Genomic DNA, 56,028 nt, shown 5'->3' with positions numbered 1-56,028 from the left:
TCGCGAAACGGTCGGGGTCCATCAGGAACGGCATGTTGTACGGATTGTGCTCGGTCATCGGCGTGCGGATATAGCCGGGCGCGATCGTGACGACCCCGACGCCGAACGGCCGCATCTCGACGCGCAACGCCTCGAGATACTTCAGGGCCGCCGATTTCGACGCGCTGTACGCGCCCGAACCGGGCAAGCCGCGCACGCCCGCGACGCTCGCAATGCCGACCAGCGTGCCGCGCTTCGATGCGGCCATCGCGGCGGCAAATGGCTCGAACGTCGCGACCATGCCGAAGTAATTGATGTCCATCACCTCGCGGAACGTGCGCAGATCGCCGTGACCCGTCAGCGCGCCGCGGCTGATGCCGGCGTTGGCGATCACGACGTCCGGCAGGCCGTGCGCGGCGATGAAGCGCGCGGCCGCATCGGCGAGCGCTTCCGCGTCGCGCACGTCGACTGCATAGATCGAGACGGTGTTCTGGGGATGGGACCGCTGGAACGCGGCGAGCGCGTCGCCGCGGCGGGCGACGAGGCCGAGAATCGCGCCGCGCCGTGCGTATTCGCCGGCGAGCGCGAGGCCGATGCCGCTCGAAGCGCCGGTAATGAAAACCTTCAGCGGAGAGGTCATACCGGCGCCTCGTGATTACATCTTCTTGGCGCGGACTTGCGAGACGAGGTAGTCGAGCACCTGGATCGTGCCCGGCAGGGTGCCGGTCGCGGCCGGGCCGGTTTCATACTTGCCCTGCACGGCGAGCGTCGGCACGCCGTCGATCTTGTAGTCGTCGAGCAGCTTCTTGTCCTTCTGCAGCGCGCTTTGCGTCGAGAACGAGTTGTACGCTTCCATGTACTTCTTCGGATCGACGCCGAGCGTCGCGAGGTATTTGCTCTGGTCTTCCGGCGTCAGCAGATAGTTCTTGTTGACATGGATTTCGTTGAACACCTTCGGCGTCAGTTCGTTCGCGACGCCGAGCGCGTCGAGCGCGTGGTACATCTTCGAGTGCGGGATGAAGTCGTCGCGGAAGGCGACCGGCACGCGGCGGAACACGACGTCCGGGCCCTGCTTCTTGACCCAGGCTTCGAGGAACGGGTCGAATTCATTGCAATGCGGGCAGCCGTACCAGAAGAATTCGATGACTTCGATCTTGCCGGCCGGCACGTCGGTCGGTTGCGGCGAGGCCAGCACGGTGTAGTCCTTGCCGGCAACCGGCGCGGTCGGCGACGCATGCGCGCTGGCCGCGATCAGGCCTAGCGAGAGAAACAGGATGCTCAGCAGCTTTTTCATGTTGTGTAGACCCAGATAAGGCGGTAGCGCGGCGACGCCATGCTAAGAGCCCGTCGCCGCTGGTCGGATTCGGTGTGGCCGCCCGCCACAATACAGGTCGAAGCGGCCATCGTGCTTGTGACCCGCGCGCCGCGCCGATGGTTCGACGCGCCGTGCGGGCCGGCATTACCGTTTGTTTATTGTTTGGTGAAGCGGATCACCGCGGTATCGACACCCGCGTCCGACAGACGCTGACGACTCGAATTCATGTCCTCGAACTTCGAGAACGGCCCGATGCGCACGCGGTAGTACGTGACGCCGCCGGCATCGCGCTGCGTGACCTTCGATTCGAAGCCCTGGAACGCGAGGCGCGCGCGCTGCTGTTCGGCATCGGCGGAGGTCTTGTACGCGCCGACCTGCAGGAAATAGCCGGTGTTCGCCTCGCCCGGCGCCGGAGCGGCGGCCGGGCCCGGCTTGGCGTTGGCGGCCGTGGTCGCGCTCGTGCTCTTAGGCACGGAGCCTGCCGCGGTGGCGGCCGGCGCGCTCGAGGTCTGCGGCTTCTTCGCCGGCGCCGGCGCGACGATGCCGCCGGTGCCGTTCTCCTGCGCGGGATTCGGCGCGACCGCCGTGCCGTTGTTATTCGCGTTGCCGCCCGACGGCGGCACTTCGACGATCTGCGGTTCTTCGAGCATGCCCGACTGGGTCTGGGCGTTGGTCTGGCCCGGCGCGGTGTTCGGCGGAGCCGGTTGCGCGGCCTGCGGCACCGGCTGGCCCGGCGTCTTGCCTTGCAGCGGACGGTTCGGATCGTATTGCGCCTGGCTCGCACCGTTGTCGGTCGCCGCTGGCGGCGCGACCTTCGACACGAACGGCGTAGGTGCACGGGTGATATACAGCGCCACCACTACCGCGATCGCCAGGCCGACGATCAGGCCCAGCACGATGCCGAGAAAAGTGCCCCCGGTTTGCTTCGATTGCTTTGTTGTGCGGCGTGGTTTTGCCATCGTACGAATCACCTGCAAAAAGAATCCAGGAACGGCCGCCGATTATAACGACGGCCGCGCGCATATTACGCTGGAGGAGTTACATCTTGACGGGAGCGGAGACGCCGATCGTCGCGAGACCGTTGGCCAGCACCTGGCGCGTGGCCGCGAGCAGCGCGACGCGAGCGTTGCGTTCGGCCGCGTCGTCGACCAGCACGCGCTCGGCACGGTCATTGTAGAACGAGTGAAATTCGCCGGCGAGTTCGCGCAAGTAGAAGGCGACCGCGTGCGGCGCGAGTTCGTCGGCGGCGTGCTGCAGCATGTCCGGGAATTCGGCGAGCTTGTTGAGCAGCGCCATCGAGCGCTCGCTTGTCAGCGGCGCGAAATCCACGCTTGCGAGCGCGTTCTCGTCGAGGCCGTAGCGCGCGTTGCACTCGGCGATCACCGAGCAGATGCGCGCGTGCGCATACTGCACGTAGTGCACCGGATTCTCGTCGTTCTGCTTCAGCGCGAGGTCGATGTCGAACACGAACTCGGTGTCCGCCTTGCGCGAGATCAGGAAAAAGCGCACCGCGTCGCGGCCGCGGCGAATGGTTTCCTCGTCGATCAGATCGACGGCCGCTTCCGAGCCCGGCGTCGCGCCGCCCGACCATTCGATCAGGTCGCGCACTGTCACGTAGCTGCCCGCGCGCTTCGAGATCTTCACCTCTTCGCCGTTGCGCATGACCGTGACCATCTTGTGCAGGATGTAGTCGGGGTAGCCCTTCGGAATGCCGATGCCGAGACCCTGCAGACCTGCGCGCACGCGCGCGATCGTACCGTGGTGATCCGAGCCCTGCACGTTGATGACCTTGGTGAAGCCGCGCTCCCACTTCGCGACGTGATAGGCGACGTCCGGCACGAAGTACGTGTAGGTGCCGTCGGTCTTGCGCATCACGCGGTCTTTGTCGTCGCCGTCGTCGGTGGTGCGCAGCCACAGCGCACCTTCCTGCTCGTAGGTCTTGCCCGCGGCGATCAGCGCGTCGACCGTTTTCTCGACGCGGCCTTCCGTGTACAGCGACGATTCCAGGTAGTACTGGTCGAACTTCACGCCGAACGCCTGCAGGTCCATGTCCTGCTCGCGACGCAGATACGTGACCGCGAAGCGGCGGATCGCCTCGAGGTCCTCGACGTCGCGCGCGCCGGTGACGGGCTCGCCGTCGCTCGCCTCGACCGTGATGCCGTTCAGATAGTCTTTCGCGATGTCGGCGATGTACTCGCCGTTATAGGCCGACGCGGGCCAGCCTTCGTCGCCGGGGGCGAGGCCGCGTGCGCGTGCCTGGGTCGACAGGGCGAGCGTGTGGATCTGCACGCCGGCGTCGTTGTAGTAGAACTCGCGGTGCACGTCCCAGCCCTGCGACGCGAGCACGTTCGCGAGCGCGTCGCCGAGCGCGGCCTGGCGGCCGTGGCCGACGTGCAGGGGGCCGGTGGGGTTGGCCGACACGAACTCGATCAGCACGTGCTTGCCGGCGTCGCGCCGTGAGCGGCCGTACGCGTCCTTCTCGGCGAACACGGCGGCGATCACGCCTTGCTTGGCTGCGGCCGTGAGCCGCAGGTTGATGAAGCCGGGGCCCGCCACTTCGGCGGTGTCGATCAGGCCTTTGGCCTGCGGATTGACGAGCAGCGCATCGACGATCTGTTGCGCGAGCTGGCGCGGATTGGCGCGCAGCGGCTTGGCGAGCTGCATCGCGACGTTGCACGCGACGTCGCCGTGCGCGGCGACTTTCGGGCGCTCCAGCGCGATGGCGGGCGAGACGAAGGCGGCTTCCGTCGCGCCTTGGGTGGCAGTCGCGACCTGCTTCACCGTCTCGGCGAGCAGTGTTTCGAGTGTGTGTTTATGTGCGGGCAGCATGCTTGTTGCGAGTCCAGTGAGGCAATCCGGTAAGGCGGAAGAGGCGCCGGCCGAGGCCGGTGTCGCAAGCGTTGAACGCGGCAGCGCTTTGCGGCGCCGATGGCTGCGCCGCCGGCAGACTGTCCCCCCAGGCGATGCGACGAGACGCAAGCAGCGCAACGCGGTGGACTCCGCTCGGCGGCCCGCCGGCACGCAGGCTCGCGCGGCATGCGGATCGCGGCCGATGGCTCGACGCCCCCGCTTGGCCCACGTGTGCGATGCTCGTCGAGCCTTGCCATACGTGGCGCTGGGCGGCGCGCTTTTCCGTTCAGACGGATTTTAGCAGGTGCTAATATGTTCAATGAGTTGCCCACGAGGGGCTGGGGCCGCCGCGCCTTGCCGGCGCCACGTCAGGCGCACGCTGTTGCAGCCCTTGGGACGCTCATGCGTTAACCCGACATAACGAAAAAGGGAACAGTCATGCTGATTACTTTCAAGTGCCACGCCTGCCCGGACGTGATGATGCTGGAGAATCTGGCGCAGTATCTGGTCGGCATTGTCGGCAAACGCCTTGGGCAGCGGGGCGTCATTACTCACGACGAACTGGGCCCGGCCATCGAGAAGCTCGAAGCGGCGATCACCTCCGACAAGCAGGAGCGCGCCGAGCACGAGGGCCATTTCCACGAGGGCGAAGACGGCCGCGATCGTCACGAGATTCCGCCCGGTCTCGCGCAGCGCGCGTATCCGTTCCTCGACATGCTGCGCGCGGCGCAGAAGGAAAACGCGGATATCGTCTGGGGGCTTTGATTTCTGCTGGGTCCCGAGCGCCGCGGCCCGGTCTCAGAAGGCCTTCATAAGCGCTTTTGGGGCGCACTCAAAGAAAGGAGCCCGCTTGACGCGGGCTCTTTGTCATTCAGAGGGCTTGTCCGCCTCGCCGCTCACTGGCTCGCGGGGGCCGCCGACGCTGCCGCGCCTTTCTTCATCTTTTGCTTCTTCGCCTTTTTGACATGCGCCTCGGTGGGGGGCGAGTAGGAGCTGACCGCGCTCGATCCGCCCGGCGCGGCGGGTTGTGCGAGCGCCACGGAAGCGCCCGCGGCCAGCGAAACAGCGGTCAATAACAGTGTCAGCTTCTTCATACGATTTTTCTCCGTTGACGGTTGCAATTTCGGTGAGCCGGCGCGTTGTGCTCGCGCCTGACGGGATGAAAGCCGACTCAGTCTACAAAGCCGAAATTGCCGTGGCGCCAAATATTCTGTCTTTCGGACTCGATATAGTCGCGCACGCGCGGCTCGGGCCGCACGGCCCGGCCACGTATCGCTTCACGCTCAAAGCAACGGCGCCAACGCGCGCTCGGCGTCCGCTCTCGTGAGCGACATCCGCTGCGCGTAGTCGTCGAGCTGATCCGCGCCGATCTTGCCGACCGAGAAATAGGTGCTGTCCGGATGCGCGAGGTAGAAGCCCGACACGCTCGCCGCCGGCAGCATCGCCAGCGATTCGGTCAGGCTCATGTTGATTTCGTTCGCCTGCAGCACGTCGAACATGTCGCGCTTGACGAGGTGGTCGGGGCAGGCCGGATAGCCTGGCGCCGGGCGGATGCCGCGGTATTTTTCGGCGATCAGCTCGTCGCTGGAGAGGTTTTCGCTGTTCGCGTAGCCCCACAGGTCGCGCCGCACGCGCGCGTGCAACGCTTCGGCGAATGCTTCGGCGAGCCGGTCCGCGAGCGCCTTCAGCATGATCGCGCTGTAGTCGTCGAGATCCTTCTCGAACTGCTTCTCCTTCACGTCGACGCCAAGGCCCGCCGTCACCGCGAACATGCCGATGTAGTCGGCGACGCCCGAGTCCTTCGGCGCGATGAAGTCGGCCAGCGAGCGGTTCGGCCGCATCACCCCGTCGACCACCGGCCGCACGCTCTGTTGACGCAGATTGCGCCACGTCAGCGCGACTTCGCTGCGCGATTCGTCCGTGTAGATTTCGATGTCGTCGTCGTTCACCGTGTTGGCCGGCAACAGCGTGATCACGCCGTTGGCCTGCAGCCAGCGGCCCTGAATCAGGCGCGCGAGCATCGACTTGCCGTCGGAGAACACGCGCCGCGCCGATTCGCCGACGATCTCGTCATTGAGAATCGCCGGATATGGGCCGGCGAGATCCCACGTCTGGAAGAACGGACCCCAGTCGATATAGTTCGCGAGCTCGTTCAGATCGAAGTTCTTGAACACGCGCCGGCCGATGAACTTCGGCTTGACCGGCTGATAGCCTGCCCAGTCGATCTTCGTCTTATTGGCGCGCGCTTGCGCGAGCGTGACCATCGGCTGTGCTTTTTTGTTCGCATGCTGATCGCGGATGCGGTTGTAGTCGGCGTTCAGTTCGTCGATGTACTTCGCGGCGCCCTCGTCGGACAGCAGGCTCGAGGCGACCGATACCGAGCGCGACGCGTCCGGGACGTAGACCACCGGCCCGTCGTAGTGCGGAGAGATCTTCACCGCCGTGTGCACACGCGAGGTCGTCGCGCCGCCGATCAGGAGCGGAATCTTCTTGACGCGAAAGTAGTCGTCGCGCTGCATTTCCGATGCGACGTAGGCCATTTCTTCGAGACTCGGCGTAATCAGGCCCGACAGCCCGATGATGTCCGCGCCCTCGACCTTCGCCTTCGCGAGGATCTCGCTGCACGGGACCATCACGCCCATGTTGACCACTTCGAAGTTGTTGCACTGGAGCACGACCGACACGATGTTCTTGCCGATGTCGTGCACGTCGCCCTTCACGGTCGCGATGACGATCTTGCCCTTGGCGCGCACGTCGTCGCCGGCCGCCGCGAGCTGGCGCTTTTCTTCCTCGATGAACGGGATCAGATGCGCGACCGCCTGCTTCATTACGCGCGCCGACTTCACGACCTGCGGCAGGAACATCTTGCCCTGGCCGAACAGGTCGCCGACGATGTTCATGCCGTCCATCAGCGGACCTTCGATCACGTTGATCGGACGGCCGCCTGCAGCGGCGATCTTCGCGCGCACTTCCTCGGTGTCTTCGACGATGAACGTGGTGATGCCGCTCACGAGCGCATGCGCGAGACGCTTCTCGACCGGCTGCTTGCGCCACTCGAGGTTCTCTTCCTTCTTCGCGGCGCCGCTTTTGAACTTGTCGGCGATTTCGAGCAGGCGGTCGGTGCCGTCTTGACGGCGATTCAGCACGACGTCTTCGACGAGCTCGCGCAGTTCGGGATCGAGTTCGGCATACACGCCGAGCTGGCCCGCGTTGACGATGCCCATGTCCATCCCCGCCTGGATCGCGTGATAGAGGAACACGGTGTGAATCGCCTCGCGCACCGGATCGTTGCCGCGGAACGAGAACGACACGTTCGACACGCCGCCGCTCACCTTCGCGTACGGCAGGTTCTGCTTGATCCAGCGGGTCGCCTCGATGAAGTCGACCGCATAGTTGTTGTGTTCCTCGATGCCGGTCGCGATCGCAAAGATGTTCGGATCGAAGATGATGTCCTCGGGCGGAAAGCCGACTTCGGTGACGAGCACGTCGTACGAGCGCTTGCAAATCCCGGTCTTGCGCTGGAACGTATCGGCCTGGCCCTGTTCGTCGAACGCCATCACGACCGCAGCCGCGCCATAGCGGCGAATCAGCTTTGCATGATGAACGAACGCTTCCTTGCCTTCCTTCAGCGAGATCGAGTTGACGATCGCCTTGCCCTGCACGCACTTGAGACCCGCCTCGATCACGTCCCACTTCGACGAGTCGATCATGATCGGCACGCGCGCGATGTCCGGCTCCGACGCGATCAGATTCATGAAGCGGACCATTGCCGCTTTCGAATCGAGCATCGCCTCGTCCATGTTGATGTCGATTACCTGCGCGCCGTTCTCGACCTGGTGGCGTGCGACGGCCAATGCTTCGTCGAACTGATTGTTCAGGATCATTCGCGCGAACGCTTTCGAGCCGGTCACATTGGTGCGTTCGCCAACGTTGATGAAGAGCGTCCCGGACGTGACGTTGAACGGCTCGAGGCCGGCAAGGCGCATGGTGTGATCGGTCATGGCGTGTGTGCGAGTCGGGTGCGTGCGTTAAGGGACGTGCAGGACGTGCAGGACGTCGGGGCGAAGTGTTTCGGCGGGCTCAGGCCGCGTCGCGATACTGGCTCGGCCACTTGCGCGGCTTCAACTCGGCGAGCGCCTTCGCGATCGCCGCGATGTGCTCGGGCGTCGTGCCGCAGCAGCCGCCCGCGATGTTCACGAGCCCCGCTTCGGCGAATTCCTTCAGCAGGCCAGAGGTATCCGCGGGCAATTCGTCGAAGCCGGTGTCGCTCATCGGGTTCGGCAGGCCGGCGTTCGGATAGCACGACACGTAGGTGTCGCACAGCTTCGCGAGCTCGGCGATGTACGGGCGCATCAGCGCCGCGCCGAGCGCGCAGTTCAGGCCGAACGTGAGCGGCTTCGCGTGACGCAGCGAGTTCCAGAAGGCCTCGACGGTCTGGCCCGACAGAATGCGGCCCGACGCATCGGTGACGGTGCCCGAGATCATGATCGGCAGACGCTCGCCGGTGTTTTCGAACAGCTCGTCGAGCGCGAACAGTGCGGCCTTCGCATTCAGCGTGTCGAAGATCGTTTCGACGAGGAACAGGTCCGCGCCGCCGTCGAGCAGCGCTTTCGCCTGCTCGTAGTACGCGGCGCGCAGTTCGTCGAAGGTCACGTTGCGCGCGCCCGGATCGTTGACGTCCGGCGAAATGCTGGCGGTTTTCGGCGTCGGGCCGATCGCGCCGGCGACGAAGCGCGGCTTGTCCGGCGTTGCGTATTTGTCGCACGCGGCGCGCGCGAGCTTCGCCGATTCGATGTTCATCTCGACGGCGAGCGATTCCATGCCGTAGTCGGCCTGCGCGACCGTGGTCGCGCCGAACGTGTTGGTCTCGATGATGTCCGCGCCCGCCGCGAGATACTGCTCGTGAATCTCGGCGATGATCTGCGGCTGGGTGATCGACAGCAGTTCGTTGTTGCCCTTGATGTCGCGCGCGTAGTCCTTGAAGCGCTCGCCGCGATAGCTGGCTTCGTCGAGCTTGTAGCGCTGGATCATCGTGCCCATCGCGCCGTCCAGAATCAGGATGCGCGAGTTCAGCAGCGCGGGCAGCGCTGCGCCGCGGGTGTAGGCGGGCTCCGAACGGACTGGCGTGATGGATTGAGCAGGCTGGGTCATGGCGGACGAGGGCTTGCGCCGGCGTTGGCGGAAAGCCTGTCATTGTAGCCGCAGCCGGGCGGATGCGCCCGCCGCGGAGGAGAGTGCGAGGCGCGGCCGGCAAAATCGACCGATACGAACGCGCCGCGCCGGGAATTCAGAAACGCGCTAACAAACGATGCAATAAAAAACGGCCCGGCAAGCCAAAGCCTGCCGGGCCGTTTCGCTGCCGCCGACCGCTTGATGGAACCCGCCGCCAAAGCCGCGCGGTGCGGTCGATCGATGTCGCCAGAGCGCCAGCTGAACACCTCCGGTCAATGCAGGACCACCGGTTGATGCATCAGACTGTCGAATTGACCGAGGAATTCATCAACCTCGTCGAGCGTCGGCTCGCCTTCGATCAGCTTTTGCACATGCTCGCGAAAACGCGCCGCCATTGCCCCGTCGATGTAGATTTCGCGCTGCATGTTCTTGTCGACAATCTCGTAGCCGCCCGACTTCATGGCAAGCAGACCTTCCTGCGGAGGAAACTCGACGACACAGTAGTTAGGGCTGTTATAGATCATTTGCATGGCGACACTCCTTATTTCCGTTGGGCTCCTGCCCTTTTCTGCACCGTAGGTGGAGCATGTGGGATGGAATTCAAGGGGTGGGTCCGGACGACGCAAGTAAAAACTCCGGACCTGACGGTTAGACTCGCCGCTCCAGAAACGATTCAAGCAAGGCGGCAAAACGCTGTGATTGCTCGATTGGCGCGAGATGCGCGGCGTCCAGCAACTCGAAGCGGGCGCCCTCGATCGCCTCCGCTATTGCCTGCGTAGCAGCAGGGGGCGTGCCAGTGTCGTGACGTCCGGCCACCGTCAGCGTCGGCGAGCGGATTGCGCCGTGCTGGCCGCGAAGGTCGAAATCGCGCAGTGCCTCGCAGGCCATCGCAAAACCTTCCGGCGAGGTGCGCGCAAATGTCTCACGGATCGGCTCGACCGCTTCGGGATGGCCGGCCTGAAAGTCGGGCGTGAGCCAACGCGCGATCGTCGACGGTAACAGCGCCTCCATGCCGTCGCTGCGCGCGGTGTGGGCGCGCTGATTCCACAACTCACGGTTCTCGGGCGGAGTGCCGCCGGTGCTGTCGGCAATCGTCAGCGTGTCGATGCGCGATGGATGGTCGAGCGCGAACTGCTGCGCAATCATGCCGCCGAGCGACAGGCCGACCAGGTGCGTCGTCCGCGCGCCGAGGGCATCGAGCAGTTTGGCGAGATCGTCGGCCAGATCGTGCATGGCGAACGGCTCGCGCGCAACTGCGCTGTGGCCGTGGCCGCGCACGTCGTAGCGCAGCACCGTGTAATCGTCGCGGAAATAGCCTGCCATCTGATCCCAGATGGAAAGATCGCCGCCCAACTGATGGATGAACGTGAGCCACGGGCCGCCGCCTTCGTTGCTCAGCACGTAGCGTGTGTCGATACCGTTGATGTTCACTTGCATGTGGACTCCTCTGAAGGAAACGCAGTGAAAAAGCGCGGTGGGTCGCCTCGTTCGCGCGAACGAGGCTCCATTGACGTGCGAGTCAGCGTTGCAAAGGAAGTTTCGCCGATCTCGTGCGGATTTGCTCGTGACACTGTGTCACGAAAAGTGTCACGGTTTGATGATGGTCGGAGCGGTCGAATCGACCGGTGCAGATGGGGCGGCCTCGGGTGTTACTGCCGATGCGTCGGCCGGTGCTGGCGCTGGCGTTGCAGGGCCCGTGGCAGCGGAAGCCGCGGGTGCAGCAGGCGTGGCCGGCGCGCCACCATTGCCGCGGTCATCCGGCGACGTGCCATCGACATTCAGCTTGCCGCGCCACACCAGTTCGAACTGGGTACCGTTCGGCTCCGTCTGCAGGATGCGCGCCGGCAGCCAGCCAAGGGACGGGGCGAGCCACACATCGACGCGGCGCTGGTCGCCATCGTGGCGCGGCAGACGTTTGAAGTGACGCGTCTCCAGATAGCCTTGCGCGGCGCGGATCGTTTCGTCGCCGATCGTCTCGATCGGCCAATTCTCCCCGCTATCGGTATCGACGACGAAAAACTGTCGCGTCACGCCAGGCTTATAGGCGTCAGGATCGCCGCGCACGAGGCTCGCGAGCTGCATCACGACACTGAAGCGATCCTGCGCGCCGTCGGGCAACGGCAACGAGGCGGGCGTGCGCGTAAAGCCAACCTTCTTGTCATTGCGATTGAAGATCGCGATGTCTTCGGCGCGACGGCCACGCTTTTCGCTGTACTGCGCCGGCGCGAGGCCAAAGGCATCGATGCCGCCGTGGCTCGAAAACACGAACGGACCGACGAACGGCAGCGGCACTGATACGACCATTTCGTAGCCCTGCCCGTCGCTCGCCCAATGGATCGTGCCGGGCGCGTTGCGCACGCCGTTGTAGAACGTGTCGTAGTCGAGTTCGGCCGACGGCGGTACCGAAAACTTCACACCCTGCGACGCTTGCGGCGCGCTGGCCGCGGCAGGGGCGCTCGCGACGGCGCCACTGGCATTCGCATGGGCCGATGCATTCGCGTTCGCGATGGCGGGTGGCGCGCTAGCCGCCACCTCCGATGCCGGCGTGGCCGCGGGCTCGTCCGGTTTGGCCGGTTGCAACGCGGTCATCACATGCTGCTCGCGCGGCGGCCTCGCCGCGGGCTTGCGTGCAGGCGCGGGCGGATGCGGTGCCGGCACGGCGGGCTGTGGCGCGGGTTGACGCTCGACCCTTTCGGGCGTCAGCAGCACGACCTGCACCGGCACATGCTCGCGATTCGCCGGATTCAGATCCACGCGATTGCGCTCGAACCATTGCGCCGCGATCCAGTGCACAACCGCGACGGCCGCGAGGACGGCGATCCAGCGCCACGCGCGCGCGCCGCGTCCCGGCCCGCTACCAAAAGCGGGCAGGCGATCATGACGGCGGTTGGCGGAAGCAAAATCCATCGGCGCTTGAATCGGTGAGAGCGTGAAAGGATACGGTGCGTATCAACCGTTGTCACCACGCGGCGTCGCGCTATAGCCGAGTTCGTACGACAGCTTGCGCGCGCATTCGCGCAACGCGGTATCGATCTCGCCGCCCCAGCGGATATCGAAGGCGCCTTCATGGCCGAGCGCGACGAGACCGAGCGCGAGTTCGCCGGTCGAATCGAACACCGGCATGGAGAACGCGTGGATCGTCGGCAGCAGCATGCCTTCGACGCGCGCAGCCTCGTGCTCGCGCACCTCTGCGAGCACCTGCTCGACCTCTTCGCGGGTGCGTGGCGCGCCGCTATACGACGAGCGCCGCGAGTCGGCCAGCTCGCGCTCGAGCATCGCGGCGGTCTTGCCGGACGGCAGGTAGGCGGCGAACAGCAGACCGGTCGCCGAACTGAGCAAGGGCATCACGTCGCCGAGCTTTAGCGACGCCTTGGCCGGATAGCTCGACTCCATCCAGTGCACCATCGTCGGTCCCTGATTGCCCCACACCGCGATGCCGACGGTCAGGTCGAGCCGGTCGCGCAGTTCGGCGAGCGCGATGCGCGCAAGCTTCACACCGTCGACGCGAGCAAGCCGCGCAAGCCCCAGCTGCAAAGCGAAGCCGCCGAGTTCGTAGCGGCCCGACAGCGGGTCCTGCGCGACCACGCCGAGACGCAGAAAGCTGACCAGATAGCGATGCGCCTTCGCCGGACTCATGCCCGCGCGCTGCGCGAGATCGCGCAGCATCATCGCGCGTGGCTCGTGGGTCAGCACGTCGAGCAGCCTGAAACCGACCTCGATCGACTGGATGCCCGAGCGCAGTTTTTCTTCGCCGGGTTCGCCGGGTTCGTCATCGGCGCCGGTGGCGTCGGTTGCATGGGCGGGATCGAGCAGATCGTCGGCGGACGCGGCGTCGGTGCGGGTGCGGATCGTGTCGGAGCGGGCGTTGGCGGACATGTGCAAAAGGCGCGGGCAGCGCGTTCGGTGATCGTAATGAGACGGCTACGGTGACACGACGACGAACACGCAGATATTGGGCCGCGCCGATTCACCATCGTAGAATACATTCCTTCCATCGTCACCAATACACGGTTCACAGCTCTATGAAACTTGCCTCGCTGAAGGACGGCACGCGCGACGGTCAACTGATCGTCGTGTCCCGCGACCTGCACACGGCGGCCATCGCCGATGCGATTGCGCCCACGCTGCAGCGCGTGCTCGACGACTGGGCCTTCTACGCGCCGCAACTGCACGACCTTTACGATGCGCTGAACCAGGGCCGTGCGCGCAACAGCTTTTCATTCGACGCCAAAGAGTGCATGGCGCCGCTGCCGCGCGCGTTCCAGTGGGCCGACGGCTCGTCGTACGTGAACCACGTCGAGCTCGTGCGGCGCGCGCGCGGCGCGCAAATGCCGCCCGAATTCTGGACCGACCCGCTGATGTACCAGGGCGGTAGCGACGACTTCATCGGCCCGCGCGACGACGTGGCGTGCGCATCGGAAGAGTACGGCATCGACTTCGAGGCCGAAGTCGCGGTCGTCACCGGCGATGTGCGGATGGGCGCGACGCCCGAGCAGGCCCTGCGCGGCGTGCGGCTGGTCATGCTCGTCAACGACGTGTCGCTGCGCAACCTGATCCCCGCCGAACTCGCGAAGGGCTTCGGCTTTTTCCAGAGCAAGCCGGCCACCTCATTCGCGCCGGTCGCCGTGACGCCCGACGAGCTCGGCGAACACTGGCGCGACGGCCGCGTGCATCGGCCGATGATCGTCCACTGGAACGGCAGGAAGGTCGGCCAGCCCGACGCGGGCACCGATATGGTGTTTCACTTCGGTGAGCTGATCGCGCATGCCGCGAAAACGCGCAATCTGCGTGCTGGTGCCATCGTCGGTTCGGGCACGGTGTCGAACAAGGACGCGAAACGCGGCTACTGCTGTATCGCCGAGAAGCGCTGCCTCGAAACGATCGAGCACGGCGCGCCGCAAACGGAGTTCATGAAATACGGCGACACCGTGAGGATCGAAATGTTCGACGATGCGGGCAAGTCGATTTTCGGTGCGATCGAGCAGAGCATCGCGCCGCTCGAATGAAGCGCGGCGCTCACGCGGCAATGCTTTGACTCGGGCGGCACGCGCGAAAGGGTTTCGCCCGATGCCGCCACTTGCGCGCGCGGCTACACTGCGGCAAACATCACAACGAAAACCCCGACGTGAGGAGACAGCATGCCGCGATTGGACTTCTCTGCAGCTGAATGTCGGCGCGCTTGCGCGTCGCCCGTTGAAGCGCGCACGAGCGCGCGTGGCTTGCCTCAACGTGGTCGGCGCTTCGCGCGGCGCGCCGCGACGCTGTGCGCCGCGCTTGCCTGCGCGTTGCCGCTGACATCGTTCGCGCAGGTGAAGATCGGTCTCGTGCTGTCGCTGACCGGGCCGGCCGCGTCGCTCGGCATTCCCGCGCGCGACACGGTCGCGCTGCTACCCAAACAGATCGGTGGGCAGAACGTCGAATACATCGTGCTCGACGATGCATCGGACACGACCCACGCCGTGCAGGACACCAGGAAGCTCATCAGCGAGAATCACGTCGACGCGATCATCGGCTCGTCGATCACGCCGAATTCGCTCGCGATGATCGACGTTGTCGCCGAGGGCGAAACGCCGATGATCTCGCTCGCGTCGTCCGCGAAAATCATCGAACCGGTCGACGCGAAACGTCGCTGGGTCTTCAAGACGCCGCAGACCGACGCGATGATGGCCTCGGCGATCGCCGAGCATGCGAGCGGACACGGCGTGAAGACGATCGCGTTCATCGGCCAGGCCGACGCGCTTCGGCGAGACGTTCTACGCCGAGGTCGCGAAGTTCGCGCAACTGCATCACATCGACGTGGTCGCGAGCGAGCGTTTCAATCGCACCGATCCGAGCGTGACCGGCCAGGTGCTGAAGATTCTCGCGACCCACCCCGACGCGGTAGTGGTCGGCGCGGCCGGCACGCCTGCCGCGTTGCCGCCGAAAACGCTGCGCGAGCGCGGCTACAAGGGCGTCATCTATCACAACCACGGCGTCGGCAATAACGACTTCCTGCGCGTGTGCGGCGCCGATTGCAACGGCACCTTCCTGCCCGCGAGCCCAGTGTTGGTCGCCGCGCAATTGCCGGCCGATCATCCGGCGAAGGGTCTCGCCCTCGATTACATCGCGCGCTTCGAGGCGCAGCACGGGGCGGGCAGCGTGTCGGCATTCGGTTCGTACACGTCGGACGCGGGCGCGTTGCTCGAGCATGCGATTCCGCTCGCGCTGAAAGCCGGCGCGCCCGGCACGCCGCCGTTTCGCCGCGCGCTGCGCGACGCGCTCGAAGGAACACGCGGTCTCGCGGACACCAATGGCGTCGTCAACATGAGCGCGGCCGATCATCTCGGGCTCGATCAGCGCGCCCGCGTGATGGTCGAAATCACCAATGGCAAGTGGCTTTATCAGCCGCATTGAACGAGGCGCGGCGTTCCGCGCGCGACTGAACGAATCTCCTCCGGACTGCTCACCATGCCTCAGCCATCGCAACCGAACGACGCGTACTACGCGCACTACCAGTCGCTGCGTTTGCAGCGTCATCCGCATGGCGTGCTCGAAGTCGTGATGAGCGGCGAGGGCGCGAATAAAAGCGGCCTCGCGACCGCGAACGCACGCATGCATTACGAGCTCGCGGAAATCTGGCGCGATATCGATCGCGATCCCGATGCGCGCGTCGCGATCATTCGCGGCGAGGGTAAGGGCTTTTCGGCCGGCGGCGATCTGCAGCTCGTCGAGGACATGGCGAACGATTTCGAGGTGCGCACGCGTGTGTGGCGCGAAGCGCGCGATCTCGTCTACAACGTGATCAACTGCGGCAAGCCGATCGTGTCGGCGATGCACGGGCCGGCGGTCGGCGCCGGGCTCGTCGCGGGGCTGCTCGCCGATATCTCGATCGCGGCGAAGACGGCCCGCATCATCGACGGACACACGCGCCTCGGCGTCGCCGCGGGCGATCATGCGGCGATCGTCTGGCCGCTCCTGTGCGGCATGGCGAAGGCGAAGTACTACCTGCTGCTGTGCGAGCCGGTGAGCGGCGAGGAGGCGGAGCGCATCGGGCTCGTGTCGCTGGCCGTCGACGAAAGCGATCTGCTGCCGAAGGCGTTCGAAGTCGCGCGCAAGCTGGCCGACGGTTCGCAGACCGCCATCCGTTGGACCAAGTACGCGTTGAACAACTGGCTGCGCACGGCGGGGCCGGCGTTCGATACGTCGCTCGCGCTGGAATTCATGGGCTTCGCGGGGCCCGACGTGCGCGAGGGCCTGAGCTCGTTGCGCGAGCGGCGCGCGGCCGATTTTGGCGCGGGCGGTTCACGTAACGACCAACGATCGTGATGTCATACCCCACACGGTATGATCGAATCGACGCGCGCGGCATCGCGCGCTCCACCTATCATCCAGCACCGAGGCGACAACCATGACCGACACCACTGGCTCCGCGCCGCCCTTTCCCGGCTTCCCCGGTTTTCCGCCCGCTGAAATGCTCGATCGCATGTGGAGCATGATTCGACTGTCGCCGTTCGGCGCCGCCATGACGGGCGCGCAGCCGGGTGGGGGCACGAGTCCGTCGCTGTCGATGATGTCCGACATGATGGCGCCGCTCACGAGCGTCGAGGAGCTCGACAAGCGCGTCACCGACATGCGCGCGGTCGAGCAATGGCTGAAGCTGAATCTGAGCATGCTGCAGTCGGCGATCCAGGCGCTCGAAGTGCAACGTGCGACGCTCGCGACGCTGCGCGCGTTCGGCGCGTTCGCGCAATCGTCGATGTCGCAGGCGGCGGCTGCTGCGTCGGGTGCCGCCGCGAGTGACGCGCCGAACACCGCCCCGAGCCCCGCCCCGGCGCCGCGCTGGACGAAGCCGGCCGAGCCCACGCCCGAAAGCGCCACGCAGGCCGACAGCGACGAAGAGGAAGCGCCTGCGGCGCCCGGCTTCGATGCGTCCGCGTGGTGGAATCTGCTGCAATCGCAGTTCAACCAGATCGCGCAGTTCGCGATGACGCAGCCGTCCGTCGCGGTCGCCGCGGCGGGCGGGGGCACGCAGGGCAAGCCGGAACCGTCGAAGGCCGCGGATGCGTCGGGCGCCGATGCGTCGGGCGCCGATGCGTCGGGCGCCGATGCGTCGGGCGCCGATGCGTCGGGCGCCGCCGCGCACAACGCGAAGCCCGCCGTCAAACGGCCGGCGGCGAAGCGCGCCGCGCCGTCGGCCAAACGCGCGGCCGGAACGAGCGCGGCAACACCGAAAAAGTCGACGTGAGCCGGACGGCGCGCCGGGAATCAGTGGCCGTTGATGAAGGCGACTGATCGGCTGCGTTTTTCCCTATTCCAGCGCCGGCGGTTTCCCCCCGCGCGAATCGCCGACTTTATTGAGAGAAGTCAATACCACAGTGCGCTCGCGCCGCTTCTGTCAGGGGTTTCGTGGGAGGCGCGTGCTATCATTGTGTAAGCTTGATCTGGCTTTGGGGCGCGCGCCGAAAACGACCAATCCGCCGCCCTCGCGTCATTCGCCGCCGGCGCTACCGGTGCAGGGCGGGACGGTGCGGTTGTCGACCCAGACTGGCTCGACCTCAGGCAAAGGGTATCCCTTCCCCACGGTTGGCCACGGCGCCTGATTCACGCTTCAGGCGCCAATACAAAAGCCCGGACTTCTTTGCTGCCCGATGCTTCTGGGCGGCTGATTAACGCGTAAAATTGAATGCTTGGCCGATAAACGGCACGTCCGTTCGTCGTAGGTAAAAACGGCTACACGTAGCAGTAACAGACACACACAGTATGTGCAGAACAGGGGTGGGACTATGAACACCATGCTTTATCCGGAACTTTATAAATCGCTCGAATCCGTTCGATGGGACATGGAGAAGGACATTCCCTGGGACAAATTCGATGCATCGCTGTTGACCGACGAGCAAGCCGCGACGATCAAGATGAACGCGATCACCGAATGGTCGGCGTTGCCCGCCACGGAAATGTTTCTGCGTGACAATCATCACGACAGCGATTTCTCCGCATTCATGAGCGTGTGGTTCTTCGAGGAGCAGAAGCACTCGCTGGTGCTGATGGAATACCTGCGCCGCTTCAAGCCGGAACTGGTCCCGACCGAAGAGGAACTGCACGCAGTGCGCTTCGAGTTCGATCCCGCACCGCCGCTGGAAACGCTGATGTTGCACTTCTGCGGCGAAATCCGCCTGAATCATTGGTATCGCCGTGCCGCCGAATGGCATACCGAGCCAGTCATCAAGCACATCTACGAAACTATCTCGCGCGACGAAGCGCGCCACGGCGGCGCGTATCTGCGCTACATGAAGAAGGCGATGGCGCAAACCGGCGACATCGCGCGTGCCGCGTTCGCGAAGATCGGCGTGCTGATGGCGTCGGCGCGTCGCACCGAAAAGCCGCTGCACCCCACCAACCTGCACGTGAACCAGGCGCTGTTCCCGCGCGACACGATCCAGTCGCGTCTGCCGGATCCGGAATGGCTCGAGCGCTGGCTCGACGAGCAGATCCGTTTCGACGACGGCTGGGAAAAGAAGGTCATCGAGCGCATTCTGCACAACCTGTCGCTGCTGTTCGAACGCACGTTCAACACCGCGCAGGAACTGAACCGTTATCGCAAGGAAGTGGTCGCGCGTCTGCAAGCCGCTGAACAAAACCCGGCGCAGCAGCAGCCGGCGTAACGACTCAGGCGGTTTCAGCACCGTATCAAACGGCGGTCCGGCAAGCGTGAGCTTGCCGGACCGTTTTGCTTCGGGCCGTCCACCGTGTATCGTGACGGCACCTGGCATTCCTGTTCCCGTCACGCCCCAACTCCCTAATTCCCCAACTCTGTGACCGTGCGATGACCGCCATCTTTGAACGCAAGATTCTGACGCGCGATGCCCTGGTGAAGCTTCGTCCTTCGCTGCGCGCGCCCGTCGTGTTTACGAACGGCGTGTTCGATATCCTGCATCGTGGTCACGTGACCTATCTGGCCGACGCAAAGGCGCTGGGCGCGTGCCTGATCGTTGGTGTCAATAGCGACGCGTCGGTGCGGATGCTCGGCAAAGGCGACGACCGGCCGATCAACAACGAGGCCGACCGCATGGCCTTGCTAGCGGCGCTGGAAAGCGTCGATTACGTGGTGGGCTTCGGCGAGAAGACGCCGGTCGAGCTGATTTCCGCGCTGCGCCCGGACGTGCTCGTGAAGGGCGGCGACTACGACATGGACGCGCTGCCCGAATCGGCGCTCGTGCGCGGTTGGGGCGGCAAGGCGCTCGCGATTGCGTTCGAGCACGATCGCTCGACGACCGCGCTGTTGAAGAAGGTGCGGACGCAGGGTTGATGCCGCCCGTTACCGCAAAACGCGCGGCGCACTGCTGAACTTCTAACCGATCGCGTCGCTCACCTGATTACTGCGGCAACTCCGATGTCGAAATCGGCGCCTGCGGCGCGGGTCCGCCGACCACCGCCTGGTCGGCCGCATCGGCGGCGCTGACCGGCCGCACCTTCAGCCAGTCCGGATGAATCTGGCGGTTCAGATGATTCGGCTCGCGTCCGCTCGCGGTGGGTGTGGGGCCGAAGGCGCCGAGCAGCGCGACGAAAGCCAGCACGTTGACAACAATCAGAATGGCGATCGGCCAGCGAAGCATTGGGGGTGTTTCCAATTCAGAAAGAAGTTGAGCCTGGGGCGTGCGGGAAAAACTCGGGTTCGGAAAATGGGCGGCGAATTGCGCGCAACTCAGGCGCACGTTCTACACGTACATCACGCGCCACCCGGTCGTGAATCGAACGCTAGCCACGGCAGGCAATCAGCCGCTTTGCCGCGCCGTATCCTCGGCTGCGATCAGCGCAAGCCCTGATAGCACCAGCGAATCGTGGCGAGTATGCGGCACTTTCAGGGCGCTCGCCACTTCGTCGGCGGCGCCGCCGCTGACTACGAGACGCACCGGCACTTGCCACTCATCCTGCAGGTCCCGCCACATCCGCTCGATCAATCCGGCCTGCGCCAGCGTGCAGCCCGCCGACAGCGAGCGCGGCGTATCCGTTGCGAAGAACGGACCGCGACGGCCCGCGCCGGTGGTTTCGGCGGCGTCGAGCAGGCCGCGCGCGTGCGCGGCGTCGAGCGTCGGCAGTTGCGCGGTGTGCTCACCGAGCGAGCGCATCATCAGCGTCCAGCCCGGCGCAATCAATCCGCCGATAAACGCGCCATCGGCGCGCAAGGCCTCGAGCGTCGTCGCGGTGCCGAAGGTCGCGAGCAGCAGATGCTCGCCGGGAAAGGTCGCGTGCGCGCCGATCATGCCGGCCCAGCGGTCGCTGCCGAGCGAGTCCGGTGTCGTGTAGCAATTGGTCACGCCGCATCGACGAGCACTTGCGCGGATCGTCGCGAGCGGCAGTCGCGGCCAGTGCGCGTCGACGAGCGCCGCGATGTGCGTCGCGACCTCCGCACCCGCGACGTTGGAGAGCCACGCGCCGCATGGCGCCGGCCAGTCAGTCCAGGCGGGTTGCGCACCCGATCGCGCGCGTGGCCCGGCAAGGTCGTCATGCGCGAGCGCGCCGCTCGCCAACTGCGTCCCATCGGGCTGCACCAGCGCCCACTTGATCCGGCTATTGCCCGCGTCGATCAGCAGATATGGCGCGCGCTGACTCATGCGACACCGTGGGCGAGGCGCAGCGACACGTCGCCGGTCGCGATGCTCTGGCGGCCCTCAGCCGTATCGAGCAGCAACTGGCCACGCTCGTCAACGCCCGCCGCCACGCCGCGCGCGAGCTCCTGGCCTTGTTCGAGCAGCACGACGTCGCGGCCCGCGTAAGCATGCACCGCGTTCCAGCGCGGCTGGAACGGCGCGAAGCCTTCGGCGCCGAAGCGCTGCAGCATCGGTTCGAGCGCGTTCAATTCGGCTGCCAGCGTATCGGTCAGATTCGCGTTCGGCAGCGCGCGTTGCAACGCGGTCGGCACGGTGCCGAGCGCCTGCGGCGGTACCTCGGCGTTCAGCGCGCCGACCTTCGCCGCGAGTTCGTCGGCGCCTTTCACGTTGGTGCCGATGCCGATCACTACCGCGCTCGCGTCGTCGGTGCTCCACGCGGTTTCGATCAGGATGCCGGCGAGCTTGTCGCCTTCGAGCAGCACGTCGTTCGGCCACTTCAGCGCGATCTGTCCGGGACCCGCGACCGGCAGCGAGCGCAGCCCGTCGACGAGCGCGACGCCCACCGCGAGACTCAAGCCCCCGAGCCCTTCGAGCGGTCGCGGCAAGACGCACGCGACCGAAAACAGCAGCGCGTTGCCGGGCTCCGCGTACCACGGCCGCCCACGGCGGCCGCGCCCGGCGGTCTGCAGATACGCGACGCGCACGATCGGCCGCGGCAGCGCGTTCGCGCGGCGCGGCAGCGCTTTCACGTGGGTCATCAAGTCGGCGTTGGTCGAGCCGGTTTCTTCGACGATTTCGATCGGCCAGTCATGCGCATGCGCGCCGAACAGCTTGACCGCGCGTTCGCGATCGATGCGCCAGTCGGTCGAAGCCGACGACGAGGCTGGTGCCGCGCTTGTCGCTGCGGACGGGGAGGCGGGAGTCTTGGAGGCATTCATGTCCCATATTGTAGCCACAGCGACCCCGCCCGGGACTCGAATGCGCAGCGGTGAACGGCGATGCCGATCGATGTGCATCAGTGCGGACCGGCGGCCGAGCCTTCGTTACAATGGCCGCTAATCCGATAACCAGATTCACGCGATCCTTGAACAACGACACTCCGCCCGGCCTTGAAGTCGCGGCCGGCAGCAAAGGCAAGATCGTCCGTCTCTCGGGCCAGTGGACGGCGCTCGCGCTCGCGCGCGATCGCGACACCGGGCACGTGATTCCGCAACTGGTTTCGCTGACCGGCGCGCAGGGCATCGGCGAGTGGGACCTGTCGCGCGTCGACAGGATGGACCACGTCGGCGGCCAGGCGCTGTGGCGCGTGTGGGGCCGCAAGATGCCGCCCGGCACCGCGCTCACCGACACGCAGCGCGACATCTTCGAGCGCATCGCGCTGCTCGACACGGTGCGCGAGAGCGCCGAGCCGGTCACGCGCCTCGATCCGTTCACGCGGCTCGGCCTCAGCCTCTTCTCGTTCGTCGAGCATATGCAGGGCGGCGTCACGATGCTCGGGCGCGTGGTGCTCGATCTGCTCGCGATCGTGCGCAAGCCGAAACTCACGCCGTGGACCGAAATCTCCGCGAACATTTACAACGCCGGCGCTCGCGCGCTGCCGATCACCGCGCTGGTCGCGTTCCTGATCGGCATCGTGTTGAGCTATCTGTCGGCACAGCAATTGCGCGTGTTTGGCGCGAACCAGTTCATCGTCAATATTCTCGGCCTCGCGGTGATTCGCGAACTCGGCCCGGTGCTGTCGGCGATTCTGGTGGCGGGCCGCTCGGGCTCGGCGATCACCGCGCAGATCGGCGTGATGCGCGTGACCGAGGAGCTCGACGCGATGCGCGTAATGGGCATCCCGCACGGCCTGCGGCTGATCCTGCCGCGCGTGATCGCACTGGCCGTCGCGATGCCGCTGCTCGTGATGTGGACCAACGTGGTCTCGTTGACGGGCGGCGCGCTCGCCGCGAAGCTCGTGCTCGGCATCGACATGAGCTTCTTCGCGCGCCAGCTGCCGAACGTCGTGCCGATCGCGAACCTGTGGATCGGACTTGGCAAGGGCGCGGTATTCGGCATGCTGATCGCGATCGCCGGCTGTCATTTCGGCTTCCGTATCAAGGCCAATTCGCAGAGTCTCGGCGAAGGCACGACGACCTCGGTGGTCACGTCGATCACCATCGTGATTCTCGCGGACGCGGTGTTCGCGATCCTCTTTCAGAACGTGGGGCTAGGATGATCGCGCCACTCACCGAAGCCGTACGCGGCCAACCCGTACCGTCGATCGCCGAGCCGGTGATCGAGGTGATCGACATCACCAAGCGCTACGGCCGCAACATCGTGCATCAGCATCTGAGCCTCGACGTGCGGCGCGGCGAGATCGTGTCGATCGTCGGCGGCTCGGGCTCGGGCAAAACCACGCTGGTGCGGCAGATTCTCGGCCTCGAGCGCCCGTCGAGGGGCACGATCAAGCTGTTCGGCGAAGACCTCGCAACGATCTCGCCCGACACCGCGCTGCTGATGCGCAGCCGCTCCGGCATGCTGTTCCAGCGCGGCGCGCTGTTCTCGTCGCTGTCGGTGTTCGACAACGTCGCGCAACCGGTGCGCGAGCTCGGCAAGGTGCCCGAAGACCTGCTGCGCGACATCGTGATGCTGAAGCTCGAAATGGTCGGGCTGCCGTGCAAGCACGCGTCGAAGATGCCATCGGCGCTGTCGGGCGGCATGATCAAGCGGGTTGGCATCGCGCGCGCGATCGCGCTCGAACCCGAACTGCTGTTCCTCGACGAACCGACCGCCGGCCTCGACCCGGAGGCGTCCGACGAATTCGTCGAGCTGATCTCGGGGCTGCATCGCGCGCTCGGTCTGACGGTCGTGATGATCACGCACGATCTCGATACGATGGTCGCACTGTCGACACGCGTGGCCGTGCTGGCCGATCGCAAAGTGCTCGTCAACGCGCCGGTCGAGGAGGCCGCGGGCGTCGACCATCCGTTCATCCACGAATATTTCCTCGGCCTGCGCGGGCGCCGCGCGCTGCAGGCGCTGCCGCCGGAGCGCCGCGCGAAGCTGCCGCCGGCGGCGCTCGAGCCGGCGTCGTCCGAGTTGCCGCTGTGAGGCGGGCCGCCATGAACCGGGCCGCTATGAACCAGGGAAACTGACAATGGAAAACAAAGCGCATGCGTTCTGGGCCGGGCTCTTCACGGTCGTGCTGACGGCGGCGGTCGCGCTGGCGGCGTATCTGTTCAACGTCGACCGCACCGTGCGGGTGCCGTACGACCTGATCGCGCGCACCAGCGTGAACGGCCTCTTTGCGGACGCGGCGGTGCGCTTTCGCGGGCTCGACGTCGGCCGTGTGCAGTCGATCAAGTTCGATCCGACACATCCGGGGGAGATCCTGATCCGCATCATGGTCGACGAGCACGCGCCGATCACGCATTCGACGTTCGGCAGCCTCGGCTTGCAGGGCGTGACCGGCATCGCGTTCATCCAGCTCGACGATACCGGGCGCGATCTGACCCCGCTGCCGTCGTCAGCCCAAAAGGTCGCACAATTGCCGATGCGCCCGGGTCTGTTCGACCAGTTGCAGCGACGCGGCGATGTGCTGCTGCGCAAGCTCGAAAAAGTCACCGACAACGTGAACAACATGCTGTCGCCGGAAATGGTCGCGCAGCTGCACGACACCGCGGCGAGCATCGCGCAGGCGGCCTCGGGCGTCGCGACGCTGACTCGTGAGATGGCGCCGGTCGCCCGCAAGCTGCCCGGCACGATCGACCAGCTGAACCACACGCTCGCGTCGACCAACCAGATGATCACGAACCTGAACCGTCCGGACGGGCCCCTCGAGCGCAATCTGAACAAGGTCGGCACGGCCGCGCAGCAGGCGGGCGATGCGCTCACGCAGATGAGCACGTCGCTGCAGGACCTGTCCGCGCAGGTCGGCTTCCAGACGCTGCCGCGCGTCAATTCGCTGACCGAGGACGTGCGCGCGGCGGCGCAATCGATCGACCGCGCCGCCGACACCTTCAACACCAATCCGCGCAGCGTGCTGTTCGGCGCGCCGCGCCCGGCGCCGGGTCCGGGCGAGGCCGGCTTTGCGTGGCCCGCCGCCGCCGCGCCCGCAGCTCACTAAATCCGCAGGCTAGAACAGAGGAAGATGCCCATGTCACGCTCGATTCACCGACTGTTGTCCTCGCGCGCCGCGCTCGCGGCGCTGCTCGCGTTCGGCGTGCTGGCGGCGGGCTGCGCGGGCACGTCCGCAGTGGTGTCGGATGTCCGCTACGACTTCGGACCACCGCCGCAGGCCGCCGCGGCGAGCCGGCTGCCGGCCGTCAAGGTGCTGGAGGTCAGCGCGCCGTCCGTGCTCGAATCCGACCGGCTGACTTATCGGCTGAGCTACGCCGACGCGCAGCAGACGGCCGCCTACGCCAACAGCCACTGGACGATGATGCCGTCGCAACTGCTGACGCAGCGCCTGCGCAACACGCTGAGCGAGCGCGGCACCGTGCTGACGGGCGCGGACGGCGTGAGCGCGCCGGTGCTGCGGGTCGATCTGACCGAGTTCGAGCAGGTGTTCGACAGCCAGACGGACAGCCACGGCGCGATCACCGCGCGCGCGACGCTGATGCAGGGCGGCAAGGTGATCGGCCAGCAGACCTTCGTCGCGCACGCGCCCGCGCATTCGGCGGATGCGGCCGGCGGCGCGCGGGCGCTCGCCACGGCCAGCGACGACCTCGTCGCGCAGATCACCACGTGGCTCGGCTCGCAGGCGCTGGTCGCCGCGCAATGACGGGCGGGCAGCGCACGCAACGGAGCGCTGCATGAGCGAACGCCCCTGGCTGCGCCGCCCGTCGACGCTGGCCCGTCAGGCGCTGCTGCTTTACACGGCGCTGATCGTCTACGGGTCGTGGTATCCGTTCTCGGGCTGGCGCTCGCTCGGCATCACGCCGTTCGCCTATCTGTTCGATCCGATGCCGCAGTACCTGACGGCGTTCGACGTCGTCACCAACGTGCTCGGCTATATGCCGTTCGGCGCGCTGGTGGTGCTCGCGGTGTACCCGCGTTGGCGCGGCACGCTGGCCGTCGCGCTCGCGTTCGTGTTGGGCGGTCTGCTGTCAGGCACGATGGAAGCCGTGCAGACCTATCTGCCGACACGCGTCGCCTCCAATCTCGATCTCGCCGCCAACACGCTGGGCGCGCTCGTCGGTGCGGCGGTGATGTCGCCGTTGACCGGCGCGCTGCTCGACCGCGGCCTGCTCAGGCGTTTGCGGTTGCTGTGGTTCGAGCGCGGCCATGCGACGCTCGCGTGCCTCGTCGCCGCGTGGCCGTTTGCGACGATGTATCCGTCGCCGCGTCTGTTCGGTCTCGGCAACTGGCCGCGCGCGCTGTGGCTGAGCGTCGATCCGGCCACCCAGGACGCGCTGCTCGCGTGGACGCCGTCCGCGTGGCATGTCGGCGCATGGCCGGCGGCGGCCGCCGCGTGGCTGGACGACGACACATGGGAAGCGCTGATCACGGCGCTGAACCTGTTCGCGGCGCTCGCGCTTGCATCGCTGCCGGCGCGCCGTCATGCGCCGCGCGTGCGCCTGCTGTTCGTGTTCATCGTCGCGACCTTGTGCGTGAAGGCCGGCGCGACGTTCCTGCAATCGCAATCGGGCCTCGCGTTCGACTGGGCGACGCCCGGCGCGCTAATCGGACTCGTGTGCGGCACCGTCGCGGCGCTCGTCGCGCTGCCGCTGCGGCGGCGGTTGCGTGCGACGCTCGCCGGGGTCGCGCTGGTCGTCGCACTCGTGTTCGTCAATCTGCTGCCGGTGAACCCGTATTTCGACGCCGTGCTCGCCGACTGGCGGCAGGGACGCTATCTGCATTTCAACGGGCTCGCGCGCTGGCTCGCATGGATATGGCCCTATGCGGCGCTGGTGTGGCTCGCGTTCGCGGTCGAGCGGGCGTGGCTCAAGCGGCGCGCGAGGCGGGCGTGACGTGCTTGCGCGCCGGCCGCCAGACCCCGACGCCTGCACAGCCCGGTCGCTATAATCGTCCGCACCGCCATTGCACTTCCTTTCAGGCTCGCCTCCCGAACATCATGGATTCCTTCTACAAGCACCACGTTTTCTTCTGTCTGAATCAACGCGACCCCGGCGCCGAGCGTCCGAGCTGCGCGAACTGCAACGCACAGGCGATGCAGGAATACGCGAAACAACGCGTGAAGCAACTCGGCCTCGCCGGGCCCGGCCAGGTGCGCATCAACAAGGCCGGCTGCCTCGATCGCTGCGAACTGGGCCCGACGCTCGTCGTGTATCCCGAGGCGGTCTGGTACACCTATGTCGACGAGAGCGACATCGACGAGATCGTCGAATCGCATCTTGCGAACGGCAAGATCGTCGAGCGTCTGAAGATCGATCAATAACGCGAACCACAAAACGATCCATCCCGATGAACGTCAACACGAAGAAGTATCTGATCGACGGCCCGGTCGGCAAGATCGAGGTCGCGCTGGACCTGCCCGACGGCGTGCGCGAAAAAGGCGCCGCGCCACGCGGCATCGCGCTCGTCGCGCATCCGCATCCGCTGTTTGGCGGCACGATGGACAACAAGGTCGCGCAGACCCTCGCGCGCACGCTCGTGCAGCTGAACTACGTCACTTACCGGTCGAATTTCCGCGGCGTCGGCCAGACCCAGGGCGAGCATGACGCGGGCGTCGGCGAGCGCGACGATCTGCGCGCGGTGCTCGAGCACATGCGCGCAGATCCGGACTACGGCGATCTGCCGCTCGTATTGGCGGGCTTTTCGTTCGGCACTGTGGTGCTGTCGCACGTCGCGGCGAAGCTGCGCGATGAAGGCCGGGAAATCGAGCGCATCGTGTTCGTCGGTACCGCGGCGAGCCGCTGGGACGTCGCACCCGTGCCCGAAAGCACACTCGTGATCCACGGCGAAGTCGACGAGACCGTTCCCGTCCAGTCCGTATTCGACTGGGCGCGGCCGCAGGAACTGCCGGTCGTCGTGATTCCGGGCGCCGAGCACTTTCTGCATCGCAAGCTTCACATCCTGAAGCGGATCATCGTCGACGCCTGGCGCTGAAAACGCGCGACGCGCATTTTGCGGGGGACAGGTGCGCGCAAACGTGTGCAAATCGACGACACGCGCGCGAAGCTGACCAGGTAGCGCGCGTATAATGGGCGCTCTTTTTTTGGGCACAGCGCCGCCCAGCCGGCAGAATCGCGCGCCGCGGAATCATTTCGCGGGAGGGCGCGGCCGGGTGCGCAGCGCTGCGCTCGCGAACCGATTGCGTCGCCATCAGTCCAACGGGCGCCCGCCGTTTTACGGCCAGATGCCCCGCCGACCGGCTCCTCCAACTCCGCGCGCTGTCGCGCAACGTATTTTTCTGCACGAATCGATCCTATGCGTTTCTCCTCCTCTGGCCGCACGTCATTCCCGTCACTCGCTTCTTTCGTTCCCGCTTCGCTCAATCGCGCCGTCGCCGTCGGCCTCGTGCTGCCGGCCACGCTCGTCGCCAGCACCGCGTTCGCGCAGGTGCCGCCGCCGGGCGTCAACGCGCGCTCGTGGGTGCTCGTCGACGCGACCAGCAACCAGGTGCTCGCGTCCGCCAATGCCGACGAGCGCGTCGAGCCGGCGTCGCTGACCAAGCTGATGACCGCGTATCTCGTGTTCGAGGCGCTCGACACGAAGAAGATCACGATGGATCAGAGCATCGAGCCGAGCGAAGCCGTGCGGCGCGTGCGCAACGACGAATCGCGCATGTTCATCGAGGCGCTCAAGCCGGTGACCGTGCACGACCTCGTGTACGGCATGATCGTGCAGTCGGGCAACGACGCGGCAATTGCGCTCGCCGAACTGGTGGGCGGCAGCGAGGCGCAGTTCGTCGACATGATGAACAAGGAGGCGCAAAAGCTCGGCATGACGCACACGCATTTCGCCGACGTGAACGGCATGCCCGACCCGCAGCACTACACGACCGCGGGCGATCTCGCGATCCTGTCGGCCCGCCTGATCCGCGACTATCCCGAGTACTACAACATCTTCTCGGTCAAGGAATTCACGTACAACAAGATCAAGCAGCCGAACCGCAACCGTCTGCTGTGGATCGACCCGACCGTCGACGGTCTGAAGACCGGTCACACGCAAGGGGCCGGCTACTGCCTGATCGCGAGCGCGAAGCGTCCGCTGCCGGGCACGACCGACGCGTCGCGCCGTCTCGTCTCGGTGATGATGGGCGAGACCAAGGAGCACGACCGCGTGCAGGACAGCCTGAAGATGCTGAACTACGGCTACACCGCCTACGACACGACGCGTCTGTACAAGGCGAACCAGGTCGTGGCCACGCCGCGCGTCTACAAGGGTTCGCAGGACAGCGTGCAGGTTGGCGTGAAAAGCGACCAGTACATCACGCTGCCGAAGGGCGCCGCCGACAAGGCGAAGCCGCAGATCGAACTCAACGATCCGCTCGTCGCGCCGATCGCCAACGGCCAGCAGATCGGCACCGCCAAGCTCGTCGCCGACGGCAAGGTGCTCGCGCAATTCCCGGTGGTCGCGCTGCAGCCGGTGCAGCAAGCCGGTGTGGTGGGCCGCGTGTGGGATTCGCTGATGCTGATGTTCAACAAGAAAAAGTAAGGGCTACGTCGCAATGACCGTTGTCTCCGAGGTTTCGCCGGACCCGATCGTTCATCTGAACGGCGACTTGGTGCCGTTGTCCGAAGCGCGCGTGCCGGTGCTCGACCGCGGCTTCATTTTCGGCGACGGCATTTACGAAGTGGCGCCGTTGTACGCGCACGCGAGCGGACGGCGCACCGCGTTTCGTCTGAAGCAGCATCTGGCGCGTCTCGCGCGCTCGGTCGGCAAGATCGGCATCGCCAATCCGCTCGACGACGCTGGCTGGCGCGAGCTGATCGGACGCGTGGTCGAGGCCAACGAAACGGACGGCGGCTTGCGTGCCGATCAGGACGCGATCGCATACATCCAGGTCACGCGTGGCGTCGCGAAGCGCGCTCACGCATTTCCGGCCGGCGTGAAGCCGACCGTGTTCGTGATGGTCACCGCGCTGAACCTGCCCGCCGCCGCGCAGCGCGCAAGCGGTGTCCCGTGCGTGAGCGCCGAGGATCGTCGCTGGCTCAATTGCGACATCAAGTCGGTGTCGCTGCTCGGCAACGTGCTGATGGCGCAATACGCGGCCGAAAACGACGCCCTCGAGACGCTGCAGTTCCGCGATGGTTTGCTGACCGAAGGGTCGTCGTCGAACGTGTGGATCGTGAAGGATGGCGTGCTGGCCGCGCCGCCGCGCAGCAACAGGATTCTCGAAGGGATCCGCTATGGGCTCATCGAGGAGCTGACGGCCGAATGCGGTATCCGCTTCGAAGCGCGCGACATCACCGAAGCTGAAGTGCGCGCGGCCGATGAAATCATCGTCAGTTCGGCGACCAGGGAAGTGCTGCCGGTCACGCGGCTCGATGGCGCGCCGGTCGGCGCGGGCCGCCCGGGCGCGGTGTTTGCGGAGCTGTATGCGGCGTATCAGCGAGCCAAGGCGGCTGAAGCCGCCGCGGCGGAAGAAGGAGCAGAGAATGAATCCCGAGAACGACTCACTGTTTGAATTCCCCTGCGATTTCCCGATCAAGATCATGGGCAAATCGCACCCCGAGTTTGCCGCGACGATCGTCGAAGTGGTGCGCGTGTTCGATAGCGAGGTCGATGCGTCGCGCGTCGAGACGCGGCCGTCGAGCAGCGGCACCTACACGGGGCTGACCGTCCACGTGCGGGCGACGAGCCGCGCGCATCTCGACGACATCTATCGCGCGCTGACCGGCCATCCGATGGTCAAGGTCGTGCTGTAACACCGCGCGGTTTTTCAACTTACGGCGCGACGCGCAACGCGTCCGCCGTCACTCCCTGCGCCGCCAGGCGCGCGCTTGCCGCGGGACCCGCCTCGCAGGCGAGATCGAACAGCAGCCTGAAGCGCGCCACCTCGTCGAACAACCAGTCGCGAAACGCCTTGACCCGCGCGGTCCCCAGCATCTGCGGCAGGCAGACCAAATAGTATTGCCACGGGCTCGGCCCATCGACATCAAAGAGCCGCACGAGCCGGCCCGCCGCGATTTCGTGCATCGCGAGCGAGCGGCGCGTCAGCGCGACCCCCTGGCCGTCGACGGCCGCCTGCAACAGATTCGACGAATCCTGATACAGCACGCCGCGCTTCGGCTCCGGCCAGTCGGTGAGGCCGGCGGCGTCGAACCATGGGCGCCATAGCTCGTCGTCGGAGCGCAGCAGCGGGACTTTGGCGAGATCGGCCGGGGTTTGCGGCAGCTTGCCGCCGTTGAAGTTGGGCGAGCAGGCGGGGAAGAAAATCTCGTCGAGCAGCAGCTCGGCGTGCAGCCCCGGATATTTGCCGAAGCCGAAACGGATCGCGACGTCGACGTCGTCGCGCGCGAAGTCCGTCAGCGCATTGGTGGTCAGCAATTCGAGATCCCACTGCGGATTTGCCTCGATAAAGCTGCCGATGCGCGGCGTCACCCAGCGTGCCGCGAACGACGACAGCATCGATATCACGAGGCGCCGCTCGCGGTCGCCGGCACGGATCGCGCGAGTCGCGTCGGCGAGCTCCATCAACGCGGCGCGCACCTGGGTGGCGTAGCGACGGCCGGTTTCGGTGAGGCGCACGCGCTTGCCGTCGCGCGCGAACAGCGACACGCCGAGCTCGGCCTCGAGCGCGCGGATCTGGTGGCTGACCGCGCCGTGCGTGACGAACAACTCGTCGGCGGCGCGCGAAAAGCTTTCGTGGCGGGCGGCGGCTTCGAACGCCTTGATCGCGTTCAGGGCGGGGAGTTGACGCAGGTCCATTGCAATATTTCTCACATAGACGTGAAAATTGATCGTTTTGCCCAAGTCCTTGCTGCACCTAGGATTCTAGTCATGAAATGATTTTTGGCGAGGGCCTCATGCGAGAAATTTCCTCTAGCATTGCATATGAAATCCGCACTGGCGACACGCTGCCGCTGAAGGTCGCGCGCAGCACGAAGTTGCGCGTGCATGGCGGCGCAGTGTGGGTCACGCGCAGCGACGACACGAAGGACTACTGGCTGCAGCCCGGGCAGACGCTGCATCTGCGGCGCGGCGAGCGGCTCTGGCTCAGCGCCGAGGGCGCCACGTTCGCGAAGGTTACGTTCTCGGTGCCGACCCGCTGCGACGAGCGCGCGCTGAACTGGCTCGCTCGCATCGGCGAGCGCTGGATGATGCGTGTGCGCGGCGGCTGGCGCACCGTTTGACGGTGGCGCGGCGCAAAAGCCGTGCATGACGCCGGGGCCGGCAGGGTACCGGCCCCGGCTGTGCAGGTTCCCGGTGGCCGCGGGCGCGGTTTCCGAGATTTCGGTAAACTCCCGGAATCATGTGCGCCACCCCGGTCTCTCCGTCTCCTCTACCTGCCATCGAGCCGCCCATGCTGCGCTGGCTCGGCCGCGAACCCTACGAAGCCAGTTTCGACGCGATGCGCGCCTTCACCAACGCACGCACCGCCGACACCGCCGACGAAATCTGGATCGTCGAACATCCGCCCGTCTTCACGCTCGGCCAGGCCGGCGATCCGGCGCACCTGCTCGCGGCAGACAGCAACATTCCGCTCGTCAAGGTCGACCGCGGCGGGCAGATCACGTATCACGGGCCCGGCCAGGTGGTCGCCTATTTGCTGCTCGACCTGCGCCGGCGCAAGCTGATGGTGCGCGAGCTGGTCACCCGGATCGAGCAGGCCGTGATCGACACCCTCGCGGCGTATAATCTCGCCGGAGAACGCAAGGCGGGCGCCCCCGGCATCTACGTGGCGCCTGGGCCCGACGCCGGGCTCCATGCCGGCGCCAAGATCGCGGCGCTTGGCCTGAAAATCCGCAACGGCTGCAGCTATCACGGCGTGAGTCTGAACGTGAACATGGACCTGCGGCCGTTTCTCGCGATCAATCCATGCGGCTACGCGGGGCTCGAAACAGTCGACATGGCGACGCTCGGCATCGCCGCCGGCTGGGACGACGTGGCCCGTACCCTCGCAGCAAGTCTCACCGCAAACCTCGACGGCAATCCCGCGGCCGTCGCCCAACCGCAGGCCGGTGCGCTCACCGCCTGACTGGATCGAACGAATGACTGACGTAACCGCGAATTCCGCAGCAGCCACCCCCGCGCCCGAAGGCGTGCCGGCCCCCGCCGCCTACGACGCCACCGCGAAGCAGAAAGCGCAAGCCAAGACCGCGCGCATCCCGATCAAGGTCGTTCCGATCGAAAAGCTGAAGAAGCCGGACTGGATCCGCGTGAAGGCGGCCACCGGCAATTCGCGCTTCTACGAGATCAAGCAGATCCTGCGCGAGCACAATCTTCACACGGTGTGTGAAGAGGCGAGCTGCCCGAACATCGGCGAATGTTTCGGCAAGGGCACCGCGACCTTCATGATCATGGGCGACAAGTGCACGCGTCGCTGCCCGTTCTGCGACGTCGGCCACGGCCGTCCCGATCCGCTCGACGCCGACGAACCGGCCAACCTCGCGCGCACCATCGCTGCGCTGAAGTTGAAGTACGTGGTGATCACCAGCGTCGACCGTGATGATCTGCGCGACGGTGGCGCGGCGCACTTCGTCGAATGTATCCGTCAGACGCGCGAGCTGTCGCCGCAAACGCGTATCGAAATCCTGACGCCGGACTTCCGTGGCCGCCTCGACCGCGCGCTCGGCATCCTGAATGCGGCGCCGCCCGACGTGATGAACCACAACCTCGAAACGGTGCCGCGTCTGTACAAGGAAGCGCGCCCGGGGTCGGATTACGCGCATTCGCTGAAGCTGCTGAAGGACTTCAAGGCGCTGCATCCGCACGTCGCGACCAAGTCCGGCCTGATGGTCGGCCTCGGCGAAACCGAAGAGGAAATCCTGCAAGTGATGCGCGATCTGCGCGAGCACGACGTCGACATGCTGACGATCGGCCAGTACCTGCAGCCGTCGGAGCATCATCTGCCGGTCCGCGCTTACGTGCATCCGGACACCTTCAGGATGTACGAGGAAGAGGCGTACAAGATGGGCTTCACGCACGCCGCGGTGGGCGCGATGGTTCGTTCGAGCTATCACGCCGACGTGCAGGCGCATGGAGCCGGCGTGGTCTGACGCGCTCGCGCCTCGCCGCTGTTGCCTCGCTTCACGCCCGCAGAAACGAAAAGCCCGCCGATGTGCGGGCTTTTTTCATAGACCGCTCTTCTATCAGCAAGGAAACGACACGTGGCAACCCCGATGGATCGCGGGACCTCCGCACAATGGCCTTATCCGCGGCTGATCGCGCACCGCTGCGGCGGTACGCTTGCGCCGGAAAACACCTTGGCCGGTTTCGACGCCTGCGTGCGCTACGGCTATCGCATGGTCGAATTCGACGCGAAGCTGTCCGCCGACAACGCGCTGTTCCTGCTGCATGACGACACGCTCGATCGCACGACCAACGGCCACGGGCCGGCGGCCACGCACACATGGCAGCAACTCGCCGCTCTGGATGCCGGCGCGCGGCGCGGCGCGGAGTTCGCCGGCACGCGGCTGCCGACGCTGGCCGACGCGGCCGAGCGTTGCGCGCGCGACGGCATCGCGGCGAACATCGAGATCAAGCCGTGTCCGGGCCGCGAAGTCATCACCGGCGCACTGGTCGCCCGGGGCGCGCTCGAGCTTTGGCAAGGGCAGACGCCGCCGCTGGTGTCGTCGTTTTCGTTCGACGCGCTCGCCACCGCGCGCGATGCCGCGCCGTCGCTGCCGCGCGGCATGCTGTTCGAGCGGGTCCCGGCGGACTGGCTGCGCATCGTGCGCGAACTCGACTGCGTCTCGCTGCACGCGAGTCACCGCTATCTGAGCGAACCGCTGGTCGCGCAGATCCGCGCGGCCGGGCTGCGCGTGCTCGCCTACACGGTGAACGATCCGGCGCGCGCGCGGTTGCTCGAAGAATGGGGCGTCGACATGATCTGCACGGACCGGATCGATCTGTTGACGTGACGGTGCGCTCGCAAGCTCCGCACAAACCCCTGCGGGTTTCCCCGCAAACGCGCGCGCACCGAATTCCGGATTCCCCGACAGTGCTCGTCCGGATTTCCGGGAACCCGGACGGCGCGCGCCGAGCTGTGCCGGAAAACCCATAAAAATCAAGGCTTCCAGTCTGAAATCAAACTGGCATCGACCTTGCAAAAGAAAGCGCGTGGCCGCCACGGCCCGACAAAAAAGCAAGGAGACAAAATGTCCGATTTCCCTTCCCGGTATTTCTGAATTCGTCGTCTTTGCAGCGGTCCGCTAACGTGCGCCCGCGCGACGACGTTTCGTTCGCGTGTCGCGCCTCGCGGCGGGTCATCAGCTCATATCCCTCGCAGGAACCATCGTGAAGAAACCTATCCATAAAGTGCTGTACGTCCAGGTGATCGTGGCGATCATCATCGGCATCGTACTCGGGCATTTCTACCCGAACCTCGCCATCGACATGAAGCCGCTCGGCGATGGCTTCATCAAGCTGATCAAGATGGTGATCGGGCCGATCATCTTCTGCACGGTCGTGACGGGCATCGCCGGCATGGAGGACATGAAGAAGGTTGGACGCGTCGGCGGCAAGGCGCTGTTGTACTTCGAAATCGTCTCGACCTTCGCGCTGGTGCTCGGCCTCGCCGCCACGCACCTGCTGCGACCCGGCGCCGGCTTCAACGTCGATCCGGCCTCGCTCGACGGCCGCGCGGTTGCGTCGTATGCCGCGAAGGCGCACGGCCAGTCGACGGTCGACTTCTTCATGCACATCATTCCGGACACGCTGTTGTCGGCGTTCGCGCAGGGTGAGATCCTGCAGATCCTGCTGATCGCGCTGCTGTTCGGCGCCGTGCTCGCAACGGCGGGTGAGAAGGGCAAGCCGGTGACCAACTTCATCGAAGGGCTCTCGCACATCCTGTTCGGCATGGTGCGCATCATCACGAAGCTCGCGCCGATCGGCGCGTTCGGCGCGATGGCCTTCACGATCGGCAAGTACGGCATCGGCTCGCTGCTGCCGATGCTCAAGCTGGTCGGCACGTTCTATCTGACCTCGATCGTGTTCGTGGTGGTCGTGCTCGGCGCGATCGCACGGGCGGCGGGCTTCAACATCCTGCGTTTCGTCGCATACATCAAGGAAGAGATGCTGATCGTGCTCGGCACGAGCTCGTCCGAAGCCGCGCTGCCGCAGCTGATGCTGAAACTCGAAAAGCTCGGCTGCTCGCGCTCGGTGGTGGGCCTCGTGGTGCCGACCGGCTACTCGTTCAACCTCGACGGCACCAACATCTACATGACGATGGCGGTGCTGTTCATCGCTCAGGCGACCAACACCGACCTCACGTGGGGCCAGCAGCTGACGCTGCTCGCGGTGACGATGCTGACCTCGAAGGGTGCGAGCGGCGTGACCGGCGCGGGCTTCATCACGCTCGCGGCGACGCTGGCCGTGGTGCCGACGATTCCGCTGTCGGGCATGGTGCTGATCCTTGGCATCGACCGGTTCATGAGCGAGTGCCGCGCGCTGACGAACATCGTCGGCAACGGCGTCGCGACGGTCGTCGTGTCGGCCTGGGAAAAGGAGCTCGATCGCAGCAAGCTGAACAAGGTGCTGCGCGGCGAGGTGGCGGTCAAAGAGCCGGCCGGCGTTTGAGTCGCGCCTCGCCAACCCTGTCGTGACCAGCGCGGACGCTTAAGCATGAAACCGGCGTCCGCGCGACCTTTCGAGGCGTCTGCCGGCGACGCCTTGCCGCCCTATGCCACAATGTCCGATGCACATCGATCGGACTTTGCCAACGTGACCCGCCGCCTGCTGATTCTCTTCGCGCTCGCAGCCGGGCTCGCGGCGGCATGCTGGCTGACCTACAGCCTTGCGTGGAAACGCGGTGTCGACACGCTGCGGCGCAACGCCGCCGTGCGCGCCGAGCGCACTGCGAGCGCGCTCAAGAGCACGCTCGAACGCTACGAATCGCTGCCGTATCTGCTCGCCGAGCATCCGATCGTGCAGGACGTGCTGATCGATCCGAATCCCGCCAACGTCAAGCGCGCGAATCTCTATCTCGAAGACCTGAACCGCCACGCGCGCGCGACGGTCACCTACATCATTTCGCTCGACGGCTACTGCATCGCCGCCAGCAACTGGCGCGGGCCGGGCAGCTTCGTCGGCGCGGGCTATCAGTTCCGGCCGTATTTCGTCGATGCGATGAAAGGCGGCGTCGGCCGCTTCTTCGGCATCGGCACGATTTCGCAGGCGCCCGGCTACTACATCTCGCAGCCGGTGCGGCGCGACGGCAAGATCGTCGGTGTGGCGGTCGTCAAGCTCGATCTCGAATGGTTTCAGGGCGTGGACGCGTCCGAGCCGCTCGTCGTCACCGACGATCATGGCGTGATCTTCCTGTCGTCGGTGCCGGCATGGAAGTACCACACGATTCGGCCGCTGCCCGGCCAGATCGCCAATTCGATCTACCAGGCTCGCCAGTACGCGCAGCAGCCGATCGAGCCGCTACCGGTGACGGTCGAGCGCATGCTCGAAGGCAATGCGCAGATCCTGCGCATCGGCGGCGGGCGCTCCGCGCCGCGCTTCCTCGCGTCGCGTCACGCCATGGGCGAGCCGGACTGGCATCTGATCACGATGTCGCCGGTCGATCCGGTCGATGCCGACGCGCGCAAGGCGACCATCGTCACCGGCTTCGGCTATGTGTCGCTGGTGCTGCTCGCGTTCTACTGGCGCATGCGGCGCGCGCGTGTGCGCGAAATGATGCGCAGCCGCGCGCTGCTGCAGAAGGCCTATGCCGAGCTGAACCAGCGCGTCGCCGAGCGCACCGCCGATCTGTCCGAGGCGAACGAGCAGTTGCACAAGGAAGTCGCCGAGCGTACACGCGCCGAGCAGGAACTGCGCGCCGCGCAAGACGAACTGATCCAGGCGAGCAAGCTGGCCGCGCTCGGCCAGATGGCGGCCGGCATCACGCATGAGCTGAACCAGCCGCTCGCCGCGCTGCGCAGTTTTTCCGATAACACGCGCGTACTGCTCGAACGCGGCGATCAGGCATCGGCGCGCGAGAATCTCGAAGCGATCGCGGCGCTCACCGAGCGCATGGGCAAGATCACGAACCAGCTGAAGCTGTTCGTCGGCCGCGCGCGGCCGCGCAGCGCGCGCGCCTCGATCGTGCGGGCCCTGCGCAACGTCGTCGCGCTGCTGCAAAAGCGCCTGCAGGGCGTCGAACTCGAGTTCGTGCTGATCGATACCGCGGCCGACACCGACACCGACGCCGCCGCTGCGGCAGGCAGCGCGCGTACGCCGCTGAATCTCGCCGACGATCATCCGGAGCTGGTCGCGAATTGCGACGATCTGCGGCTCGAACAGGTGCTGATCAACCTGCTCGGCAACGCGCTCGACGCAACCGCCGGCATGAACCCGCCGCGTATCACGGTCGAGGTGGAGGCCGGCGTCGCGAACCTGTCGATCGCGGTCGGCGACAACGGTCCCGGCATTCCCGACGACGTGTTGCCGCACCTGTTCGAACCGTTTTTCACGACGAAGGAAATGGGCCAGGGGCTCGGCCTTGGCCTCGCGATTTCATCGTCGATCGCGCGCGATTGCGGCGGCTCGCTCGTCGCGCGCAACGCGCCGCACGGTGGCGCATCGTTCGTGTTGACGCTGCGTCGCGCGCGTGTGCAGACCAGCCCCTCGCACGATTCGCTGACCGCGGGCTCCTGATTTCACCCCGAAGCATCACCCGGAACACGCAATGAACGACGGCCTGCAAGTGCTGTATATCGAAGACGACGAACTGGTGCGCCGCGCGAGCGTGCAGAGCCTGCAACTGGCGGGCTTCGACGTAATCGGCCATGCGTCGGTCGAGGCCGCGGCGAAGCTGATCAGCGCGGACTTCTCCGGCGTGATCGTCAGCGATATCCGGCTGCCCGGCGCGAGCGGTCTCGACCTGCTCGCGCAGTGCCACGAGCGCGCGCCCGACGTGCCGGTGATTCTGGTCACCGGCCACGGCGATATCTCGATGGCCGTGCAGGCGATGCGCGACGGCGCCTACGACTTCATCGAAAAGCCGTTCGCGTCCGAGCGGCTGATCGAAACTGTGCGGCGCGCGCTGGAGCGCCGCACGCTCGTGCTCGAAAACCTCGCGCTGCGCCGTGAGCTGGCCGGGCAGAACGCGGTCGCGCCGCGCATCATCGGCCGCAGTCCGGCGATCGAGCAGGTGCGGCGGCTGATCGCCAACGTCGCGCCGACCGATGCGTCCGTCCTGATCAACGGTGATACCGGCGCGGGCAAGGAGCTGATCGCGCGCAGCCTGCACGAGCTGTCGCCGCGGCGTGACAAGCCGTTCATCGCGGTGAACTGCGGCGCGCTGCCCGAGCCGATGTTCGAATCGGAGATGTTCGGCTACGAGCCGGGCGCGTTCACCGGCGCGGCCAAACGGCGGATCGGCAAGCTCGAACATGCGTCGGGCGGCACGCTGTTTCTCGACGAGATCGAGAGCATGCCGCTCGCGCTGCAGGTCAAGCTGCTGCGCGTGCTGCAGGACGGCGTGCTGGAACGGCTCGGCTCGAATCAGCCGATTCGCGTCAATTGCCGCGTGGTCGCGGCTGCAAAAGGCGACATGGCCGAGCACGTCGCGGATGGCTCGTTCCGGCGCGATCTGCTGTACCGGCTCAACGTGGTGACGATCGCGCTGCCGCCTTTGAGCGAGCGTCGCGAGGACATCGTGCCGCTGTTCGAGCATTTCCTGCTGGATGCGGCCGTTCGTTATCAGCGGCCGGCGCCGATGCTCACCGATCGCCAACGCGCGAGTCTGATGCAGCGAGACTGGCCGGGCAACGTGCGCGAGCTGCGTAATGCCGCCGACCGCTTCGTGCTCGGCATCGCCGACGAACCGGTGCTGTCGTTCGGCGAAGACGGCGGGGCCACCCATCCGCTGAAGGAGCGTGTCGAGCAGTTCGAGCGCGCGATGATCGCCGAGGCGTTGGAGCAGGCGGGCGGCGTGGTCGCGGTCGCGGCGGACCGGCTGCAGCTCGGCAAGGCGACGCTCTACGAGAAGATCAAGCGATATGGCCTTGCGGCCAAAGGGGAAGGGGAGCGGTGAGGAGGCGGACGCCGGCGGCGGGAGGTTGCGCCGGCGCGTGGGGATCTGCTTGCGCCGGCTTAAGCCGCGCCAGCCTTCAGCGCTTTCGCGAGCAACTGGTCGAGTTCCGCGAACTGCGGCTCGCCGACATAGCGCTTCAGGATCTTGCCGTCTTTATCGACGACGAAGGTGGTCGGCGTGAGCTGCACGTTGCCGAACCGCTTGGCGGCCGAGCCGTCGTCCATCGCGACCTTGAACGGCAGCTGACGCGTTTGCGTGTAATTGGTCACGTACATCGGCGCGTCGTAGTTCATTGCCACCGCGACGAATTCGAGGCCCTGGCCCTTGAAGCGGTTATAGGTCTCGACCATCTGCGGCATTTCCTTCATGCAGGTGTCGCAACTCGTTGCCCAGAAGTTGACCAGATAAACCTTGCCTTTGAGGTCCGCGGTCGTGAGCTTCTGTCCCGATAGCAGCGTGAAGGTCGCATCGGGTACGCGCTGCTGGCCGGCAAACGCGAAGTAACCGGCGACGGCGAGCGCAATGGCCACCGCCACCGCAATCAGATAGCGAAGCGGGTTCGTGCGCCGGACGGCGGTCGGTGAATTGGAACTCATGGACGGAACCTCGTGAGTCGCGCGCGGCGCGGAACAATGGGGCGGTGTGGTGGCCCGCGGGCCGGTACTGAACAACTCTTCTATTCTAGCTCCAATGGGTTCGGCTGCGCCGAAATGGCGGGACGGCTGCGCTTCGCGTCGGCCCGGCAGTCGATCAGCGGATAATGGCGCTTTACGCTCCGAGAAGCCCGATCTTCCGTCCCATGCTCCGAACCGTTCTTCGCGTCTGCTCTTTAGTTGCCCGCGTTTCTTGCCATTTTCCGTTGAGCAGCCGATTGTCCGCCCGCCGTGCGGGCGTCTTCCAACCGGCGGGCCTATTTCTCCGCGCATTCACGCGATCCGGTCACGCTCGAACCGTGATCGGCGCGGCGACGGCCGCGTTGGCGCTCGGCGTCGCGCTCAGCGCCTGCTCACCGACCTTCGACTGGCGCACCGTGATGAACAACGACAAGGGCTACACGGTCGACTTCCCAGCCAAGCCGGACAACGATCAGCGCGCGGTGCAGATCGGCGGCACACCGATGCAGATGGCAATGCAGACCGCCGAAGCGGGCAATGCGGTCTTTGCGGTCGGCACCGTGATGCTGCCCGACGACAGCGACGCGACCCAGCGTGCCGCGCTCGATTTCCTGCGCGCGGGACTGGCGCGCAATGTCGGCGCGACGCCCGATGCTCACCCAGCGCAAATCCCGCTGGCGGCGGGCGGCAAGATACCGGGGCTGGAAATGACGGTGAGCGGCACGGCGGGCGCCAAACACGAGACGCGCACGGTGTATGCGCGGCTCGTCGCGCGCGGCCGGCACGTGTACCAGGCGGCGATCATCGCCGATCAACCGCTGCCGCAAGACCAGGTCGACCAGTTTTTTTCGTCGTTCCAGCTGTACTAAATGCGGTATTTTTGGCCGATCGGGCGCACCTCAGAGTGCCGAATGCAGTGAAAGTTCCTTCGCAGGTTTGTACGCTAATTGCCGGTTTACGTTGAGATTTTTGAGTTGCGCGCACAGCCTGTGGATAACTCTGTTGAGAAGTCGGCCTCAATGGCCGCAAAAGCCCATCAGGCGGGCCTTCCGGCAAAATTCACAGGCGTAGGGAATTTAAAAAAATACAATGAAATCAACAGATTAGCGAGATGCGCGTCTGCGCCCTTTTGAGTTGTATCAAAATCTAACAGGATCGCGCGTGTGTGAATAAGTCAAGTCTTGACAGTCGTTTTTTCTCCTCATAACGAGCCAAAAGCGCGGCGGTATTGGATTGCCTCGGCGACCTGCGCGGCGCTCGGCATCGCCGCGCCAGCCAGGTCCGCGACGGTGCGCGCGACCTTCAACACCCGGTAGTACGCCCGCGCCGACCAGCCAAAGCGCTCGCCGGCTTCGCGCAGCAGCGCCTCGCCCGCTGCGTCCGGGCGGCATACATCGTCGACTTCGCGTCCGTCCAGCTCGCGGTTGGTCTTGCCTTGCCGGGCCAGTTGCCGCTCGCGCGCAGCGCTCACGCGCTGTGCAATCGCCACGCTTGCTTCGCCGGTGGTGGCGGCGCGTGCCGCGAGTTCGGTGGCGGTCAGTGCTGGAATTTCGAGCTGGATGTCGATGCGGTCGAGCAGCGGTCCCGACAATTTCCGCAAATAGCGCGCCGCAACTTCAGGCGTACAGCGGCAGCGCCCGCCCGGATCGCCGCGCCAGCCGCAAGGGCACGGGTTCATTGCGGCGATCAGTTGGCAGGCGGCGGGGAAATCCGCTTGCCAGGCGGCGCGCGAGATCGTGATGCGGCCAGCTTCGAGCGGCTCGCGCAGCGTTTCGAGCACCACCCGATCGAATTCGGGAAGCTCGTCCAGAAAAAGCACGCCCAGATGCGCGAGCGTGATCTCGCCGGGCTGCGGCGGATTGCGTCCGCCGACCAGCGCCGCCGCGCTCGACGAATGGTGCGGCGCGCGAAACGGCCGCTGGCGCCACTGCGACGGCTTGAAGCCGATGCGGCTCGCGGACAGTAGCGCGGCGGAGGCGAGCGCTTCGTCGTCGGTCATGGGCGGCAGCAAGCTGGGCAGGCGTGCCGCGAGCATCGACTTGCCGGCGCCGGGCGGTCCGATCAGCAGCACGTGATGGCCGCCGGCCGCCGCGACTTCGAGGGCGCGCCGAGCGGCGCGCTGGCCAATCACGTCGGCCATGTCCGGCGACGGGGCGGCGGCGTGCTCGTTGTGCTCGGGCGCGGCGACCGGACTAAGACGCGCGTCCGGCGAGCCTGCGAGATGCGCGCATAGCGACGGCAGATCGGCGGCGCCGAACACGTCGACGCCGGGCACGAGCGCCGCTTCCGCCGCGCTCGCGGCCGGCAGGTAAAGCTGTGGGGTATGGAAGGCCGGTGCGGCTAGTTGATCGAGGAGGGCGGGCAACGCAGAACGCGCTTCAGATGAAGCGTCGGCGTTGCCGGCGTTCGCCAGCGCGCCGCGCGCGGTGCCGCAGGCCATCGCGAACGCGCCGCGCATCGGCCGCAGCGCGCCGGTCAGCGACAGCTCGCCGGCAAACTCGCGATGGAGCAGCGATTCGGCGGGAATCTGCCCGCTTGCGGCGAGGATGCCGAGCGCGATCGGCAGATCGAAACGACCGGATTCTTTCGGTAGATCGGCCGGCGCGAGGTTGACGGTGATGCGGCGGACTGGAAAATCGAAACCGCAGTTCTGCAGCGCCGCGCGCACGCGTTCACGGCTCTCGCGCACTTCCAGGTCGGGCAGGCCGACGATCGAAAAGGACGGCAGTCCATTGGCGAGGTGAACCTCGACGGTCACTTCGGGCGCACGGCCAGCGGCCGGCGCGCGGCTGCGCACCACGGCAAGCGACATATTCTCTCCCGTCGGACGGCGCGCTCACATCGCGCGCAAATCCCCTAAAACGCTGATGACGTCACGGCCCGCTTGCCTGTGATGTGCGGCACTGCGCAGCGCGAAGGCTGCGAGCAGCGCTTACGGCGTCTGCGTGAGCGGCAATTTCTGTTCGAGCTCGGCGACCCGGCGTTCGAGTTCTTCGAGGCGCGCGCGCGTACGCACGAGCACCTGGGTCTGCGTATCGAATTCCTCGCGCGTGACCAGATCGAGCTTCGAGAAGCCCTGCGACAGCATTGCCTTGACGTTGCGTTCGACATCCTTGGCCGGCGAATTCTTGAACAGATCGCTGACGCGGGCCTGGAAGTCGTTAAAAACGTCGTTCGGTTGTTTCATCGTGTTCCCCTTGGTGCACAAAAAGTGTGCATGTTTCATTGCGCCCGTGCCCCGTTACGGCGAGCGGGCGATCCTGGTGCGCGCGACGTATTGGTTGCCGCGGCCGCGTGAGCGTGTTTGGTGCGCGCCCTCGCGTTCAGAACGTTCGAACACTCTAGCAACGATCCCCCCGCCGCGCCACCGCCCGCCGCGCCGCTGGCCGTTCGGACAAGGCCGCTCGGGCGCGCTGCGCCACGCGCGCGAGGCGCGCTCCGACACAACGTGGCATAGGAGTTGCTGTTACTGCCCCGCGCGCGCACTGCCAGGGCGCTTTTCCCGGTAGCGCAGGAGACCGCCGTCACGGGTACGCCACGGGGCACAACGGATCAGCAATAACTAGCGAGGATTTCATGAAACTCATTACCGCAATCATCAAGCCGTTCAAGCTGGATGAAGCGCGCGAAGCCCTGTCGGCGATCGGCGTGTCGGGCATCACGGTGACTGAAGTCAAAGGCTTCGGACGGCAAAAGGGCCACACCGAGCTGTATCGGGGTGCCGAATACGTCGTCGACTTTCTGCCGAAGGTGAAGATCGAAGCGGCGGTATCCGACGACATCGTCGATCAGGCGATCGAGGCGCTCGAGCGCGCCGCGCGTACCGGCAAGATCGGCGACGGCAAGATCTTCGTCACGCCGATCGAGCAGGTGGTTCGGATCCGCACCGGCGAGACCGGCGCGGACGCACTGTAAAAGACCAGAACATAGCGACACGGATAGCGACAAGAGGAAAACCAAGATGCGCAAACTAATGATGTCCCTGCTGATGGCCGGCTCGCTGCTCGCGGGCGGTGTCGGCACCGCCCTCGCGGACGATGCGTCCGCTCCCGCAGCCGCCTCCGCTCCCGATACGACGGCGAGCGCGCCCGCACCGGACGCCTCCGCCGCAGCCGCTGCCCCGGCGGCCTCGGCTCCCGCCGCCGATGCGTCCGCCGCGCCGGCCGCAAGCGCACCGGCCGCCGCCGATGCATCGGCCGCCGCCGCGGCCGCGCCGGCCACCCCGACCGCGCCGTTCTCGGTCGATTCATCGAAGATCAACTCCGGCGACACCGCGTGGATGCTGACCTCCACCGCGCTGGTGCTGTTCATGACGATCCCGGGTCTCGCGCTGTTCTACGGCGGCATGGTCCGCAAGAAGAACGTGCTCGCGACGCTGATGCAAAGCTTCGCGATCACCTGTGTCGTGACGATCGTCTGGACCGTGGTCGGCTACAGCCTCGCGTTCACGCCTGGTAGCTCGTTCATCGGCGGCTTCTCGCGCGTGTTCATGACGGGCATGAACTACATCAAGGGCGACAAGGCCACGACGCTGACCGTCAGCCACCTCGCGCCGACGATCCCCGAGACGGTCTACTTCGTCTATCAGATGACCTTCGCGATCATCACGCCGGCGCTGATCACCGGTGCCTTCGCGGACCGCATGAAGTTCTCGGCGATGCTGGTGTTCATGACGCTGTGGTCGATCATCGTCTACTCGCCGATCGCGCACATGGTGTGGGAGCCGAGCGGCTGGCTGGCTAGCGCGGGCATCCTCGACTTCGCGGGCGGCACGGTGGTGCACATCAACGCCGGTATCGCGGGTCTGGTCTGCTGTCTGGTGCTCGGCAAGCGCGTCGGCTATGGCAAGGAAGCGATGGCGCCGCACAACCTGACGCTCACGCTGATCGGTGGCGCGATGCTGTGGGTCGGCTGGTTCGGCTTCAACGCGGGTTCGGCCGTGGCAGCGGATGGCCGTGCCGGCTTCGCGATGTTCGCGACGCAGGTGGCGACCGCCGCGGCGGCGCTCGCGTGGATGTTCGCCGAATGGGCGGCCAAGGGCAAGCCGTCGGTGCTCGGTATCGTGTCGGGCGCGGTCGCGGGTCTGGTGGCGATTACGCCGGCGTCGGGCTTCGTCGGCACGCTCGGCGCGCTCGTGATCGGTATCGTCGCGGGTGTGGTCTGCTTCTGGGCGGCCACGTGGCTCAAGCACAAGTTCGGGTACGACGATTCGCTCGACGCGTTCGGCGTGCACTGCATCGGCGGGATCATCGGTGCGCTGCTGACGGGCGTGTTCGCGGTCAAGGACATCAGCGGCTCGGACGGCAGCGTGATCCTGCAGGCGAAGGGCGTGCTGACGACGCTGATCTACAGCGGCGTGGTGAGCTTCGTGCTGCTGAAGATCATCGACCTGGTGATGGGCATCCGCGTGACCGAAGAGCAGGAGCGCGAAGGCCTCGACGTGAGCCTGCACGGCGAGAAAGTCGAATAACGGAGAACCTGTCCCGGTTCGGCCCGCGCTCGCGGGCCCGTCAGTAAGAAAAAATGGTTAAGCAAGCGCAGCAATTTCGCCCGCCTTCATGGCGGGCTTTTTTCTTGCTGATCGGGTTGCGAACGGCGATTTTCCGCGCCTATCATCGAGATAGGGAGAATGCATTCGAGTCTGCTTGCGAATGGAGAAACCGTCCCCAAATGGACAAAGCATTTGCTCTACAATCTTTTTTCTCCAGTCTGCGAGTGATCAATGGTTCCGCACCTAGTTACGGCGTTAAACGGCCCGCTGCTCGACCTCGAGCGGAAGATCCTCGACGCCACGCCCGCTATCGAACGCTGGTTCCGGCTCGAATGGCAGGAGCACACGCCACCGTTCTACTGTTCCGTCGATCTGCGTAACGCGGGCTTCAAGCTCGCGCCGGTCGACACCAATCTGTTTCCCGGCGCGTTCAACAATCTGCCGCAGGAAGTGCTGCCGCTCGCGGTGCAGGCCGCGATGGCCTCGATCGAAAAGATCTGCCCGGACGCGAAGAATCTGCTCGTCATTCCCGAGCGTCACACCCGCAACGCGTTCTACCTCGAAAACGTCGCCCGGCTTGCGTCGATCATGCGCCAGGCGGGTCTGAACGTACGCTTCGGCACGCTCGACGAAACCATCAACGGCCCGGTCACGATTGCGCTGTCGGACGGCCAGAAGCTGGTGCTCGAACCGCTCGAGCGCTCGCAGCGGCGCCTTGGTCTGAAGAACTTCGACCCGTGCTCGATCCTGCTGAACAACGATTTGTCCGGCGGTATTCCGCCCGTGCTCGAAAACCTGCACGAGCAGTACCTGCTGCCGCCGCTGCATGCTGGCTGGGCGGTGCGTCGCAAGTCGACGCATTTCTCGTGCTATGACGACGTCGCGAAGAAGTTCGCGAAGATGGTCGAGATCGATCCGTGGATGATCAATCCGTATTTCGCGCACGTCGAGGGCGTCGACTTCCAGCAGCGCACCGGCGAGGAAGCCCTTGCCGATGCGATCGACGGCGTGCTGAAGAAGATCGCGCGCAAGTATCGCGAGTACGGCATCTCCGAAAAACCGTATGTCGTGATCAAGTCCGATGCGGGCACCTACGGCATGGGCGTGATGACCGTGCACGACGCGTCGGAAGTCGCCGCGCTGACGAAGCGCGAACGCACGCGCATGGCCGCGACCAAAGACGGCCTCGAAGTGCACGACGTGATCGTGCAGGAAGGCGTCTACACGTTCGAGCGCATCGGCGAGGAAGTCGCCGAGCCGGTCGTCTACATGATCGACCGCTATGTGGTGGGCGGCTTCTATCGCGTGCACGGCAGCCGCGAGCGCGACCAGAACCTGAACGCGCCGGGCATGCACTTCGTGCCGCTCGGCTTCGAACACACGGCGCTGCCCGATGCGCACGCGAAGCCCGGCGCGGCGCCGCCGAACCGCTTCTATATGTATGGCGTGGTGGCGCGGCTCGGGTTGCTGGCCGCATCGGTCGAACTCGAAAAGACCGATCCTGAAGCGATCCAGGTCTAAGCCGCCTCGCGCGGCAGGATGGCGGCATGCGTGCCGCCATCGCCGTCTTCAAAGACTATATTGACGAACAATGTCACGCCCCTCAGGGCGCACCGGGACTTTCATGGACATTCTTTTCATCGCCGATCCGCTCAGCCATTTCAAGATCTACAAAGACACGACCTACGCGATGATGGCCGAAGCGGCGCGGCGCGGTCACACGGTGTACACCTGCGAGCCGAAGCATCTGGCGTGGACGGGCGGCGATGTCGAGGCGAACGTGCAGCGCATTGCGATCGTCGGCGATACCACGGATCTGCATCGTGATGTCTGGTTTGCCGCCGATCCCGCCACGCCGCGCGCGCTCGCGAGCTTCGGCGCGGTCGTGATGCGCAAGGACCCGCCGTTCGACATGGAATACGTGACGTCGACCTGGCTGCTCGAACTGGCCGAGCGTGGCGGCGCACGCATCTTCAACAAACCGCAGGCGATCCGCGATCATTCGGAGAAGCTCGCAATCGGCGAGTTCGCGCAGTTCGTCGCGCCGACGCTGGTCACTCGCGACCCGGCGCGTCTGCGCGCGTTCCACGAACAGCACGGCGACGTGATCCTGAAGCCGCTCGACGGCATGGGCGGCATGGGCGTATTCCGCGTGAAGGCGGACGGCATGAACCTCGGCTCGATCGTCGAAATGCTGAGCCACGACGGCGCGCGCTCGGTGATGGCGCAGAAATTCATCCCCGAGATCAAGGAAGGTGACAAGCGCATCCTGCTGATCGGCGGCGAAGCGGTGCCGTACTCGCTCGCGCGCATTCCTCAGGGTAATGAGGTGCGCGGCAATCTGGCGGCCGGCGGACTGGGCGTCGCGCGGCCGCTCAGCGAGCAGGATCGCAAGATCGCCGATACGCTCGCGCCGGTGCTGGCGGCGCGCGGCCTGCTGCTGGTCGGACTCGATGCGATCGGCGACTGGCTCACCGAAGTCAACGTCACGAGCCCCACGTGTTTCCGCGAGATCATGGACCAGACCGGCTTCGACGTCGCCGCGATGTTCGTCGACGCGCTGGAGCGCGCGGTCGGCTGACGCGGGGCGCTCGCGTGGCGCGCCGACGCAGTGGCCTTGATTGCCCGGCTGCACCCCCAATCTGTGTAGTAAATCCGCATCAGGCGTGGCGTCGGGGTTGGCGCGAAAATGAGGCTGCTACAATGCCCGCTCGCCCGACGATGCATTCCCGCCCTCGCGACCCACGGCCGGTCCGGGGCGATGGCGAACCGGGCTCGAGTCCCGGTCCACGGTTTGGGGCCGTTCTTTTGCAGTAAGGCTGACATGGCAGGCATTCTGATCATTGCGCACGCTCCATTCGCCACCGCGTTGCGCGATTGCATTTCCCACATCTATGGCGGTTTGCCGGCGCGTATCGGCGTGATCGACGTGTCGCCGGATTGCGATCCTGCGCAGGTCGTCGCGTTCGCGAATTCGGAAGTCGTGCGGCTGAAGGAAGAGAACGGCGCGCTCGTGCTGACCGACATGTTCGGCGCGACGCCGGCCAACATCGCGGGCCGGCTCGCCACCGTGCCGGACGTGCGTGTGCTGTGCGGCGTCAATCTGCCGATGCTGGTGCGCGCGGTCTGCTATCGCGCGACGCCGCTCGACACGCTCGTCGACAAGGCGCTCGCCGGTGCGACCAAGGGCGTGCACGCGATCGGACCGGCGATGCCGACACCGGTCACGCCGCCAGTGTGCGCTGCCGAGTGCCTGCCGGCGCTGCCGCCTGACGCGGCGGCCGCCGACTGTGTTCCCGCTTTGCCGGCCGATGCCGATCTGACGCAAAAGACGGACGCGACCGGCCTGTAAGCCGGGCTGGTTCGCAGGCAAGCTTCGACGGATTCAAGCGGTTTCGCAACGGTGCCGATCGCATTGAAGCCGCTTTGCAGTAACACGTTTCACCATTTCATTCACCCGCGCTTCGGACCATCACATGCTGCAACAGGAAACCACAATTGTGAACAAGCTGGGGCTGCACGCGCGCGCGTCGGCCAAGTTGACGCAACTCGCGGGCAACTACCAGGCGGAAATCTGGATGAGCCGCAATGGCCGTCGTATCAACGCGAAGAGCATCATGGGCGTGATGATGCTGGCCGCGGGCATCGGCAGTACCGTGCTGATCGAAACGGAAGGCGCCGACGAACAGGACGCGATGGACGCGCTCTTGAAACTGATCGCCGATAAATTTGGCGAAGGTCAATAAAGCCGCGCGCTTTGCGTTCGACAAACCCGAAAATGCCGCGGCTCAGTCCGCGGTTTTTTTTCGCCGCCGACATCTGAATATCAGAAGAGGCGCGCCGTTAATCGACATTAAAGGGATCTAGAAGCGGCGCGAAAGCCATCGGGAAGAGTGCGTAAGACGACATGCGTTTTCAATGTTTAAACCATATGTTTTGCGCGACGTGTATAAAGCGAAGCTTCGCCGGGTACGAGGGCACCTCATTGCGATAATCCGTGCTGCGCTGCACACACCGCTGACACACTTCAAAAAGGCGCGGAATTTATAATGCCTAGTACAGTCTGAGAGCATTGCAGCGGTTTGCCGCGGCATTACACAACTAGAGGAGGTGCGCGTGTCATTCACGCTGCATGGAATTCCCGTGTCACGCGGTATCGCCATCGGGCGGGCCTATCTGATCGCCCCGGCAGCACTCGACGTAGACCACTATCTGATCGAACCGCCCCAGATCGAAGGGGAGGTCGGGCGTTTTCGCGCGGCTCAGCAGCGCGTGCATGAAGAACTCAACGTATTGCGCGCCGATCTTGCCGCGGATGCCCCGAGCGAAATGGGCGCGTTCATCGACGTTCACACGATGATCCTGAACGACGTCATGCTCGTTCAGGAAACCATCGACCTGATCCGCACGCGCCGCTACAACGTGGAATGGGCGCTGACCGAACAGCTCGAAAGACTGTCGCGCCATTTCGACACTATCGAAGACGAATACCTGCGCGAGCGCAAGGCCGATATCGAGCAGGTCGTCGAGCGCGTGCTGAAGGCGCTCGCGGGCGCGCCGGGCATCGTCGGCAACGTGCATGGCGCGTGCGACGAGATGATCGTGGTCGCGCACGACATCGCGCCGGCCGACATGATGCAGTTCAAGACGCAGACGTTCCAGGGCTTCGTCACCGATCTGGGCGGGCGCACGTCGCATACCGCGATCGTCGCGCGCAGCCTCGGCATTCCGGCCGCGGTCGGCGTGCAGCATGCGAGCGCGCTGATCCGCCAGGACGATCTGATCATCGTCGATGGCGACCACGGCATCGTGATCGTCGATCCCGCGCCGATCGTGCTCGAGGAATACTCGTACCGGCAAAGCGAGAAGGAGCTCGAGCAGCGCAAGCTGCAACGGCTCAAGTTCTCGCCGACGCAAACGCTGTGCGGCACGCGCATCGAACTGTGCGCGAACATCGAGTTGCCGGACGACGCGCGCGCGGCGGTCGAATCGGGCGCGACCGGCGTGGGTCTGTTCCGCACCGAGTTTCTGTTCATGAATCACAAGCACCGGATGCCCGAAGAGGAGGCGCAGTTCAGCGCGTATCGTCGCGCGGTCGAACTGATGAACGGCTTGCCGGTCACGATCCGCACGATCGACGTCGGCGCCGACAAGCCGCTCGATTCGATGGGCGGCGACGGCTACGAGACCGCCGCGAATCCGGCGCTCGGTTTGCGCGCGATTCGCTGGAGCCTGTCCGAGCCGCAGATGTTCCTCACGCAGTTGCGCGCGATCCTGCGCGCGTCGGCGTTCGGCAGGGTGAAGATCCTGATCCCGATGCTCGCGCACGCGCAGGAAATCGACCAGACGCTCGATCTGATCCGCGAAGCGAAGCGTCAACTCGACGACGCGGGTATCGCTTACGATCCGAACGTGCAGGTGGGCGCGATGATCGAGATCCCGGCCGCCGCGATCGCGTTGCCGCTGTTTCTGAAGCGGCTCGATTTCCTGTCGATCGGCACCAACGATCTGATTCAGTACACGCTCGCGATCGATCGCGCGGACAACGCGGTCGCGCATCTGTACGACCCGCTGCATCCGGCCGTGCTGCATCTGATCGCGTTCACGCTGCGCGAGGCGAAGCGCGCGGGCGTGCCCGTGTCGGTGTGCGGTGAGATGGCGGGCGATCCGGCGTTGACGCGTCTGCTGCTCGGCATGGGTCTGACCGAGTTTTCGATGCATCCGAGCCAACTGCTCGAGGTCAAGCAGGAGGTGCTGCGCTCGCATCTGAAGACGCTCGAAAAGCCCGTTGCCGACGTGCTGGCTTCGTTCGAGCCGGAGGAGGTGCAGGCGGCGCTCAAGCGGGTCGCGTTGGTTTGAATCTGACGCGCATCGTCTTGCCTCGTTGAACGAAAAAACGCCGCACATGTGCGGCGTTCTGCTATTTCGGCGTCAAGCGAACGGGCAGTGCAGAACCGCCTCAAGACCCGTGCGCGTGGCCGCACACCGGACAATCCGGCTGACGTCCGATGCGCATCGTGTTCCATTCCATCCGCAGCGAATCGAGCATCGTCAGGCGGCCCACGAGCGGCGTGCCGATTGCGCCGATCACCTTCAGCGCTTCGGCAGCCTGCATCGAACCGATGATGCCGACCGTCGGCGCGAACACGCCCATCGTCGAGCATGCGACTTCTTCGAACGGCTGGTCTTCGGGAAACACGCACGCGTAGCACGGCGACGCTTCATCGCGGAAATCGAAAGTGCTGATCTGGCCGTCGAAGCGCAGCGCCGCTCCCGACACGAGCGGCACGCGATGCTTGACGCACGCGCGGTTGATCGCGTGACGCGTCGCGAAGTTGTCGGTGCAATCGAGCACGACACTCGCGTGCGGCACCTCGCGGTCGAGCCACGCATCGTCGACGCGCTCGGCCACCGCGTTGACGACGACCTCGGGATTGATCCGCGCGAGCATGTCGCGCCCGGACTCGACCTTCCTACGTCCAACCGACGCGCTCACGTGCAGGATCTGTCGTTGTAGATTAGTCAGGTCGACGGTATCGGCATCGACGAGCGTCAGACGGCCGACGCCCGCCGCCGCGAGATACAGCGCGGCTGGCGAACCGAGCCCGCCCGCGCCGACGATGATCGCGTGGGCGTCGATAAAACGCTGCTGCGCCTCGATGCCGATTTCATCGACGAGGATGTGGCGGGAGTAGCGAAGGAGTTGATCGTCATTCATGGCGGGGCGCGTGGGGTGTGTCGCTATGTCGCTGTGTCGCGCAAGGAGAGACAGGCCGAGGGGCCGCGGCGCGCATTCGTGGCTGTTATTTTAATCGCGCGGGGAGGGTGGCGGTTGCGGCCTGCCGTGATGCGCCACCGGTTAGGCGGCGGCTTTTGCTGAAACTGTTGCCGCGTGTCTTCGCAGACTATCGTGCTGCGAAGACACGCGCGGGGTTCGCTGCCTGTTGGTCAGCTTACTTGCCAGCGGGAACCGGTGCCGAAGCCGGCGCCGGTCCCGATGCGCCCGGCACCGGTTGCGTCGGCTTCACCGCGACCGGCGCGGAGGCCGACGTGTCCGGCTTGTTCTGCGCGAGACGGCGTTCCATCAACGACTTCGATTCCTGAACCGGCTTGCCTTCGAGTTTGTCGACTGCCTGTTGCAGCATGAAGTCGTCAGCCGAACCGAACTCGACCGGCTTGCGTTCGCGCTCCTTCTGGCGCTGTTCCGGCGTCTTCTTGTCGTTCTGCTCTTCGAGCTGACGCAGTTGCTCCATGCGCTCCTGCTCGCGCTGCTCCGCTTCCTTCTTCTCGTTCGGGTCCTGCGTGTTCGCGAGGTGATTCGAGTAGTCGACTTCGCGGGTCACGAGCGCGTCGTCCGGATCGCCGTCCGCGTACTGATCGACCGGAATGTCGGGGCGGATGCCCTTGTTCTGGATCGAACGGCCGCTCGGCGTGTAGTAATACGCGGTGGTGAGGCGCAGTGCGGTGTCGGCCGTCAGGGGGCGCACGGTTTGCACCGAACCCTTGCCGAACGTGGTCTTGCCGAGAATCAGCGCGCGGTGCTGATCCTGCAGCGCGCCCGCGACGATTTCCGACGCCGACGCCGAGTACGCGTTGGTCAGCACGATCATGGGCACGGTCTTGAAGATGGCCGGGACGTCCTTGAGCGGATCGCTGTCGAACGATTGCAGACGGTAGTTATCGTAGGTGTCGCGATAGATCTGCTTCGAATCCGGAATCTGGCCGTTGGTCGACACCACCACCGAATTCGGCGGCAGGAACGCGCCCGCGACGCCGACCGCGCTTTGCAGCAGACCGCCGCCGTTGTTGCGCAGGTCGAGGATGAGGCCCTTCAGGTTCGGCTCCTGGCGCGCGAGATCCTGCAGCTTGGCCGCGAGGTCAGGCGTGGTGCGTTCCTGGAAGCTCGTGATGCGCACGTACGCGAAGCCCGGCGCGATGATCTTGCCCTTCACCGACTGCACCTTGATGATCGCGCGCGTGACGGTGAGCGGGAACGTGCGGTCGTCGGTCTTGCGGAAGATGGTCAGCGTGACCTTGGTGCCCGGGTCGCCGCGCATCTGCTTGACCGCCTGGTCGAGCGTCATGCCGCGCACGGGCTTGTCGTTGATGCGCGTGATCAGGTCGCCCGGACGGATGCCGGCGCGGAACGCGGGCGTGTCTTCGATTGGCGAAATCACCTTGATCAGGCCGTCTTCCGACGAAATTTCGATGCCGAGGCCCGCGAAGCGGCCCTTGGTCTGCTCCTGCAGCTCTTCGTAGTCGGTCTTGTCGAGGTACGACGAGTGCGGGTCGAGGCTGGACACCATGCCCTTTATCGCGGCGGTGAGCAGCTTCTTGTCGTCGACCGGTTCGACGTATTCGTGCTTGATCTGCCCGAACACTTCGGCGAAAAGCCTGAGCTGGTCTAGCGGCAGCGGGGCGACCGCAGCGCTAGCGGGTTGCTGGGCCGAGGCGGAGTATTGCAGGGTGGCAAAGACACCGGTAGCAAGGCCCGCGGCAATCAGGCCGATATTTTTCAGGTTCTTTCGCATAGAGTCTGTTGCGGTCGGAAGCGCTTGGCAGCGTCGATAAAGATTGGACGGACAAGTATAACTGCACACCCGCCTGCTCAGGGCGCGGTGCAGGCAATCGTGCTTCGACAGTACGGGAAGGTCCTGGTTCTTGCGACCCGAGCCGCGGATGGCGAGCCGTACGACATGGCACTCGGCGGGTCGGAACTGAGAGTTGCCGCGCAAGGCCAGCGGATGCGCTCGCCGCTACGGTGAACCCTGCAGCGGACCTTTGAATCTGACCGCCGGGCGCAATACAGAATTTCTTGTCGGCCCGGTTGTCTGCGTGCGGCCCCGCGCGTTTTCGTGGCGTGGGCCGCGCCCGGAAATGCCGGATCAGCCCGCCTTGCCCTGGCTCGCGACCGCGGCTTGCGCCTTGGCGATCGCGTCCTGGTCGCCGAGATAGTAGTGCTTGATCGGCTTCAGGTTGTCGTCGAGTTCATAGACGAGCGGCACGCCGTTCGGGATGTTGAGGCCGACGATGTCGCTGTCCGAGATGTTGTCGAGATACTTGACCAGCGCGCGGATCGAGTTGCCGTGCGCGGCGATCAGGATGCTGCGCCCCGACTTGATGGCCGGCGCAATCGACTCGTTCCACAGCGGCAACACGCGCGCGACCGTGTCTTTCAGGCACTCGGTCAGCGGCAGTTGCTCGCGCGGCACCTTGGCGTAGCGCGGATCGGTGTACGGCGCGCGCTCGTCGGTGGGCTCGAGCGCGGGCGGCGGCGTGTCGTAGCTGCGGCGCCAGACCAGCACCTGCTCGTCGCCGAACTTCGCGGCGGTTTCGGCCTTGTTCAGACCCGACAGCGCGCCGTAGTGGCGTTCGTTCAGGCGCCACGAATGCACGACGGGCAGGTACATCAGATCCATCTGGTCCTGCACATGCCACAGCGTGCGGATCGCGCGCTTGAGCACCGACGTGTAGGCGATGTCGAACGTATAGCCCGATTCCTTGAGCAGTCCGCCCGCCTGCTGCGCCTCGAGGTTGCCCTGCTTGGTGAGGTCGACGTCGACCCAGCCGGTGAAGCGGTTTTCCTTGTTCCAAGTCGATTCGCCGTGGCGGATGAGAACGAGTTTGTACATGAGAGTTGCCGGTCGGTAGTGAGGAAGCGGTCTCGCGCTGCGCGGCGCCTCGGGCGGCGCATCGCCATCGCGTCGAACGGTTATTTTATAATGCTCGGGTTGACCTTTTCGATTTCTCTCTTTCCGGCGGATCTTCCGTGAAGTTTTTCACCGAATACACAAACCTTGTCCTGATCGCAATCGTCCTTATCTCTGGTGGGTTGCTGCTGTGGCCGACCATCAGTCGGCGTGGACGTGGCGGCCTGTCGGCCGCTGAAGCCACCCAACTGATCAACCGGCGCAACGCGGCGGTCATCGATCTGCGGCCGT

52 protein-coding genes and 2 pseudogenes (2 of these 54 cut by a window edge) are annotated in these 56,028 nt (G+C 65.6%); 33 read left to right on the top strand and 21 right to left on the bottom strand.

The window, feature by feature from the left end:
* The 4 genes from OKW30_RS16885 to argS form a co-directional block, all read right to left on the bottom strand.
* Window positions 1-619, bottom strand: partial view of an SDR family oxidoreductase gene (locus OKW30_RS16885; RefSeq protein ID WP_184068644.1) — the 5' portion only. Its footprint begins 155 nt before the window's first position; only the first 619 of its 774 coding nucleotides appear in the window; it begins with the start codon at window positions 617-619; its stop codon lies beyond the left edge, outside the window.
* Window positions 620-634: 15 nt separating this feature from the next.
* Window positions 635-1,273 carry a thiol:disulfide interchange protein DsbA/DsbL gene (locus OKW30_RS16880; RefSeq protein ID WP_090802791.1) on the bottom strand — a complete coding sequence of 213 codons (639 nt, stop codon included), beginning with the start codon at window positions 1,271-1,273 and terminating at the stop codon, window positions 635-637.
* A 176-nt stretch (window positions 1,274-1,449) separates the two neighbouring features.
* A complete protein-coding gene (locus tag OKW30_RS16875; RefSeq protein WP_429347141.1) occupies window positions 1,450-2,253 on the bottom strand; it encodes an SPOR domain-containing protein in 804 nt (267 codons plus the stop codon).
* A 79-nt stretch (window positions 2,254-2,332) separates the two neighbouring features.
* Window positions 2,333-4,123, bottom strand: a complete 1,791-nt coding sequence (argS, locus tag OKW30_RS16870) for an arginine--tRNA ligase (protein ID WP_090802794.1) — start codon at window positions 4,121-4,123, stop codon at window positions 2,333-2,335.
* 459 nt (window positions 4,124-4,582) lie between these two features.
* Here argS and OKW30_RS16865 point away from each other — a divergent pair, with 459 nt between their 5' ends.
* Entirely contained in the window at window positions 4,583-4,909 is a 327-nt protein-coding gene (locus OKW30_RS16865; RefSeq protein WP_018419249.1) for a DUF1840 domain-containing protein, read from the top strand.
* 131 nt (window positions 4,910-5,040) lie between these two features.
* On the opposite strand, the gene OKW30_RS16860 is transcribed toward OKW30_RS16865, so the two are convergent.
* From OKW30_RS16860 to OKW30_RS16830, 7 genes and pseudogenes are all read right to left on the bottom strand, one after another.
* Window positions 5,041-5,238: a hypothetical protein gene (locus OKW30_RS16860; RefSeq protein ID WP_018419250.1), complete on the bottom strand. Its 198-nt coding sequence runs from the start codon at window positions 5,236-5,238 to the stop codon at window positions 5,041-5,043.
* A gap of 189 nt (window positions 5,239-5,427) precedes the next feature.
* Window positions 5,428-8,157: pseudogene (gene metH, locus OKW30_RS16855) on the bottom strand (methionine synthase); the annotation flags it as partial.
* 67 nt (window positions 8,158-8,224) lie between these two features.
* Complete coding sequence (locus tag OKW30_RS16850) at window positions 8,225-9,295, bottom strand: homocysteine S-methyltransferase family protein (RefSeq protein WP_090802800.1); 1,071 nt, start codon at window positions 9,293-9,295, stop codon at window positions 8,225-8,227.
* 293 nt (window positions 9,296-9,588) lie between these two features.
* Complete coding sequence (locus OKW30_RS16845; protein ID WP_062125693.1) at window positions 9,589-9,846, bottom strand: BTH_I0359 family protein; 258 nt, start codon at window positions 9,844-9,846, stop codon at window positions 9,589-9,591.
* A gap of 118 nt (window positions 9,847-9,964) precedes the next feature.
* Window positions 9,965-10,753 carry an alpha/beta fold hydrolase gene (locus OKW30_RS16840; RefSeq protein WP_184068629.1) on the bottom strand — a complete coding sequence of 263 codons (789 nt, stop codon included), beginning with the start codon at window positions 10,751-10,753 and terminating at the stop codon, window positions 9,965-9,967.
* Window positions 10,754-10,903: 150 nt separating this feature from the next.
* The gene (locus OKW30_RS16835; RefSeq protein WP_184068626.1) at window positions 10,904-12,223 is read right to left on the bottom strand and encodes a DUF3108 domain-containing protein; all 1,320 of its coding nucleotides are present in this window, start codon (window positions 12,221-12,223) and stop codon (window positions 10,904-10,906) included.
* Between the two features lie 42 nt (window positions 12,224-12,265).
* Window positions 12,266-13,192, bottom strand: coding sequence for an IclR family transcriptional regulator (locus tag OKW30_RS16830; protein ID WP_429347140.1), 927 nt, complete (start codon window positions 13,190-13,192; stop codon window positions 12,266-12,268).
* A gap of 146 nt (window positions 13,193-13,338) precedes the next feature.
* Here OKW30_RS16830 and OKW30_RS16825 point away from each other — a divergent pair, with 146 nt between their 5' ends.
* From OKW30_RS16825 to rfaE2, 6 genes and pseudogenes are all read left to right on the top strand, one after another.
* A complete protein-coding gene (locus OKW30_RS16825; RefSeq protein ID WP_429347139.1) occupies window positions 13,339-14,322 on the top strand; it encodes a fumarylacetoacetate hydrolase family protein in 984 nt (327 codons plus the stop codon).
* Between the two features lie 132 nt (window positions 14,323-14,454).
* Window positions 14,455-15,709, top strand: a pseudogene (locus OKW30_RS16820) (ABC transporter substrate-binding protein).
* 54 nt (window positions 15,710-15,763) lie between these two features.
* On the top strand, window positions 15,764-16,621 hold the full coding sequence (locus OKW30_RS16815; protein ID WP_184068616.1) for an enoyl-CoA hydratase/isomerase family protein: 858 nt from the start codon (window positions 15,764-15,766) through the stop codon (window positions 16,619-16,621).
* Window positions 16,622-16,703: 82 nt separating this feature from the next.
* Window positions 16,704-17,540 (top strand): PhaM family polyhydroxyalkanoate granule multifunctional regulatory protein, encoded by an 837-nt coding sequence (locus OKW30_RS16810; RefSeq protein ID WP_429347138.1) that lies wholly within the window; start codon window positions 16,704-16,706, stop codon window positions 17,538-17,540.
* 538 nt (window positions 17,541-18,078) lie between these two features.
* Window positions 18,079-18,957 (top strand): ferritin-like domain-containing protein, encoded by an 879-nt coding sequence (locus tag OKW30_RS16805; RefSeq protein WP_184026492.1) that lies wholly within the window; start codon window positions 18,079-18,081, stop codon window positions 18,955-18,957.
* Window positions 18,958-19,118: 161 nt separating this feature from the next.
* Window positions 19,119-19,601, top strand: coding sequence for a D-glycero-beta-D-manno-heptose 1-phosphate adenylyltransferase (rfaE2, locus tag OKW30_RS16800; RefSeq protein ID WP_152851779.1), 483 nt, complete (start codon window positions 19,119-19,121; stop codon window positions 19,599-19,601).
* A gap of 67 nt (window positions 19,602-19,668) precedes the next feature.
* Here the strand turns inward: rfaE2 and OKW30_RS16795 are convergent, their stop codons facing one another.
* The 3 genes from OKW30_RS16795 to OKW30_RS16785 all read right to left on the bottom strand — a co-directional run bounded on the left by OKW30_RS16795 (window position 19,669) and on the right by OKW30_RS16785 (window position 21,842).
* Window positions 19,669-19,908, bottom strand: coding sequence for a hypothetical protein (locus OKW30_RS16795; RefSeq protein ID WP_090802818.1), 240 nt, complete (start codon window positions 19,906-19,908; stop codon window positions 19,669-19,671).
* A gap of 159 nt (window positions 19,909-20,067) precedes the next feature.
* A complete protein-coding gene (locus tag OKW30_RS16790; protein ID WP_184068610.1) occupies window positions 20,068-20,907 on the bottom strand; it encodes a type III pantothenate kinase in 840 nt (279 codons plus the stop codon).
* On the bottom strand, window positions 20,904-21,842 hold the full coding sequence (locus tag OKW30_RS16785; RefSeq protein ID WP_090802821.1) for a biotin--[acetyl-CoA-carboxylase] ligase: 939 nt from the start codon (window positions 21,840-21,842) through the stop codon (window positions 20,904-20,906). Before OKW30_RS16785 ends, OKW30_RS16790 begins: the two co-directional genes overlap by 4 nt.
* A gap of 146 nt (window positions 21,843-21,988) precedes the next feature.
* Between OKW30_RS16785 and OKW30_RS16780 the strand changes: the two genes are divergently transcribed.
* From OKW30_RS16780 to OKW30_RS16735, 10 genes are all read left to right on the top strand, one after another.
* Window positions 21,989-23,122 carry an MlaE family ABC transporter permease gene (locus OKW30_RS16780; protein ID WP_184068608.1) on the top strand — a complete coding sequence of 378 codons (1,134 nt, stop codon included), beginning with the start codon at window positions 21,989-21,991 and terminating at the stop codon, window positions 23,120-23,122.
* Complete coding sequence (locus OKW30_RS16775; RefSeq protein WP_184002655.1) at window positions 23,119-23,997, top strand: ABC transporter ATP-binding protein; 879 nt, start codon at window positions 23,119-23,121, stop codon at window positions 23,995-23,997. The genes OKW30_RS16780 and OKW30_RS16775 overlap by 4 nt, the downstream gene beginning before the upstream one ends.
* 46 nt (window positions 23,998-24,043) lie before the next feature.
* Window positions 24,044-25,012 carry an MlaD family protein gene (locus OKW30_RS16770; protein WP_429347137.1) on the top strand — a complete coding sequence of 323 codons (969 nt, stop codon included), beginning with the start codon at window positions 24,044-24,046 and terminating at the stop codon, window positions 25,010-25,012.
* Between the two features lie 30 nt (window positions 25,013-25,042).
* A complete protein-coding gene (locus tag OKW30_RS16765) occupies window positions 25,043-25,669 on the top strand; it encodes an ABC-type transport auxiliary lipoprotein family protein (protein WP_429347136.1) in 627 nt (208 codons plus the stop codon).
* A 31-nt stretch (window positions 25,670-25,700) separates the two neighbouring features.
* Window positions 25,701-26,858 carry a VanZ family protein gene (locus OKW30_RS16760; protein ID WP_090802829.1) on the top strand — a complete coding sequence of 386 codons (1,158 nt, stop codon included), beginning with the start codon at window positions 25,701-25,703 and terminating at the stop codon, window positions 26,856-26,858.
* Between the two features lie 104 nt (window positions 26,859-26,962).
* Complete coding sequence (locus OKW30_RS16755; protein WP_090802831.1) at window positions 26,963-27,286, top strand: (2Fe-2S) ferredoxin domain-containing protein; 324 nt, start codon at window positions 26,963-26,965, stop codon at window positions 27,284-27,286.
* Between the two features lie 26 nt (window positions 27,287-27,312).
* Window positions 27,313-27,957, top strand: a complete 645-nt coding sequence (locus tag OKW30_RS16750; RefSeq protein WP_090802833.1) for an alpha/beta hydrolase — start codon at window positions 27,313-27,315, stop codon at window positions 27,955-27,957.
* 321 nt (window positions 27,958-28,278) lie between these two features.
* Entirely contained in the window at window positions 28,279-29,508 is a 1,230-nt protein-coding gene (locus tag OKW30_RS16745) for a D-alanyl-D-alanine carboxypeptidase family protein (RefSeq protein WP_184068599.1), read from the top strand.
* Window positions 29,509-29,521: 13 nt separating this feature from the next.
* The gene (locus OKW30_RS16740) at window positions 29,522-30,481 is read left to right on the top strand and encodes a D-amino acid aminotransferase (protein WP_429347135.1); all 960 of its coding nucleotides are present in this window, start codon (window positions 29,522-29,524) and stop codon (window positions 30,479-30,481) included.
* Complete coding sequence (locus OKW30_RS16735) at window positions 30,453-30,722, top strand: DUF493 family protein (protein ID WP_129960330.1); 270 nt, start codon at window positions 30,453-30,455, stop codon at window positions 30,720-30,722. The genes OKW30_RS16740 and OKW30_RS16735 overlap by 29 nt, the downstream gene beginning before the upstream one ends.
* Before the next feature lie 19 nt (window positions 30,723-30,741).
* On the opposite strand, the gene OKW30_RS16730 is transcribed toward OKW30_RS16735, so the two are convergent.
* The gene (locus tag OKW30_RS16730; protein WP_184068593.1) at window positions 30,742-31,725 is read right to left on the bottom strand and encodes a transcriptional regulator GcvA; all 984 of its coding nucleotides are present in this window, start codon (window positions 31,723-31,725) and stop codon (window positions 30,742-30,744) included.
* Between the two features lie 98 nt (window positions 31,726-31,823).
* Here OKW30_RS16730 and OKW30_RS16725 point away from each other — a divergent pair, with 98 nt between their 5' ends.
* From OKW30_RS16725 to OKW30_RS16695, 7 genes are all read left to right on the top strand, one after another.
* The gene (locus tag OKW30_RS16725; RefSeq protein ID WP_184002639.1) at window positions 31,824-32,150 is read left to right on the top strand and encodes a DUF2917 domain-containing protein; all 327 of its coding nucleotides are present in this window, start codon (window positions 31,824-31,826) and stop codon (window positions 32,148-32,150) included.
* A 119-nt stretch (window positions 32,151-32,269) separates the two neighbouring features.
* Complete coding sequence (gene lipB / locus OKW30_RS16720) at window positions 32,270-32,995, top strand: lipoyl(octanoyl) transferase LipB (RefSeq protein ID WP_429347134.1); 726 nt, start codon at window positions 32,270-32,272, stop codon at window positions 32,993-32,995.
* 13 nt (window positions 32,996-33,008) lie between these two features.
* The gene (lipA, locus tag OKW30_RS16715; RefSeq protein ID WP_184068587.1) at window positions 33,009-34,016 is read left to right on the top strand and encodes a lipoyl synthase; all 1,008 of its coding nucleotides are present in this window, start codon (window positions 33,009-33,011) and stop codon (window positions 34,014-34,016) included.
* A gap of 111 nt (window positions 34,017-34,127) precedes the next feature.
* A complete protein-coding gene (gene ugpQ, locus OKW30_RS16710) occupies window positions 34,128-34,880 on the top strand; it encodes a glycerophosphodiester phosphodiesterase (protein ID WP_429347133.1) in 753 nt (250 codons plus the stop codon).
* Between the two features lie 376 nt (window positions 34,881-35,256).
* Window positions 35,257-36,537: a dicarboxylate/amino acid:cation symporter gene (locus tag OKW30_RS16705; RefSeq protein WP_187618062.1), complete on the top strand. Its 1,281-nt coding sequence runs from the start codon at window positions 35,257-35,259 to the stop codon at window positions 36,535-36,537.
* A gap of 45 nt (window positions 36,538-36,582) precedes the next feature.
* Complete coding sequence (locus OKW30_RS16700) at window positions 36,583-38,601, top strand: sensor histidine kinase (protein WP_429347132.1); 2,019 nt, start codon at window positions 36,583-36,585, stop codon at window positions 38,599-38,601.
* Window positions 38,602-38,632: 31 nt separating this feature from the next.
* Window positions 38,633-39,982, top strand: coding sequence for a sigma-54-dependent transcriptional regulator (locus OKW30_RS16695; RefSeq protein WP_429347131.1), 1,350 nt, complete (start codon window positions 38,633-38,635; stop codon window positions 39,980-39,982).
* Between the two features lie 59 nt (window positions 39,983-40,041).
* Here OKW30_RS16695 and OKW30_RS16690 read toward each other — a convergent pair whose 3' ends face one another.
* Complete coding sequence (locus OKW30_RS16690; RefSeq protein ID WP_184026536.1) at window positions 40,042-40,578, bottom strand: TlpA disulfide reductase family protein; 537 nt, start codon at window positions 40,576-40,578, stop codon at window positions 40,042-40,044.
* A gap of 203 nt (window positions 40,579-40,781) precedes the next feature.
* Between OKW30_RS16690 and OKW30_RS16685 the strand changes: the two genes are divergently transcribed.
* On the top strand, window positions 40,782-41,465 hold the full coding sequence (locus OKW30_RS16685) for a hypothetical protein (RefSeq protein WP_429347130.1): 684 nt from the start codon (window positions 40,782-40,784) through the stop codon (window positions 41,463-41,465).
* A gap of 332 nt (window positions 41,466-41,797) precedes the next feature.
* On the opposite strand, the gene OKW30_RS16680 is transcribed toward OKW30_RS16685, so the two are convergent.
* Both OKW30_RS16680 and OKW30_RS16675 read right to left on the bottom strand, forming a co-directional pair.
* Window positions 41,798-43,408 carry a YifB family Mg chelatase-like AAA ATPase gene (locus OKW30_RS16680; RefSeq protein WP_184068570.1) on the bottom strand — a complete coding sequence of 537 codons (1,611 nt, stop codon included), beginning with the start codon at window positions 43,406-43,408 and terminating at the stop codon, window positions 41,798-41,800.
* Window positions 43,409-43,528: 120 nt separating this feature from the next.
* Entirely contained in the window at window positions 43,529-43,783 is a 255-nt protein-coding gene (locus OKW30_RS16675; protein WP_026228952.1) for an accessory factor UbiK family protein, read from the bottom strand.
* 389 nt (window positions 43,784-44,172) lie between these two features.
* Here OKW30_RS16675 and OKW30_RS16670 point away from each other — a divergent pair, with 389 nt between their 5' ends.
* The 7 genes from OKW30_RS16670 (at window position 44,173) to ptsP (ending at window position 51,946) form a co-directional block, all read left to right on the top strand.
* Window positions 44,173-44,511, top strand: coding sequence for a P-II family nitrogen regulator (locus OKW30_RS16670; protein WP_013088261.1), 339 nt, complete (start codon window positions 44,173-44,175; stop codon window positions 44,509-44,511).
* A 46-nt stretch (window positions 44,512-44,557) separates the two neighbouring features.
* Window positions 44,558-46,066 carry an ammonium transporter gene (locus OKW30_RS16665; protein WP_429347129.1) on the top strand — a complete coding sequence of 503 codons (1,509 nt, stop codon included), beginning with the start codon at window positions 44,558-44,560 and terminating at the stop codon, window positions 46,064-46,066.
* 252 nt (window positions 46,067-46,318) lie between these two features.
* Window positions 46,319-47,608: a glutamate--cysteine ligase gene (gene gshA, locus OKW30_RS16660; RefSeq protein WP_018434736.1), complete on the top strand. Its 1,290-nt coding sequence runs from the start codon at window positions 46,319-46,321 to the stop codon at window positions 47,606-47,608.
* 103 nt (window positions 47,609-47,711) lie between these two features.
* Window positions 47,712-48,668, top strand: a complete 957-nt coding sequence (gene gshB / locus OKW30_RS16655) for a glutathione synthase (RefSeq protein WP_429347128.1) — start codon at window positions 47,712-47,714, stop codon at window positions 48,666-48,668.
* Between the two features lie 243 nt (window positions 48,669-48,911).
* Complete coding sequence (locus OKW30_RS16650; protein ID WP_184062563.1) at window positions 48,912-49,439, top strand: PTS sugar transporter subunit IIA; 528 nt, start codon at window positions 48,912-48,914, stop codon at window positions 49,437-49,439.
* A gap of 124 nt (window positions 49,440-49,563) precedes the next feature.
* The gene (locus OKW30_RS16645) at window positions 49,564-49,833 is read left to right on the top strand and encodes an HPr family phosphocarrier protein (RefSeq protein ID WP_184066964.1); all 270 of its coding nucleotides are present in this window, start codon (window positions 49,564-49,566) and stop codon (window positions 49,831-49,833) included.
* A 370-nt stretch (window positions 49,834-50,203) separates the two neighbouring features.
* Window positions 50,204-51,946, top strand: coding sequence for a phosphoenolpyruvate--protein phosphotransferase (gene ptsP / locus OKW30_RS16640; protein WP_090805570.1), 1,743 nt, complete (start codon window positions 50,204-50,206; stop codon window positions 51,944-51,946).
* Window positions 51,947-52,046: 100 nt separating this feature from the next.
* Here the strand turns inward: ptsP and OKW30_RS16635 are convergent, their stop codons facing one another.
* From OKW30_RS16635 to gpmA, 3 genes are all read right to left on the bottom strand, one after another.
* The gene (locus OKW30_RS16635; RefSeq protein ID WP_184054036.1) at window positions 52,047-52,805 is read right to left on the bottom strand and encodes a HesA/MoeB/ThiF family protein; all 759 of its coding nucleotides are present in this window, start codon (window positions 52,803-52,805) and stop codon (window positions 52,047-52,049) included.
* A 235-nt stretch (window positions 52,806-53,040) separates the two neighbouring features.
* Window positions 53,041-54,618 (bottom strand): S41 family peptidase, encoded by a 1,578-nt coding sequence (locus OKW30_RS16630; RefSeq protein ID WP_187628756.1) that lies wholly within the window; start codon window positions 54,616-54,618, stop codon window positions 53,041-53,043.
* A 354-nt stretch (window positions 54,619-54,972) separates the two neighbouring features.
* Complete coding sequence (gene gpmA / locus OKW30_RS16625) at window positions 54,973-55,719, bottom strand: 2,3-diphosphoglycerate-dependent phosphoglycerate mutase (RefSeq protein WP_429347127.1); 747 nt, start codon at window positions 55,717-55,719, stop codon at window positions 54,973-54,975.
* Between the two features lie 137 nt (window positions 55,720-55,856).
* On the opposite strand from gpmA, the gene OKW30_RS16620 reads away from it, so the two are divergent.
* Window positions 55,857-56,028, top strand: the 5' end (the start) of a protein-coding gene (locus tag OKW30_RS16620; protein ID WP_013088271.1) for a rhodanese-like domain-containing protein. 254 nt of this gene lie beyond the right edge of the window; 172 of the gene's 426 nt are visible here — the first part of the coding sequence; the start codon lies at window positions 55,857-55,859; the stop codon falls past the right edge of the window.

The organism is Paraburkholderia sp. Clong3, assembly GCF_050436485.1.
In the GTDB taxonomy this organism is placed as follows: domain Bacteria; phylum Pseudomonadota; class Gammaproteobacteria; order Burkholderiales; family Burkholderiaceae; genus Paraburkholderia; species Paraburkholderia tuberum.
The sequence above is the reverse complement of the archived record's forward strand: the minus strand, read 5'-3'. Positions and strand labels throughout refer to the sequence as shown.

Excerpts from the sequence above, each read along its gene's own strand:
- OKW30_RS16880 (WP_090802791.1), bottom strand. The coding sequence starts at position 1,273 with ATGAAAAAGCTGCTGAGCATCCTGTTTCTCTCGCTAGGCCTGATCGCG.
- OKW30_RS16875 (WP_429347141.1), bottom strand. The coding sequence starts at position 2,253 with ATGGCAAAACCACGCCGCACAACAAAGCAATCGAAGCAAACCGGGGGC.
- argS (WP_090802794.1), bottom strand. The coding sequence starts at position 4,123 with ATGCTGCCCGCACATAAACACACACTCGAAACACTGCTCGCCGAGACG.
- OKW30_RS16865 (WP_018419249.1), top strand. The coding sequence starts at position 4,583 with ATGCTGATTACTTTCAAGTGCCACGCCTGCCCGGACGTGATGATGCTG.
- OKW30_RS16860 (WP_018419250.1), bottom strand. The coding sequence starts at position 5,238 with ATGAAGAAGCTGACACTGTTATTGACCGCTGTTTCGCTGGCCGCGGGC.
- OKW30_RS16850 (WP_090802800.1), bottom strand. The coding sequence starts at position 9,295 with ATGACCCAGCCTGCTCAATCCATCACGCCAGTCCGTTCGGAGCCCGCC.
- OKW30_RS16845 (WP_062125693.1), bottom strand. The coding sequence starts at position 9,846 with ATGCAAATGATCTATAACAGCCCTAACTACTGTGTCGTCGAGTTTCCT.
- OKW30_RS16840 (WP_184068629.1), bottom strand. The coding sequence starts at position 10,753 with ATGCAAGTGAACATCAACGGTATCGACACACGCTACGTGCTGAGCAAC.
- OKW30_RS16835 (WP_184068626.1), bottom strand. The coding sequence starts at position 12,223 with ATGGATTTTGCTTCCGCCAACCGCCGTCATGATCGCCTGCCCGCTTTT.
- OKW30_RS16830 (WP_429347140.1), bottom strand. The coding sequence starts at position 13,192 with ATGTCCGCCAACGCCCGCTCCGACACGATCCGCACCCGCACCGACGCC.
- OKW30_RS16825 (WP_429347139.1), top strand. The coding sequence starts at position 13,339 with ATGAAACTTGCCTCGCTGAAGGACGGCACGCGCGACGGTCAACTGATC.
- OKW30_RS16815 (WP_184068616.1), top strand. The coding sequence starts at position 15,764 with ATGCCTCAGCCATCGCAACCGAACGACGCGTACTACGCGCACTACCAG.
- OKW30_RS16810 (WP_429347138.1), top strand. The coding sequence starts at position 16,704 with ATGACCGACACCACTGGCTCCGCGCCGCCCTTTCCCGGCTTCCCCGGT.
- OKW30_RS16805 (WP_184026492.1), top strand. The coding sequence starts at position 18,079 with ATGAACACCATGCTTTATCCGGAACTTTATAAATCGCTCGAATCCGTT.
- rfaE2 (WP_152851779.1), top strand. The coding sequence starts at position 19,119 with ATGACCGCCATCTTTGAACGCAAGATTCTGACGCGCGATGCCCTGGTG.
- OKW30_RS16795 (WP_090802818.1), bottom strand. The coding sequence starts at position 19,908 with ATGCTTCGCTGGCCGATCGCCATTCTGATTGTTGTCAACGTGCTGGCT.
- OKW30_RS16790 (WP_184068610.1), bottom strand. The coding sequence starts at position 20,907 with ATGAGTCAGCGCGCGCCATATCTGCTGATCGACGCGGGCAATAGCCGG.
- OKW30_RS16785 (WP_090802821.1), bottom strand. The coding sequence starts at position 21,842 with ATGAATGCCTCCAAGACTCCCGCCTCCCCGTCCGCAGCGACAAGCGCG.
- OKW30_RS16775 (WP_184002655.1), top strand. The coding sequence starts at position 23,119 with ATGATCGCGCCACTCACCGAAGCCGTACGCGGCCAACCCGTACCGTCG.
- OKW30_RS16770 (WP_429347137.1), top strand. The coding sequence starts at position 24,044 with ATGGAAAACAAAGCGCATGCGTTCTGGGCCGGGCTCTTCACGGTCGTG.
- OKW30_RS16765 (WP_429347136.1), top strand. The coding sequence starts at position 25,043 with ATGTCACGCTCGATTCACCGACTGTTGTCCTCGCGCGCCGCGCTCGCG.
- OKW30_RS16760 (WP_090802829.1), top strand. The coding sequence starts at position 25,701 with ATGAGCGAACGCCCCTGGCTGCGCCGCCCGTCGACGCTGGCCCGTCAG.
- OKW30_RS16755 (WP_090802831.1), top strand. The coding sequence starts at position 26,963 with ATGGATTCCTTCTACAAGCACCACGTTTTCTTCTGTCTGAATCAACGC.
- OKW30_RS16750 (WP_090802833.1), top strand. The coding sequence starts at position 27,313 with ATGAACGTCAACACGAAGAAGTATCTGATCGACGGCCCGGTCGGCAAG.
- OKW30_RS16745 (WP_184068599.1), top strand. The coding sequence starts at position 28,279 with ATGCGTTTCTCCTCCTCTGGCCGCACGTCATTCCCGTCACTCGCTTCT.
- OKW30_RS16740 (WP_429347135.1), top strand. The coding sequence starts at position 29,522 with ATGACCGTTGTCTCCGAGGTTTCGCCGGACCCGATCGTTCATCTGAAC.
- OKW30_RS16735 (WP_129960330.1), top strand. The coding sequence starts at position 30,453 with ATGAATCCCGAGAACGACTCACTGTTTGAATTCCCCTGCGATTTCCCG.
- OKW30_RS16730 (WP_184068593.1), bottom strand. The coding sequence starts at position 31,725 with ATGGACCTGCGTCAACTCCCCGCCCTGAACGCGATCAAGGCGTTCGAA.
- OKW30_RS16725 (WP_184002639.1), top strand. The coding sequence starts at position 31,824 with ATGCGAGAAATTTCCTCTAGCATTGCATATGAAATCCGCACTGGCGAC.
- lipB (WP_429347134.1), top strand. The coding sequence starts at position 32,270 with ATGTGCGCCACCCCGGTCTCTCCGTCTCCTCTACCTGCCATCGAGCCG.
- lipA (WP_184068587.1), top strand. The coding sequence starts at position 33,009 with ATGACTGACGTAACCGCGAATTCCGCAGCAGCCACCCCCGCGCCCGAA.
- OKW30_RS16700 (WP_429347132.1), top strand. The coding sequence starts at position 36,583 with ATGAAACCGGCGTCCGCGCGACCTTTCGAGGCGTCTGCCGGCGACGCC.
- OKW30_RS16695 (WP_429347131.1), top strand. The coding sequence starts at position 38,633 with ATGAACGACGGCCTGCAAGTGCTGTATATCGAAGACGACGAACTGGTG.
- OKW30_RS16690 (WP_184026536.1), bottom strand. The coding sequence starts at position 40,578 with ATGAGTTCCAATTCACCGACCGCCGTCCGGCGCACGAACCCGCTTCGC.
- OKW30_RS16685 (WP_429347130.1), top strand. The coding sequence starts at position 40,782 with ATGCTCCGAACCGTTCTTCGCGTCTGCTCTTTAGTTGCCCGCGTTTCT.
- OKW30_RS16680 (WP_184068570.1), bottom strand. The coding sequence starts at position 43,408 with ATGTCGCTTGCCGTGGTGCGCAGCCGCGCGCCGGCCGCTGGCCGTGCG.
- OKW30_RS16675 (WP_026228952.1), bottom strand. The coding sequence starts at position 43,783 with ATGAAACAACCGAACGACGTTTTTAACGACTTCCAGGCCCGCGTCAGC.
- OKW30_RS16670 (WP_013088261.1), top strand. The coding sequence starts at position 44,173 with ATGAAACTCATTACCGCAATCATCAAGCCGTTCAAGCTGGATGAAGCG.
- OKW30_RS16665 (WP_429347129.1), top strand. The coding sequence starts at position 44,558 with ATGCGCAAACTAATGATGTCCCTGCTGATGGCCGGCTCGCTGCTCGCG.
- gshA (WP_018434736.1), top strand. The coding sequence starts at position 46,319 with ATGGTTCCGCACCTAGTTACGGCGTTAAACGGCCCGCTGCTCGACCTC.
- gshB (WP_429347128.1), top strand. The coding sequence starts at position 47,712 with ATGGACATTCTTTTCATCGCCGATCCGCTCAGCCATTTCAAGATCTAC.
- OKW30_RS16650 (WP_184062563.1), top strand. The coding sequence starts at position 48,912 with ATGGCAGGCATTCTGATCATTGCGCACGCTCCATTCGCCACCGCGTTG.
- OKW30_RS16645 (WP_184066964.1), top strand. The coding sequence starts at position 49,564 with ATGCTGCAACAGGAAACCACAATTGTGAACAAGCTGGGGCTGCACGCG.
- OKW30_RS16635 (WP_184054036.1), bottom strand. The coding sequence starts at position 52,805 with ATGAATGACGATCAACTCCTTCGCTACTCCCGCCACATCCTCGTCGAT.
- OKW30_RS16630 (WP_187628756.1), bottom strand. The coding sequence starts at position 54,618 with ATGCGAAAGAACCTGAAAAATATCGGCCTGATTGCCGCGGGCCTTGCT.
- gpmA (WP_429347127.1), bottom strand. The coding sequence starts at position 55,719 with ATGTACAAACTCGTTCTCATCCGCCACGGCGAATCGACTTGGAACAAG.